54 protein-coding genes and 2 tRNA genes (1 of these 56 running past the window's edge) are annotated in these 56054 nt (G+C 61.9%); 28 read left to right on the top strand and 28 right to left on the bottom strand.

The genetic code is table 11. The annotated features are described in order from the left end of the window. A protein-coding gene (locus NKJ15_RS28725; protein WP_352819170.1) for an FUSC family protein crosses the window boundary here: on the top strand, positions 1–1425 show its 3' portion. It extends 642 nt beyond the left edge of the window; the window shows 1425 of its 2067 coding nt (coding positions 643–2067); the start codon falls outside the window, past its left edge; its stop codon occupies positions 1423–1425. On the opposite strand, the gene NKJ15_RS28720 is transcribed toward NKJ15_RS28725, so the two are convergent. Then, positions 1422–2543, bottom strand: a complete 1122-nt coding sequence (locus tag NKJ15_RS28720) for a DUF2336 domain-containing protein (RefSeq protein ID WP_352451348.1) — start codon at positions 2541–2543, stop codon at positions 1422–1424. The two genes, NKJ15_RS28725 and NKJ15_RS28720, sit on opposite strands and share 4 nt — an antisense overlap. 110 nt (positions 2544–2653) lie before the next feature. On the opposite strand from NKJ15_RS28720, the gene NKJ15_RS28715 reads away from it, so the two are divergent. Together NKJ15_RS28715 and NKJ15_RS28710 are read left to right on the top strand one after the other, a co-directional pair. Beyond that, the gene (locus NKJ15_RS28715; RefSeq protein WP_502893713.1) at positions 2654–3145 is read left to right on the top strand and encodes a MaoC family dehydratase; all 492 of its coding nucleotides are present in this window, start codon (positions 2654–2656) and stop codon (positions 3143–3145) included. Between the two features lie 3 nt (positions 3146–3148). After that, on the top strand, positions 3149–4030 hold the full coding sequence (locus tag NKJ15_RS28710) for an HpcH/HpaI aldolase/citrate lyase family protein (RefSeq protein ID WP_352819169.1): 882 nt from the start codon (positions 3149–3151) through the stop codon (positions 4028–4030). 20 nt (positions 4031–4050) lie between these two features. Here NKJ15_RS28710 and NKJ15_RS28705 read toward each other — a convergent pair whose 3' ends face one another. Beyond that, positions 4051–4635 (bottom strand): nitroreductase family protein, encoded by a 585-nt coding sequence (locus NKJ15_RS28705; RefSeq protein WP_352473905.1) that lies wholly within the window; start codon positions 4633–4635, stop codon positions 4051–4053. A 156-nt stretch (positions 4636–4791) separates the two neighbouring features. Between NKJ15_RS28705 and NKJ15_RS28700 the strand changes: the two genes are divergently transcribed. Next, a complete protein-coding gene (locus NKJ15_RS28700) occupies positions 4792–5757 on the top strand; it encodes an RgsD C-terminal domain-containing protein (RefSeq protein ID WP_352473906.1) in 966 nt (321 codons plus the stop codon). A gap of 159 nt (positions 5758–5916) precedes the next feature. On the opposite strand, the gene thrS is transcribed toward NKJ15_RS28700, so the two are convergent. From thrS to NKJ15_RS28680, 4 genes are all read right to left on the bottom strand, one after another. Continuing rightward, positions 5917–7890, bottom strand: a complete 1974-nt coding sequence (gene thrS, locus NKJ15_RS28695) for a threonine--tRNA ligase (protein ID WP_352473907.1) — start codon at positions 7888–7890, stop codon at positions 5917–5919. A gap of 167 nt (positions 7891–8057) precedes the next feature. Continuing rightward, positions 8058–8873 carry a class D beta-lactamase gene (gene blaOXA, locus NKJ15_RS28690; RefSeq protein ID WP_352819168.1) on the bottom strand — a complete coding sequence of 272 codons (816 nt, stop codon included), beginning with the start codon at positions 8871–8873 and terminating at the stop codon, positions 8058–8060. 146 nt (positions 8874–9019) lie between these two features. Then, entirely contained in the window at positions 9020–9406 is a 387-nt protein-coding gene (gene yidD / locus NKJ15_RS28685) for a membrane protein insertion efficiency factor YidD (RefSeq protein ID WP_502904284.1), read from the bottom strand. 67 nt (positions 9407–9473) lie between these two features. Next, positions 9474–9641, bottom strand: coding sequence for a hypothetical protein (locus NKJ15_RS28680; protein ID WP_352473909.1), 168 nt, complete (start codon positions 9639–9641; stop codon positions 9474–9476). 91 nt (positions 9642–9732) lie between these two features. Between NKJ15_RS28680 and NKJ15_RS28675 the strand changes: the two genes are divergently transcribed. Further along, complete coding sequence (locus NKJ15_RS28675; RefSeq protein ID WP_352500847.1) at positions 9733–10647, top strand: LysR substrate-binding domain-containing protein; 915 nt, start codon at positions 9733–9735, stop codon at positions 10645–10647. Here NKJ15_RS28675 and NKJ15_RS28670 read toward each other — a convergent pair. Continuing rightward, a complete protein-coding gene (locus NKJ15_RS28670) occupies positions 10644–11090 on the bottom strand; it encodes an iron-sulfur cluster assembly scaffold protein (protein WP_023678879.1) in 447 nt (148 codons plus the stop codon). The genes NKJ15_RS28675 and NKJ15_RS28670 overlap by 4 nt on opposite strands. 240 nt (positions 11091–11330) lie before the next feature. On the opposite strand from NKJ15_RS28670, the gene folE reads away from it, so the two are divergent. The 3 genes from folE to NKJ15_RS28655 all read left to right on the top strand — a co-directional run bounded on the left by folE (position 11331) and on the right by NKJ15_RS28655 (position 13528). Further along, positions 11331–11966, top strand: coding sequence for a GTP cyclohydrolase I FolE (gene folE, locus NKJ15_RS28665; protein WP_352466975.1), 636 nt, complete (start codon positions 11331–11333; stop codon positions 11964–11966). 35 nt (positions 11967–12001) lie between these two features. Next, positions 12002–12472, top strand: a complete 471-nt coding sequence (gene hisI, locus NKJ15_RS28660; RefSeq protein ID WP_352500848.1) for a phosphoribosyl-AMP cyclohydrolase — start codon at positions 12002–12004, stop codon at positions 12470–12472. Positions 12473–12556: 84 nt separating this feature from the next. After that, on the top strand, positions 12557–13528 hold the full coding sequence (locus NKJ15_RS28655) for a patatin family protein (protein WP_023678882.1): 972 nt from the start codon (positions 12557–12559) through the stop codon (positions 13526–13528). Positions 13529–13547: 19 nt separating this feature from the next. Here NKJ15_RS28655 and recJ read toward each other — a convergent pair whose 3' ends face one another. From recJ to NKJ15_RS28630, 5 genes are all read right to left on the bottom strand, one after another. Next, positions 13548–15332 carry a single-stranded-DNA-specific exonuclease RecJ gene (gene recJ, locus NKJ15_RS28650; protein ID WP_352819166.1) on the bottom strand — a complete coding sequence of 595 codons (1785 nt, stop codon included), beginning with the start codon at positions 15330–15332 and terminating at the stop codon, positions 13548–13550. Positions 15333–15392: 60 nt separating this feature from the next. Beyond that, complete coding sequence (gene glpX, locus NKJ15_RS28645; protein WP_352819164.1) at positions 15393–16376, bottom strand: class II fructose-bisphosphatase; 984 nt, start codon at positions 16374–16376, stop codon at positions 15393–15395. Positions 16377–16578: 202 nt separating this feature from the next. Then, complete coding sequence (locus tag NKJ15_RS28640) at positions 16579–17892, bottom strand: homoserine dehydrogenase (RefSeq protein WP_352819162.1); 1314 nt, start codon at positions 17890–17892, stop codon at positions 16579–16581. Positions 17893–17939: 47 nt separating this feature from the next. Further along, positions 17940–19157, bottom strand: a complete 1218-nt coding sequence (locus NKJ15_RS28635) for an LL-diaminopimelate aminotransferase (protein WP_023678886.1) — start codon at positions 19155–19157, stop codon at positions 17940–17942. A 40-nt stretch (positions 19158–19197) separates the two neighbouring features. Beyond that, positions 19198–19530, bottom strand: coding sequence for a hypothetical protein (locus NKJ15_RS28630; RefSeq protein ID WP_352647805.1), 333 nt, complete (start codon positions 19528–19530; stop codon positions 19198–19200). Positions 19531–19681: 151 nt separating this feature from the next. Between NKJ15_RS28630 and phaC the strand changes: the two genes are divergently transcribed. The 3 genes from phaC (at position 19682) to NKJ15_RS28615 (ending at position 23212) form a co-directional block, all read left to right on the top strand. After that, the gene (gene phaC, locus NKJ15_RS28625; protein WP_352540668.1) at positions 19682–21517 is read left to right on the top strand and encodes a class I poly(R)-hydroxyalkanoic acid synthase; all 1836 of its coding nucleotides are present in this window, start codon (positions 19682–19684) and stop codon (positions 21515–21517) included. Between the two features lie 327 nt (positions 21518–21844). Next, positions 21845–22963, top strand: coding sequence for a YcbK family protein (locus tag NKJ15_RS28620; protein WP_352685557.1), 1119 nt, complete (start codon positions 21845–21847; stop codon positions 22961–22963). 174 nt (positions 22964–23137) lie between these two features. Beyond that, positions 23138–23212, top strand: a tRNA-Glu gene (locus NKJ15_RS28615). Positions 23213–23336: 124 nt separating this feature from the next. Here NKJ15_RS28615 and NKJ15_RS28610 read toward each other — a convergent pair. Beyond that, entirely contained in the window at positions 23337–23633 is a 297-nt protein-coding gene (locus NKJ15_RS28610) for a DUF982 domain-containing protein (RefSeq protein WP_023678889.1), read from the bottom strand. A 297-nt stretch (positions 23634–23930) separates the two neighbouring features. Between NKJ15_RS28610 and map the strand changes: the two genes are divergently transcribed. After that, positions 23931–24758 (top strand): type I methionyl aminopeptidase, encoded by an 828-nt coding sequence (gene map, locus NKJ15_RS28605; RefSeq protein ID WP_352451363.1) that lies wholly within the window; start codon positions 23931–23933, stop codon positions 24756–24758. A gap of 52 nt (positions 24759–24810) precedes the next feature. Further along, positions 24811–25557 carry a RadC family protein gene (radC, locus tag NKJ15_RS28600; RefSeq protein ID WP_352473920.1) on the top strand — a complete coding sequence of 249 codons (747 nt, stop codon included), beginning with the start codon at positions 24811–24813 and terminating at the stop codon, positions 25555–25557. A gap of 88 nt (positions 25558–25645) precedes the next feature. Here the strand turns inward: radC and NKJ15_RS28595 are convergent, their stop codons facing one another. The 3 genes from NKJ15_RS28595 to NKJ15_RS28585 all read right to left on the bottom strand — a co-directional run bounded on the left by NKJ15_RS28595 (position 25646) and on the right by NKJ15_RS28585 (position 30870). Next, positions 25646–28225: a bifunctional diguanylate cyclase/phosphodiesterase gene (locus tag NKJ15_RS28595; RefSeq protein WP_352819184.1), complete on the bottom strand. Its 2580-nt coding sequence runs from the start codon at positions 28223–28225 to the stop codon at positions 25646–25648. Between the two features lie 447 nt (positions 28226–28672). Then, positions 28673–29716: a class I SAM-dependent methyltransferase gene (locus NKJ15_RS28590; protein ID WP_352685540.1), complete on the bottom strand. Its 1044-nt coding sequence runs from the start codon at positions 29714–29716 to the stop codon at positions 28673–28675. Positions 29717–29775: 59 nt separating this feature from the next. Then, a complete protein-coding gene (locus tag NKJ15_RS28585) occupies positions 29776–30870 on the bottom strand; it encodes a glycosyltransferase family 4 protein (RefSeq protein WP_352766772.1) in 1095 nt (364 codons plus the stop codon). A 494-nt stretch (positions 30871–31364) separates the two neighbouring features. Between NKJ15_RS28585 and NKJ15_RS28580 the strand changes: the two genes are divergently transcribed. The 10 genes from NKJ15_RS28580 (at position 31365) to NKJ15_RS28535 (ending at position 39136) form a co-directional block, all read left to right on the top strand. Continuing rightward, positions 31365–31721 carry an SPW repeat protein gene (locus tag NKJ15_RS28580; protein WP_352451366.1) on the top strand — a complete coding sequence of 119 codons (357 nt, stop codon included), beginning with the start codon at positions 31365–31367 and terminating at the stop codon, positions 31719–31721. 131 nt (positions 31722–31852) lie between these two features. Continuing rightward, positions 31853–32302: a DUF2231 domain-containing protein gene (locus NKJ15_RS28575; RefSeq protein WP_352470450.1), complete on the top strand. Its 450-nt coding sequence runs from the start codon at positions 31853–31855 to the stop codon at positions 32300–32302. Further along, positions 32302–33648 carry a PQQ-dependent sugar dehydrogenase gene (locus tag NKJ15_RS28570; protein ID WP_352500855.1) on the top strand — a complete coding sequence of 449 codons (1347 nt, stop codon included), beginning with the start codon at positions 32302–32304 and terminating at the stop codon, positions 33646–33648. The genes NKJ15_RS28575 and NKJ15_RS28570 overlap by 1 nt, the downstream gene beginning before the upstream one ends. A 93-nt stretch (positions 33649–33741) precedes the next feature. Beyond that, a complete protein-coding gene (locus NKJ15_RS28565; protein ID WP_352819159.1) occupies positions 33742–33930 on the top strand; it encodes a hypothetical protein in 189 nt (62 codons plus the stop codon). A gap of 59 nt (positions 33931–33989) precedes the next feature. Then, the gene (coxB, locus tag NKJ15_RS28560) at positions 33990–34805 is read left to right on the top strand and encodes a cytochrome c oxidase subunit II (protein WP_352500857.1); all 816 of its coding nucleotides are present in this window, start codon (positions 33990–33992) and stop codon (positions 34803–34805) included. Between the two features lie 91 nt (positions 34806–34896). Next, positions 34897–36666: a cytochrome c oxidase subunit I gene (gene ctaD, locus NKJ15_RS28555; RefSeq protein ID WP_352470447.1), complete on the top strand. Its 1770-nt coding sequence runs from the start codon at positions 34897–34899 to the stop codon at positions 36664–36666. After that, positions 36663–37367, top strand: coding sequence for a cytochrome c oxidase subunit 3 (locus tag NKJ15_RS28550; protein WP_352470446.1), 705 nt, complete (start codon positions 36663–36665; stop codon positions 37365–37367). The genes ctaD and NKJ15_RS28550 overlap by 4 nt, the downstream gene beginning before the upstream one ends. Positions 37368–37380: 13 nt before the next feature. After that, positions 37381–38103: a heme-copper oxidase subunit III family protein gene (locus NKJ15_RS28545; protein WP_023678903.1), complete on the top strand. Its 723-nt coding sequence runs from the start codon at positions 37381–37383 to the stop codon at positions 38101–38103. 10 nt (positions 38104–38113) lie between these two features. Beyond that, entirely contained in the window at positions 38114–38518 is a 405-nt protein-coding gene (locus NKJ15_RS28540) for a cytochrome C oxidase subunit IV family protein (protein ID WP_352470444.1), read from the top strand. Positions 38519–38662: 144 nt separating this feature from the next. Next, positions 38663–39136 carry an aminoacyl-tRNA deacylase gene (locus NKJ15_RS28535; protein WP_352470443.1) on the top strand — a complete coding sequence of 158 codons (474 nt, stop codon included), beginning with the start codon at positions 38663–38665 and terminating at the stop codon, positions 39134–39136. A gap of 65 nt (positions 39137–39201) precedes the next feature. Here NKJ15_RS28535 and NKJ15_RS28530 read toward each other — a convergent pair whose 3' ends face one another. The 5 genes from NKJ15_RS28530 to tig all read right to left on the bottom strand — a co-directional run bounded on the left by NKJ15_RS28530 (position 39202) and on the right by tig (position 44134). Further along, the gene (locus NKJ15_RS28530; protein ID WP_023678906.1) at positions 39202–40014 is read right to left on the bottom strand and encodes a DUF2189 domain-containing protein; all 813 of its coding nucleotides are present in this window, start codon (positions 40012–40014) and stop codon (positions 39202–39204) included. Between the two features lie 316 nt (positions 40015–40330). Then, positions 40331–41263, bottom strand: a complete 933-nt coding sequence (locus NKJ15_RS28525; RefSeq protein ID WP_352470441.1) for a heme o synthase — start codon at positions 41261–41263, stop codon at positions 40331–40333. Between the two features lie 147 nt (positions 41264–41410). Then, a complete protein-coding gene (locus NKJ15_RS28520) occupies positions 41411–41764 on the bottom strand; it encodes a c-type cytochrome (protein ID WP_502893720.1) in 354 nt (117 codons plus the stop codon). Positions 41765–41976: 212 nt separating this feature from the next. After that, complete coding sequence (locus NKJ15_RS28515) at positions 41977–42498, bottom strand: hypothetical protein (RefSeq protein ID WP_352470439.1); 522 nt, start codon at positions 42496–42498, stop codon at positions 41977–41979. Between the two features lie 160 nt (positions 42499–42658). Then, positions 42659–44134, bottom strand: coding sequence for a trigger factor (gene tig / locus NKJ15_RS28510; RefSeq protein ID WP_352819182.1), 1476 nt, complete (start codon positions 44132–44134; stop codon positions 42659–42661). A 343-nt stretch (positions 44135–44477) separates the two neighbouring features. On the opposite strand from tig, the gene NKJ15_RS28505 reads away from it, so the two are divergent. Next, positions 44478–44562, top strand: a tRNA-Leu gene (locus NKJ15_RS28505). A 91-nt stretch (positions 44563–44653) separates the two neighbouring features. Here the strand turns inward: NKJ15_RS28505 and NKJ15_RS28500 are convergent. Then, a complete protein-coding gene (locus tag NKJ15_RS28500) occupies positions 44654–45238 on the bottom strand; it encodes a GDYXXLXY domain-containing protein (protein ID WP_352500860.1) in 585 nt (194 codons plus the stop codon). Further along, positions 45235–46353: a DUF2157 domain-containing protein gene (locus NKJ15_RS28495; RefSeq protein WP_352819156.1), complete on the bottom strand. Its 1119-nt coding sequence runs from the start codon at positions 46351–46353 to the stop codon at positions 45235–45237. Before NKJ15_RS28495 ends, NKJ15_RS28500 begins: the two co-directional genes overlap by 4 nt. A 222-nt stretch (positions 46354–46575) precedes the next feature. On the opposite strand from NKJ15_RS28495, the gene NKJ15_RS28490 reads away from it, so the two are divergent. From NKJ15_RS28490 to trmFO, 3 genes are all read left to right on the top strand, one after another. Next, on the top strand, positions 46576–46716 hold the full coding sequence (locus tag NKJ15_RS28490) for a DUF1127 domain-containing protein (RefSeq protein ID WP_091596947.1): 141 nt from the start codon (positions 46576–46578) through the stop codon (positions 46714–46716). Positions 46717–46764: 48 nt separating this feature from the next. After that, positions 46765–46905 (top strand): DUF1127 domain-containing protein, encoded by a 141-nt coding sequence (locus NKJ15_RS28485; protein WP_023678914.1) that lies wholly within the window; start codon positions 46765–46767, stop codon positions 46903–46905. 362 nt (positions 46906–47267) lie between these two features. Continuing rightward, positions 47268–48677, top strand: coding sequence for a methylenetetrahydrofolate--tRNA-(uracil(54)-C(5))-methyltransferase (FADH(2)-oxidizing) TrmFO (trmFO, locus tag NKJ15_RS28480; protein ID WP_352819154.1), 1410 nt, complete (start codon positions 47268–47270; stop codon positions 48675–48677). Positions 48678–48703: 26 nt separating this feature from the next. On the opposite strand, the gene NKJ15_RS28475 is transcribed toward trmFO, so the two are convergent. From NKJ15_RS28475 to yajC, 4 genes are read right to left on the bottom strand one after another with little or no spacing between them, the layout of a single operon-like run. Next, a complete protein-coding gene (locus tag NKJ15_RS28475) occupies positions 48704–49531 on the bottom strand; it encodes a phytoene/squalene synthase family protein (protein WP_502906961.1) in 828 nt (275 codons plus the stop codon). Positions 49532–49556: 25 nt separating this feature from the next. Then, positions 49557–49946: an Mth938-like domain-containing protein gene (locus tag NKJ15_RS28470; RefSeq protein ID WP_352500864.1), complete on the bottom strand. Its 390-nt coding sequence runs from the start codon at positions 49944–49946 to the stop codon at positions 49557–49559. 15 nt (positions 49947–49961) lie between these two features. Beyond that, a complete protein-coding gene (secDF, locus tag NKJ15_RS28465; RefSeq protein ID WP_352819150.1) occupies positions 49962–52514 on the bottom strand; it encodes a protein translocase subunit SecDF in 2553 nt (850 codons plus the stop codon). Positions 52515–52566: 52 nt separating this feature from the next. Further along, positions 52567–52908, bottom strand: coding sequence for a preprotein translocase subunit YajC (gene yajC / locus NKJ15_RS28460; RefSeq protein ID WP_352451381.1), 342 nt, complete (start codon positions 52906–52908; stop codon positions 52567–52569). A 293-nt stretch (positions 52909–53201) separates the two neighbouring features. Here yajC and NKJ15_RS28455 point away from each other — a divergent pair, with 293 nt between their 5' ends. Next, positions 53202–54077: an ATP-binding protein gene (locus tag NKJ15_RS28455; protein ID WP_352614034.1), complete on the top strand. Its 876-nt coding sequence runs from the start codon at positions 53202–53204 to the stop codon at positions 54075–54077. A gap of 96 nt (positions 54078–54173) precedes the next feature. Here the strand turns inward: NKJ15_RS28455 and NKJ15_RS28450 are convergent, their stop codons facing one another. Next, on the bottom strand, positions 54174–55706 hold the full coding sequence (locus tag NKJ15_RS28450) for a peptidoglycan DD-metalloendopeptidase family protein (protein WP_352819148.1): 1533 nt from the start codon (positions 55704–55706) through the stop codon (positions 54174–54176). Positions 55707–56054: the final 348 nt, after the last annotated feature.

The following is a 56054-nucleotide window of genomic DNA, read 5'->3' as shown; positions in this document are numbered from 1 at the left end:
CTGATCGGCGATGTCCAGACGCTCGGCGAGATGCGCACCTACGCAAGGCTGGAAGGGCCGAGCCTCGCCACCCGCGCCTATCCGATCCGGCGTACCATCGGCCAGCTTCTGTCGGCCCTGTCGGCGGCGCGTGCGCTGCATGCCCATGCCGCTCCGAAGAATGCAGCCCTCATCCCAGTTCGCGCCGAGTTGCAGGCCGTTGTCGGCGAACTGGTAGCCAAGCCGGGCGCGCTGGATGATACGGCGCCCTGGGTGGCGCGGCTCGACGCAATCGCCGGCAAGGCGCGACAGATGCCTGACGTCGCGGCCGGGCAAGACATTGACTGGGCTGGCACTGTCACCCGCCTAACCATTGCCGCCGACTTCGCCGAGGCCATGCAGCAAGTGCTGCGCGGCCTGGATGCACTCCGCTCTCCCCCGTCTCGTGCCAGTCGCGAACGGCGGCAGCCGGCACTGGTGGTGCACCGCGATTATCGTGCGGCATCGCGCAATGCCGTGCGCGCAGCTATTGCCACGCTCCTGGTCGCCGGCTTCTGGCTGGCGACGAAATGGTCGGACGCGACGGGCACGGTCATTCTGGTCGCCGTCGTCTCCAGCCTATTCGCCGCTCGACCCGATCCGATCCGGTCGGCATGGAACTTCTTCGAGGGCACGTTGCTCGCCCTGCCCTTTGCGTTTCTCATCGGCCAGTTGGCGCTTCCGGCTTTGCCAGGCTTCGGATGGTTCATGGTCTTTGTCGTGCCGATCCTGGTACCAGCAGCACTGGGCATGGCCAATCCGCGCTATGTCGGCGTGGCAACGGCCTTTGCCATCAATTTCCTCGCCTTCCTCAGCCCACATCAGGCGATGACCTACGATCCGTTTCCGTTCCTCGCCAATTCGGCATCGGTCCTGGTCGGCATTCTTCTGGCGATCGGCGTCTTCGCCATCGTGCTGCCCGCCGACCCCTGGGTCACCGTCAACCGCATCCTGCAAGCCATGCGCGAAGATCTTGCCCGCCTTTGTCTGCATGAGCGCATGCCGCGGCGACTGGCTTTCGAGAGCCTTGCCTATGATCGGGTCAATCAGTTGATGCCGCTGCTGCAGAACGCCGGCGAGAAAGGCGACGCCGTTCTCGACGGCGGCATTGCTGCCGTTACTGTCGGCCTCGAAATCCTGCGGCTGCGCAACGCGCAACAGAGTTCCGCGATCCCACCTGAAACAGCACTTTCCATCGCCAATTTCCTGCGCGGTCTGGCACGCGAGCTGCTGTTCAGGCGGCCCGGCGAGCCGCAGACGGCGACCGTCGCGGTCGCCAGGCAATATGCAGCTGGCATCGCGGAGCGCAGCGTCGCAGCCGAAATGCTGCAGATCGCCGCCTCGCTGCGCATCATTGCCGCCGCGATCGAGGATTTTCCGGATTTTTTCGCGAAGGACCGGGTTTAGGCAGCAGCGATCGCCAGCGCGTGCCCGCGTGCGTTCTCGCGCAGCGCGTCGAGATGGATCGATTTGACCAGCCCGGCGAGATCGCCTTCTGCGGACTGTCCGCCCAATTCCTTCAGCATCAGCCAGCTGACTTCCTGGACGCCGGCGAGGCGTTTGCCATTGGCGACCTCGCGCCAGACCTTCAGCGCGCGCAGAATGATGGCGTGGGTGGCGGCGGCAAGCCCGGCGCTGCGGAACAGTGCCTGCAACGCTATGTCATGCCCGCCGGCCAGCAGTGCTCTCACCCGTTGTTCGGACTGTTGGCTGAGCGCGACCAGCGCCGAACCAAAGAAGTCGACCTTGCCGTGCGCAATGGTGCGGACGACGAAGCTTGCGGTCAGGTCGCCGCGCAGGCGCAGATGTTCGACAAGTGCGGTATGTTCCTCTGTCCGCGTGCCTTCGATCAGCGTCACCGAAGCCTTGATGCAAGCATCGCGCGTGACGCGCTCGGCCCTGGCGGCGCCCATCAGCGCCAGCACCAGCGGCGACCCCTTGAGCATCTCCCCGAGCTTGACCAGCAGCGTATGCCGGCAATCGGCGGGCAGCCGGGTGTCGGCGATCAGCGCCTCGCGCACCAGAGGCAGATGGCCGTGCCGCTCGGCCATGCGGCGAAAGCTGACGGATGCGATGTCGGCGCCGCTGTTGGCGAGCAGCGTGGCGCAGGCTTCCGGCTCGCCGATCTCGGCGATCGCCGCCGCAACCGACATCGAGACGCGTGGCCGGTCGGCGATCACCTTCTGCGTCGCCTTCTGGCCGCCGGCAACCCGATCGATCAGGTCGGCATCGGTGAGCAGCGGCGAGCGCGCCAGCACCAAGGCTGCGACTTCCGGCTGGTCCGAGGCCAGCGCGCTGACGATCTGCGGCGGCGCATGATGGCTCATGGAAAGCGCGTCGGCGATCGCCGCCCGCACCTTCGACGATACGTCATCGAGCAGCAACGTCAGCGCCGCCTCGGCAGCGCAGCGGTCCTCGAAAGGCAGCTCCGAGTCGACATAGGCGCGAGCCAGCGCGCTTGCCGCCGCAGCACGCTCCGACACCTTCGCCGTATGGATCCATTTCAGGAAATGCGAAACGACCATGTCGCCTGCTTACGCCCCTTGCCAGAACGCTTCTGACCCTGGCGGAGACCGTAGGCACAAATGGTTTACGAACGGTTCACCATGTTCGTTAACTGGCTTGCGAGCCCGGTATGCAACGCCTATCAACCCTTAAGCAGCGGAGGAGATCGACAATGGCCGGACTTTACCTTGAGGAGTTCGTTCTCGGCCATGTGTTCAAGCACACGCTGCGCAAGACCGTGACCGAAAGCGACAATATGCTGTTTTCGGTGATGACGCTGAACCCGCAGCCGCTGCACATCGACTTCGACTTCGCGGCGAAGAGCGAATGGGGCAAGCCGCTGGTCAATTCGCTGTTCACGCTTGGCCTGATGATCGGCATCTCGGTCAATGACATCACCGTCGGCACCACCATCGCCAATCTCGGCATGAAGGAGACAGTGTTTCCGCACCCCGTCTTCCATGGCGACACCATTCGCGTCGAGACCACGGTGGTTTCGGTGCGTGAATCCAGGTCGAAGCCGGACCGCGGCATCGTCGAGCTCGAGCATCGCGCCTATAACCAGAACGATGTGCTGGTTGCCAAATGCACGAGGCAAGCCATGATGATGAAAAAGGCATAGCCGATGCGTTCTCTGCTCTTCGTTCCCGGCGATTCGGAAAAGAAGCTGGAGAAGGGCTTTGGCGTAGGCGCCGACGTGGTCATCGTCGACCTCGAGGATTCGATTGCTGCGCAGAACAAAGGTCTGGCGCGCGACACAGCGGCGCGTTTTATCGCCGAGCACAGGCACCGGACCAGCTCCGCGATCTATGTGCGCGTCAACGATCTTTCGACCGGACTGACCGACGACGATCTGGCGGCGCTCGTGCCAGCAAAACCAGACGGCATCATGCTGCCTAAGTCGAACAGCGGACTGGATGTCCAGCATCTCTCGGCCAAGCTCAGGGTGCACGAAGCCGAAAGCGGCCTGCCGGATGGCGCGATAAGGATCCTGCCGATCATCACAGAAACGGCCGCAGGCGTCTTGGCCGCAGCGACCTACGCCCGTGCAAGCGCGCGGCTTGTCGGCGTCACCTGGGGGGCGGAAGATCTGTCGGCGGCGATTGGCGCGCGCGCGACGCGCGACGCGAATGGCCGCTACACGGATGTGTTCCGCCTCGCCCGCACCATGACCATGCTTGCCGCAAGTGCCGCGGAAGTCGCGGCAATCGACACCGTCTTTCCGGATTTTCGCGACATGGCCGGCTTCGAGGCCGAATGCGCCGAGGCCGAGCGCGACGGTTTCACCGGCAAGATGGCGATCCATCCGGCGCAGGTGCCGGTCATCAACGCCGCCTTCACGCCTTCGGCGCAAGCGGTGAAAAGCGCCCTGGCGATCGTCGAGGCGTTCGAGGCGGCAGGAAATCCAGGCGTCGTCGGCATCGACGGCAAGATGTACGATCGGCCGCATCTCAAGCTCGCAGAGCGGCTCCTGGCGCGAGCCAAGGCAGCGGGGCTTGATCCTTAGGGTCTTGTTCCGCGCCGGAATTATCCCACCCACGGCCCTGAATAGTCGGCATAGAGCTTTGCCGGATCGGGCCGCGGTCGTTCCGGCGCTGGCCCCTGGTAGGAGCCGATATGGACGAAGCCGACGACCCGCTCATGCGGCGCCAGGCCGAGGATCGCCCTGCCCTCGGGCACGTCGGAATACCAGTTGCTGATCATGTTGGTGCCGTAGCCCAGCGCATTGGCGGCAAGCATCAGGTTCATCGCCGCCATGCCGCCGGACAGGAACATCTCCCATTGCGGGATCTTTGGGTTTTCCCTGGGGATAGAAATCACGCCGATGACCAGCGGCGCGCGCGAAAAGCGCGCCAGTTCCTGGTTGCGGCGGCCTTCCGGCAGCGGCCCTTCGCGCTGATCGGCAAGTGCTGCCAGCTTCTTGCCGATCTCGATTCGAGCCTCGCCGCGATAAAGGATGAAACGCCAAGGCTCCAGCCGGCCATGGTCCGGCACCCGCGAGGCGGCGGCGATCATCGTCGCGATCTCCGCATCGCCCGGTGCCGGTTCTTTCAAATCCGGGATCGGCGCGGAATTTCGGGTCAGCAGAAGATCGATGATCGGCGACGCCATGGGCGCAAGTCTCCTGGAATTTGAGCTGAAGCGCACCATCGGGACATCGGGCGGCTTGGCCATTGGCGCGGCGCGCCGGACAAAGAGCCCTGTAGCAGAAGCCGACCGGACTCTTAAGCCTTGAAATTGCCACCGCCTTGGGCTTCAACGCAAGGCATGTTTGAGGGGACATTGCGTCTTTTCCTGATATGGCTCGCTGCCGCACTGTTGATGGTGCCGGTTTCGCTTGCCGTCGCCCAGGATGTGGACGGCCTCGGCGAGCTGAAGCTTCCCGGAATTTCGGGCTATGCACCTCCGAAAAGCGAGACATCGCTGGCATTGGGCAGCAGCGGGGCGATCACGCTGTCGGCGCAATTGACCGACAAGGGCGCCGACATCACGCGCGGCATAGTCTGGCGCGTCTTCAAACCCGAATCGGCCAGCGACGGCAAGCTGACGATGATCGCCTCCTCTCATGGCGGCACCGCCATATTCCAGCTCGAGCCGGGTTCGTATCTGGTCCACGCCTCCTACGGGCGGGCCGGCGCCACCAAGCGCATCACCGTCGGCAAGGAAGCCAAGCGCGAGAGCCTCGTGCTCGATGCCGGTGGCCTCAAGCTCGATGCAGTGCTGTCCGGCGGGGTGCGCATACCGCCGAAGAAGCTGCGCTTCTCGATCTATGAGAGCCACGCCGCGGCCGATGGCGATCGCGCCCTGATCATACCCGATGTCGAGCCGAACAGCGTCGTGCGGCTCAATGCCGGCACCTACCACGTCGTGTCGACCTATGGCGCGGTGAACGCGGTCATCCGCTCCGACATCCGCGTCGAGGCCGGCAAGCTGACCGAAGCGACCGTCGAGCACCGTGCCGCCGAGATGACCATGAAGCTGGTGCGCGAACCAGGCGGCGAGGCGATCGCCGACACCTCCTGGTCCCTGCTCAACGAATCCGGCGATCCGATCAAGGAAACCGTCGGCGCCTTTGCCTCGATGGTGCTGGCCGAGGGCGACTACACCATCATCGCCAAGAACCGCGACCGCATCTACCAGAAGGATTTTACGGTGGTGGCTGGGCACAACCAGGACATCGAGGTTCTGGCCACCGAGGCTTCGGCCATCGATTCCGAGGAAGGCGCCGACTGAGGCGCGCCCCTCTAAGCTGCCTTGCGCGTGCGTCGCGCCAGCGCATCGCCGGCGCGCACGTCGATCGATTTGCCAGATAGGCGCGCGGCGTGACAGGCATATAAAATATAGAAAATGGCGGTGGATCGCTCCACCGCCATTCGTTGCTGGTCGACTGGTTCAGGCCGCGCGGCGCTTGCGGTCGGGTGTCACCGCCTCGTCGGCAAGCAGCCTCACGGCGGCTGCGAGGCCGAGTGATTCCTGGTCACGCGACCCGAGACGACGGATATTGACCGTTTCTTCCTCGGCCTCGCGCTTGCCGCAGACGAGGATGACCGGCACCTTGGCCAGCGAATGCTCGCGGACCTTGTAGTTGATCTTCTCGTTGCGCAGATCGGCTTCGGCGATCAGCCCCGCCGCCTTCAGCTGCGCAACGACCTTCTGGGCGTAATCGTCGGCATCGGAAGTGATCGTCGCCACCACCACCTGCAGCGGCGCGAACCAGAGCGGGAAATGGCCGGAATAATTCTCGATCAGGATGCCGAGAAACCGCTCCATCGAGCCGCAGATGGCGCGATGCACCATCACCGGCTGCTTCTTTTCCGAATCCGAGCCGATGTAGAAGGCGCCGAACCGTTCAGGCAGGTTGAAATCAACCTGCGTGGTGCCGCATTGCCAATCGCGGCCGATGGCGTCCTTCAGCACATATTCGAACTTCGGCCCGTAGAACGTGCCCTCGCCCGGATTGACGCCCGTCTTGATCCGGTTGCCCGACCGCGCCGCGATCTTGTCGAGCACGTCCTGCAGCACGCCCTCGGCATGATCCCACATCGCGTCGGTGCCGACCCGTTTTTCGGGGCGGGTCGCCAGCTTGACGGTGATTTCGTCGAAGCCGAAATCGGCATAGGTCGAGAGGATCAGATCGTTGATCTTGATGCACTCGTCGGCGAGCTGTTCCTCGGTGCAGAAGATGTGCGCATCGTCCTGGGTAAAGCCGCGCACGCGCATCAGCCCGTGCAGCGCGCCGGACGGCTCATAGCGATGCACATTGCCGAATTCCGCAAGTTTTACCGGCAGATCGCGGTAGGATTTCAGCCCGTGCTTGAAGATTTGGACGTGACCGGGGCAGTTCATCGGCTTCAGCGCAAACACCCGGTCGTCGTCGGTGTCGTCGCCAGCAACGGTCACCTTGAACATGTTGTCCCGGTACCAGCCCCAGTGGCCTGACGTCTCCCACAGGCTCTTGTCGAGCACCTGCGGCGCGTTGACTTCCTGATAGCCCTGCTCGTCGAGGCGGCGACGCATGTAATTGACCAGGTTCTGGAACATCCTCCAGCCCTTGGCGTGCCAGAAGACGACCCCGGGGCCCTCCTCCTGGAAGTGGAACAGGTCCATCTCACGGCCGAGCTTCCTGTGGTCGCGCTTCTCGGCCTCCTCCAGCATCGTCTGATAGGCTTCGAGCTGCGCCTGATCGGCCCAGGCCGTGCCGTAGATGCGGGTCAGCATCGGATTGTTGCTGTCGCCGCGCCAATAGGCGCCGGCGACCTTCATCAGCTTGAAGGCGCTGCCGATCTGGCCGGTCGCGGCCATATGCGGGCCGCGGCAGAGGTCGAACCAGTCGCCCTGTGCATAGATCTTGAGATCCTGGTCCTCGGCGATGGCGTCGATCAACTCGAGCTTGTAGCGCTCGCCCTTGTCGGCAAAGATCCTTTTCGCCTTTTCGCGCGACCAGACCTCCTTGGTGAACGGCTTGTTGCGTGCAATGATCTCGCGCATCTTCTTCTCGATCACCGGGAAATCGTCGGGCGTGAACGGCTCGTTGCGGGCAAAATCGTAGTAGAACCCGTTTTCGATCACCGGCCCGATGGTCACCTGCGTTCCCGGCCAAAGTTCCTGCACGGCTTCGGCCAGCACATGGGCTGCATCGTGGCGGATGAGCTCCAGCGCACGCGGGTCCTCGCGGGTGATGATCTCGACTTTGCCCGATCTGCCGATCGGGTCGGAAAGATCGCGCAGCGTGCCGTCGATCGAATAGGCAACGGCCTTCTTGGCCAGCGACTTCGAGATCGATTCCGCCAGGCCGGCGCCGGTCATCGCCGCGTCGTAATCGCGAACGGAACCATCGGGAAATGTCAGGGAAACGGAATTCAGCATAAGATTCTCCTATCCAGTCCCGCAAACGAGCGCGGGTGGTAAAATGCATGTCGCCCAAGACTGCTTAGCGGTTTTGGCGCTACGACATGCATCAGTAAGAGCCGGATGCGTCCGGCGGCGAGCGGTCTTTTATGGGCAGTTTTCGGCGCCGTAAAGCCGGATGTAGGTCACCTGAGGAGATTCGGCAGATCTTTCAGGAACATCGCCCGCGTCTTGAGTCCCTTTGGCGTGTCGGAACGTTTCGTATCGACTACCAGGCGGGCAAAGACGATCTTGCGAGCATCGGTCTGCGCCCAGCCGACAAACCAGCCAAGCGAGCGCTTGTCGGCGCTGTCGCCGAGCCTGGTCGTTCCGGTCTTGCCCTGCACCGTCCAGCCGCCTGCCCGGAAGGTCGGGACAATCGCGCTGGTCATCGCATGGGCCTTGTCCGAAACCGGCAGTTTTCGCGCCAGCAGCTTGCGCAGGAAATCGACCTGCTCGACCGGCGATATCTTGAGCGAAGAATTCACCCAGGAATGGGTGAGGCCGTCATTCTTGCCGGCAGTGCCGGAGACTTCGGTGTTGCCATAGTCCAATCTGCACACATAGCCGGCAAACTGTTTGCTGCCGAGCCGGCGCGTAATCTCGCGTGAGAACCAAAGGACCGAATCCCTTTCCCAGATCGTCGGGTCGACGGTCTTGCGGTCCCGTTTCGGGGCATTGAACTCTGCCTTGTACTCCCAGCTTGGCGTATGCTCGTCGCTCAGGATTCCAGCATCATAGCCGATCAGCGCCAGCGGAACCTTGAATGTCGAGGCGGGGCTGAAGCGCTGATCACAGGTCCCTTGGCGATACAGCGTCTCGCCGCTTGCGGCGTCGACGATCAGCGTGCATTCGACGTCCCCGAGCGGCGCCGATTGCGCACGGATCGGAAAACCCATCAGCCACGCCAGGACGTAGAGAACCACGGCGAAAATGAAGGGACGACGATCTATCCGGCGCATTTGGTAATCTCTCCTGAAGGGTGTCAGGAGCGGCTTAGCGAGGTGTCTTGTCTCGATTTTGTCTCAAATGCGCTATGTCAGCGCAAGCTGCGGTTAACCCTACCAGATCGTAAAAAGCGACCCCTCTGTGCACCGCACAGTTGCGGTCAACTGTCCAGGTCGCCACGTTTTTTCCCGATCCGCCAGTACCGCCATGGCGTGAACCAGAGGTAGCGATCAGCCAGTGCCTCAGGCACCCGGTCGATGCCGTGCGTGCCGAACGGTCCGCAGCGCAGCACCCGGAAAAACCCCATCCAGCCGCCGGCCCACAGCCCGTGGCGGGCGATCGCTTCGTACGCGTATTCGGAACAGGTCGGCAGATGCCGGCAGGAATTGCCGACGAAGCCGGACAGCGTCAGCTGGTAAAGTCGGACAAGCGACGTGCCGAAGACGCGGCCCGGCGTCTTGCGCCACGGGCCGGACCAGTTGCGTCCTTGTCGAATCGGCCTGGCGCCGTGCGCATGCCGATGTTGGCCGACCACCGCAGTCTCCACATCGCGTTTCCCTACGCGATAGATGTGCGCATCGGGCCAGGAACGCAATGCCGTTCCGGCAATCCCGTCATGGCCTGGTAGGGCGAACCGGATAGCGGTCGGGCGTCGGCCTTCGGCATACGGCGACGCTGGTCGGCGGCCTCTCCTCGCACCAATCCCTATGCGGTTTCTCGTCGTACCATTGAAACGTCGCGATCCGCATCACATCGCCCAGAATGTTGAGAAACTGGATCATGGCGGCACTCCTTGAGCACCGATTAGAGCGCCGCTGGCCTTGCTCTTCAAACGAGTATAACGTCCACGTCAGATAACTCTGAGTTATGCGAATGAAGCGCGGACACCTCCCCCTGACGGCTCTGAGAAGCTTCGAAGCAGCCGGTCGTCACCTGAGCTTCAGCCGTGCGGCCGAGGAGCTTTATGTTTCGCAGGCGGCGATCAGCCGACAGATCCGCGAGCTCGAAACCTTCCTGCGCCAACCTTTGTTCTTCCGCCATCATCGCCGCGTCGAGTTGACCGACACCGGCCAGCGGCTGCTCGACCAGTTGGTCAGAAGTTTCGAGGGCATCGACAGGCTGCTTTCGGAATTGACGGCGGCCCCGACGCAGTCCGTGGTGCGTGTCAGCGTCGAGCCATCGCTTGCATCCGTATGGCTGGTGCCGCGGCTCAACCGCTTTCGCGAGTTGCGACCCGACATCGACGTTTCCCTTGAGGTCGACCCGAGATTGATAGAGTTTCGCAGCGATCAGCCCGAACTTGCCCTGCGTTTCAGTGCGCACGCCACCTCATGGCCACGCAGCGAAGCCGAACAGCTTGCCGCGGTCGTCGATTCCCCAGTTCTGTCGCCGGCACTTCTTGCATCCGGCCCAGCTCTGGAAAAGCCGATCGACCTTGGTCGCTATACGTTGCTGCACGAAGAAAACCGTCAGGCTTGGGCACGCTGGTTCGAAGCGGCGGGCGTGACGGCTGATGCCGTGCCTGCGCGCGGTCCGATGCTGGCCGATGCTTCGCTTTCGAAGCAGGCAGCCTTGCTTGGACATGGTGTCGCGTTGGGCGATCTTTTGCAGATCGGCGAAGAACTTGCGTCCGGCGCGCTTATCAAGCCTTTCGACATCGACGTCGCGTCGGGCGCCTATTGGCTAGTAGCCAGAAGGCTGAATGACCTTTCCGAACCAGCCAGGGCTTTTGCCGACTGGGTCCGGGCGGAATTCGCCGAAAGCCGGCGTTTTCTCGCCAAGGTTTAAGCCGCCTCTTCCGCCCGCTTCTTCTCGATCTGGCCGATGGCGTCGACCACTGCGTCGAAGGTCAGCATGGTCGAGGCGTGGCGCGCCTTGTAGTCGCGCACCGGTTCCAGGTATTTCAGGTCGGCGAAGCGGCCTTCGGGCGGCGGGCCGTTTTCCTTCAGCATCTTCAGCATCGTCTCGCGCACGCTGCGCAATTCTTCGGCGCTGGCGCCGACGACATGCTGCGCCATGATCGACGACGACGCCTGGCCAAGCGCACAGGCCTTCACGTCATGCGCGAAATCGCTGACGACGCCATCATCCATCTTCAGATCGACGGTCACCGTCGATCCGCACAGCTTGGAATGTGCTCGTGCGGTTGCGTCGGGCCGGTCGAGCCGGCCGATCCGTGCGATGTTTCCGGCAAAACCCAGAATTTTCGCATTGTAGACATCGTCGATCATATTTTTCCAATCCGTCGCCGCCCAGCGAACAGTCATTGCCGCTCTGGCGTCTTCCTTTCGCTCGGCACGAACATATATAATGGCGGTAGTCGGGTATCGACAAGGCGACCACAAACCTCGTCATACCCAATTCTGTTCACGCCACTTACGGGCTGGAAACCGGGCGAGTTTCTGACACCCGAAAGGTCGTGGTCCGTTCAACTCGTTCCTCCTGAGAGAGGAACTACGGGAGACGCCTTTATGGACGCCGTTATCAAGAAACTCATGCCGCGGTCTGCCTATATGGAAAAGCCGGTCACCGACCGGCCGAGCGAGGCCGAAGTCGAAGCCGCTGTGCGCACCTTGTTGCGCTGGACCGGCGACAACCCTGACCGCGAGGGCCTGATCGACACGCCGAAGCGCGTCACCAAGGCGTTCAGCGAAATGTTCAACGGTTATGATATGTGCCCAGCCGAGGAACTTGGCCGCACCTTTGAGGAAGTTGCCGGCTATGACGACCTCGTTCTCGTCAAGGACATATCCTTCCACTCGCATTGCGAGCATCACATGGTGCCGATCATCGGCAAGGCGCATGTCGGCTATCTGCCTGACGGCAAGGTTGTCGGCCTGTCCAAGATAGCCCGTGTCGTCGACATCTTCGCCCATCGCTTGCAGACCCAGGAAGCGATGACCGCGCAGATTGCCGGCGTCATCCAGGACGTGCTCAATCCGCGCGGTGTGGCCGTTATGCTTGAGGCCGAGCATATGTGCATGGCCATGCGCGGCATCCGCAAGCAGGGCTCCACCACGCTGACCTCAACCTTCACCGGCGTCTTCAAGGACACACCCGAAGAGCAGGTCCGCTTCGTCACCATGGTGCGCGGCGGCAGGATCTGATCGGCCTGCCGGCTTCGCTAGATAAGGACCGGCGAATGTCGGCATTGGAATTCCCGAAAGCTCCAACAGACAAGAAGGCACTCGAGGAAGGCGCGGTCCTTTCACCGCGCTTCGATGCTGCCGGCCTCGTCACTGTCGTGGTCACCGATGCCGAAGACGGCGTGCTGCTGATGGTCGCGCATATGAATGCCGAGGCGCTGGCGCTGACGCTCGAGACCGGCATCGCGCACTACTGGTCGCGTTCGCGCAACGCGCTGTGGAAGAAGGGCGAAACCTCGGGCAATGTCCAGCAGGTCGTCGAGATGCTCACGGATTGTGACCAGGACGCGATATGGTTGCGCGTCAAAATGCTGGGTCACCAAGCAACTTGTCACACCGGCCGACGTTCATGCTTTTATCGGACGGTGGGGCTGAGCGATGGCAAAGGGACGCTTGCCAGCGACGGCAGCAACCCGCTGTTCGATGCGGAAAAAACCTATCGAAAGCCCAATACACCATCAATATGAACCATTCGCAGCACTTCAGCCACGTATATTCATGATTTCGATACGGCCCGCCTATAGGATGACCGTGGGACAAGGGAGATTGTGATGCTCGACTGGGCGTCATTGCGCAACAGACCTGACGTTCGGGAGGCCAATGGCCTCTCCTCGGCCGCGGGCGCATCCGAAACCAAATCTCCGGGCAAAACTGGGATTTCGCTGGCATTGGGTGGCGGCTGTGCGCGCGGCTGGGCGCATATCGGCGTGCTGCGCGCGCTTGATGAAGCCGGCATCGAAGTGTCGATGATCGCCGGCACCTCGATCGGCGCGCTGGTCGGCGGCTGCTATGTTGCCGGCAAGCTCGACGAGTTGGAAGAATTCGCGCGCAGCCTGACCAGGCGGCGCATTTTTGGCCTTCTCGACCTCAATCTACGCGGCAGCGGCCTGTTCGGTGGCATGAAGCTCGATGCGCGGCTGCGCGAGCACATAGCCGGCATCCGCTTCGAGGACCTGCCAAAACCATTCGTCTGCGTCGCTTCGGAAATCCGCACCGGTCATGAGATCTGGCTGTCGAGCGGCTCGTTGAGCACCGCAATGCGCGCCTCCTACGCGCTGCCCGGCGTGTTCGAGCCGGTCGCCTGCAATGGGCGTGTGCTGGTTGACGGCGCACTGGTCAATCCGGTGCCGGTCTCGGTCTGCCGTGCCTACGAGCAGCCGCTCGTAGTTGCGGTGAACCTTCACTACGATCTGTTCGGCCGCGCCGCGGTGATCAAGCACAATGCCGGCGAGCTGGTCATCGAGAAAGACGCGCCGAGGGCCGGCCACGCCGATCCCGAACGCCAGTCGCGCGAGACGCGGCTCGGCATTACCGGCGTCATGGTCGAGGCCTTTAACATCATCCAGGACCGCATTTCGCGCGCCAGGCTGGCCGGCGACCCGCCGGACATATCGCTGCAGCCGAAGCTCAGCCATATCGGCCTGACCGAATTCCACCGCGCCGACGAAGCGATCCGTATCGGCTACCAGGCAACGATGGCGCAGATCGGCGACCTGACCCGGCTGCAGACCGTCCTCGCTTAGGCAGGGCGGCAGCGAGCTCTCAGGCAAGCGCCGCGTCGACGATGCGGAACTGCACCGTGCGGTTGCCGTTCCAGTGGTTGCCCGACAGCGAGCCGGCGACATGCACCGGCTTACCCCTGTTCTTGAACAGGAATTCGCCAAGAGCCGTGTCGACCGCGCGAAAGGTGATCGCCTGGATGCGGCCGCCGCTTTCCGACTGCAGGTCGGCGCGGATGTGGTTGCTGCCGACCGCCCGCGCATCGACAAGCCGGTGGCGCGGAAGCGCGAACACCGGCGCAACATGCCCGGCGCCGAACGGCCCTGCCCTCTCAAGCGTATCGAGCAGCGCAAGCGTCGCGCCCTCGGCGGCAAGTGCGCCGTCGATCGCCAGGCTCTCCTCGCCTTGCAGGCGGAACACATCCACCGCCGCGCGCTCTTCGAAGAAAGCCCTGAGTTCGCCGAGCTTCGCCCGCTCGACAGTGATGCCGGCCGCCATTCCGTGGCCGCCGCCCTTGACGATAAGCCCGGCATCGGCAGCCTCGCGCACCAGCCGGCCGAGGTCGAAGCCCGACACCGAACGGCCTGACCCCGTACCGACACCATTGGCGTTGAAGGCGATGGCAAAGGCCGGCCGTCTTGCATGGTCCTTGAGCCGCGAGGCAAGCAGGCCGACAATGCCAGGATGCCAGTTGCTGCTGGCTGTCACCACGATGGCCGGACCATTGCCGCCGGCAAGCTCGGCATCGGCCTCTGAGCGCGCGGCGGCCAGCATCTCCTGCTCCATCGACTGCCGTTCCTGGTTGAGCCGATCCAGCGTCTCGGCGATGGTGCGGGCCTCGACGGGGTCGTCGGTTGCAAGCAGGCGGCTGCCAAGTGCTGCGTCGCCGATGCGCCCGCCGGCGTTGATGCGCGGACCGATCAGAAAGGCCAGATGGAACGTGCTGATCGGCTCGCCTATACGCGAGACCCGCGCCAACGCCGCCAGCCCTTCGTTTCTCTGCTGCCGCGCCACCTGCAGCCCCTTGACCACGAAGGCGCGGTTGACGCCGGTGAGCGGCACCACGTCGCAGACTGTGCCCAGCGCCACCAGGTCGAGCAGGCCAAGCAGGTCCGGCGGTGCGGCATCCGGCAAGCGGCCGCGCAGGATCTTCGCGGTCTGCACCAGGCAAAGGAAGACGACGCCGGCGGCACAAAGATGACCTTGGCCGGAAAGGTCGTCCTCGCGATTTGGGTTGACGACCGCAGCCGCCGCCGGCAGCGGCCCGCCGACCTGATGGTGATCGAGCACCACGACGTCGGCGCCGGCGGCCTTTGCGGCGTCGATGGAAGCAGCACTGTTGGTGCCGCAATCGACGGTGACGATCAGCGTCGCGCCGCGCGAGACGAGTTCGCGCATCGCTTCCGGATTGGGGCCGTAACCCTCGAAGATGCGGTCCGGTATGTAGATCTCCGACGCCACCGAGAAATATGCGAGAAAGCGCTTGAGCAGCGCCGACGAGGCGGCGCCGTCGACATCGTAGTCGCCAAAGATCGCCACTTTTTCCCTGGCCATCACCGCCTGGGCGATGCGAGCGGCGGCCCTGTCCATGTCGGTCAGCGATGCCGGGTCGGGCAGCAGATTGCGGATGGTCGGATCCAGAAACCGCTCGGTCTGCTCGGCGGTGACACCACGCCCGGCCAGCACACGTGCCACGATGTCAGGCACGCCATACCCTTGCGCGATGGCGAGCGCGGCCATGTCCTGACGCTCGGTCAGCCGGTGTTCCCAGGAAACGCCGGTGGCCGACTGCCTGACATCGAGGAAAAAGCGTCTTTCCCCCGTCACGTGACGCGCCGTCTGCAATTTGTCATTGCGCACAATATGCAACGGCTAACTGAGTCGAAATCAAAACTTTTCCAGATCCTGATGCCTGGCTTTGATTTCGCGCACGGTCCGCGATGACGAGCGCAGCACGATCGTGTGCGTGGTGATGAAATTGCGGCCGAACTTGACGCCGGCCAGCATATTGCCGTCGGTGACGCCGGTCGCGGCAAACAGCACGTCGCCGCGTGCCATGTCTTGCGTGTGGTAGATCCGTTTTGGGTCGGAGATCCCCATCTTCGCGGCGCGCGCCAGCTTTTCCGGCGTATCGAAGATCAACCTGCCCTGCATCTGGCCACCGGTGCAGCGCAAGGCGGCAGCTGCGAGCACGCCTTCGGGCGCGCCTCCGGTGCCGAGATAGATGTCGATGCCGGTCTCGTCCGGGTCGGTGGTATGGATGACCCCGGCGACATCACCGTCGCCGATCAGACGGATCGCGGCTCCGGTCGCCCGCACGGCTTCGATCAACGCGCCATGGCGTGGCCGGTCGAGAATACAGGCGGTGATCTCCGCCACCGGCACGCCCTTGGCCCTGGCGAGGCTGGCGATGTTTTCGGCCGGCGAGGCATCGATGTCGATGATGCCGTCGGCATAACCCGGACCGATCGCGATCTTGTCCATATAGACGTCCGGCGCGAACAAAAGGCTGCCTTTTTCGGCAATGGCGATAACGGCCAGTGCGTTGGGCAGGTTCTTGGCGCAGATCGTCGTGCCTTCGAGCGGATCAAGCGCGATGTCGACAGCCGGGCCTTGGCCGGTACCGACCTCCTCGCCGATATAGAGCATCGGCGCCTCGTCGCGCTCGCCCTCGCCGATCACCACCGTGCCGTTGATGGCAAGACGGTTGAGCTCCTGCCGCATGGCATCGACCGCGACCTGGTCGGCGGCTTTCTCGTCGCCGCGTCCGCGCAATCTGGCGGCCGCGACCGCGGCGCGTTCGGTGACGCGCACCAATTCCATGGTCAGTATCCGGTTGAGGCCGGCGACAATGTTCTGGGCCACATTCATCGATGGACAATCCTTGTTGGCACTTTGTTTTTATTATGCATGTCGTTGTCCCAAAACCGCTGCACACTTTTGGGCGACATGCATTAGCCTCCCGCCAGAGACGCGCTTCTTGTGTCAAAGCCCCGTGACAACAGCAAGACCTGCGCTGGACCTTTTTGAAAGCGCAGCAATATCAATCGATTGAAGGTAAAATGTGAGACTGCTATCCGGCCCGCTCGATGCGGATGACTTGCGGCTTGTCGGTCAGAAGGCTGTCCCTGGTGATGCCGTCGACGGCCTTGCGCACCGCCGCCTCGGTCGTCTCGTGGGTCACTAGGATAACCGTCTTCTGTGCCTCGGTTTCCGGCCCGGCGGCATGCTGGACGATCGATTCCAGAGAAATGTCGTTGTCGGCCATGCGCTTGGCTATTGCCGCGAAAACGCCGAGGCGGTCGTGCACGGTCAGCCGGATGAAATAACCGCCGGCATGGCTGCGCATCTGCGCCTTCTTGTAAGGCTTCAATTCCTTCACCGGCCGGCCGAAGACCGGACCATGCTGGAAGCCAGGCCGGCTCTTGGCGATATCGGCAATGTCGCCGATCACCGCCGACGCGGTGGCGTTGCCGCCGGCGCCAGGGCCGGAAAGCAGCAATTCGCCGAGGATGTCGGTTTCTATCGCTACCGCATTGGTGACGCCGTGCACCTGCGCGATGACCGAGGCCGTCGGCACCATGGTCGGGTGCACGCGCTGCTCGATGCCGCTTTCGGTGCGTTGGGCGACGCCAAGCAGCTTGATCCGGTAGCCGAGATCGCCGGCCGCGCGGATGTCGGCCTGGCTGATGTTGGAGATGCCTTCCATGTAGATATCGTTGGCGGCGATCCTCGTGCCAAAGGCAAGGCTGGTCAGGATCGACAGCTTGTGCGCGGTGTCGTGACCCTCGATGTCGAAGGTCGGGTCGGCTTCGGCATAGCCCAGCCGTTGCGCATCCTTCAGGCAGGCATCGAAAGACAGGCCCTCGGCTTCCATGCGCGTCAGAATGTAGTTGCAGGTACCGTTGAGGATGCCGAAAACGCGGGTCACCGAATTGCCGGCCATCGCCTCGCGCATTGTCTTGATAACCGGAATGCCGCCGGCCACCGCCGCCTCGTAATTGAGCAGCACGCCTTTCCTCTCGGCGATCTCGGCCAGCGCCACGCCGTGCTTGGCAAGCAGCGCCTTGTTGGCGGTGACGACATGGCGGCCGCCTTCAAGTGCCGCTTTTACGGACGAGCGCGCCGCCCCGTCGTCGCCGCCGATCAGCTCGACGAACACGTCGATCTCGCCGGTCTGCGCCATCTTGATGGCGTCGTCGAACCACTGTGCTGCGCCAAGATCGACGCCACGGTCGCGCTTTGGGTCTCGGGCCGAAACGGCTGTGACGACGATGTCGCGTCCGCACTGCCGCGTCAGTTCCGCCGCCTTGTCGCGCAGCACGCGCGCCACCGACGCGCCGACGGTGCCGAGACCGGCAATTCCAACACGCAATGCTTCAGCCATGTCCGGCGGCGCCCCTCAACAACTCGGTCGATTTGATATGCAGAAACTCAGCGATGTGCGGCGAGCGGTACGACGTTATTCGGCTGCTTGGCGCTGGATGCGAGGAAGCGCTTGATGTTGCGCGCCGCTTGCCGGATCCGATGCTCGTTTTCGACCAGCGCGATGCGCACGTGATCGTCGCCATGCTCGCCGAAGCCGACGCCCGGCGCCACCGCGACGTCGGCGTGCTCGATCAGGAGCTTGGAGAATTCAAGCGAGCCCAGGTGCTTGAACGGCTCCGGGATCGGCGCCCAGGCGAACATCGATGCCGCCGGTGCGGGAATGGTCCAGCCGGCGCGGCTGAAAGCGTCGACCATGACATCGCGGCGTTTGCGGTAGACGTCGCGCACTTCCGCGATGTCGGCGCCATCGCCGTTGAGTGCATGCGCCGCCGCCACCTGGATCGGCGTGAAGGCGCCGTAGTCGAGATAGGATTTCACTCGCGTCAGCGCCGAGATCAGCCGTTCATTGCCGACCGCAAAACCCATGCGCCAACCCGGCATCGAAAAGGTCTTCGACATCGAGGTGAACTCGACGGCGACGTCTATGGCGCCCGGCACCTGCAGCACCGAAGGCGGCGGATTGCCGTCGAAATAGATCTCCGAATAGGCAAGATCCGACAGGATGATGATGTCGTTCTTCCTCGCGAAGGCCACCACCTCCTTGTAGAAATCGAGCGAAGCGACCAGTGCCGTCGGATTGGACGGATAATTGAGGATCAGTGCCAGCGGCTTCGGGATCGAATGGCGGATGCCGCGCTCCAGGGCCGGGATGAAGCCGTCGTCCGGCTCGACCTGCAGCGAGCGGATGACGCCGCCCGACATGATGAAGCCGAACGCATGGATCGGATAGGTCGGATTAGGGCAAAGGATCACGTCGCCGGGGGCGGTGATCGCCTGCGCCATATTGGCGAAGCCCTCCTTCGAGCCGAGCGTCGCCACCACCTGGCTGTCCGGGTCGAGCTTCACACCGAAGCGGCGGGCATAGTAGTTGGCCTGGGCACGACGCAGGCCCGGAATGCCGCGCGACGACGAATAGCGGTGCGTGCGCGGATCGCGTACCACCTCGCAGAGTTTGTCGACGATGGCCTTGGGCGTCGGCAGGTCCGGATTGCCCATGCCAAGGTCGATGATGTCGGCGCCGCGCGAACGGGCGCTGGCCTTCAGCCGGTTGACCTGTTCGAAGACATAGGGCGGAAGCCGGCGGACCTTGTGAAATTCTTCCATGGCAGTTCCAGACAGTGAGGTTGCGGTCGCGCGTATAAGCTTATTTGCAACTAGGGTCGAGAGCGGGGTCGCATTTGCCTTCGATCTGCTTCAGCGCCTCGGCGCCGTGTTTTTTTGCCAGCTGGTCCAGCGCTGCCTGGTCCGCAACCTTGACGCCCCCGCCCTTGGCGGCCTGGCTCTGTTCCTCGGCCTTCAGTTGGGCGAGCTTGGCGTTCTTTTCCTCGTCGGTGAATTGTTCGGCCGCCACCTGCGGCCGGATGTTCAGGTTCGGATAGGAACCGGTGTCCTTCGCGCCGACAAGGCCGGTGGCGGGCGCCGCACCTTCCATGTTGCTGCTCGTGCAACCGGCCATCGCCAACAGGACGAGCGCCATGCGGCAAAAACGACCAGTGCCGGAAAAAACGTTCTTGCCAATATTAATCGTCATATTGTTTTCCTGGCGGCCGGGTTAGAGCACATTGGACCCTGTTCGATATCCCATGGTAATATGTCAACAAAACGCTTCGGGAGGAACCCCGCGAACCATGGCCAAAACACCCGATTCGGGCAAAGCGGAAGATGACCAACCTTCGACCGTCGAGCAATATCTGGTGAAGGACCCGGAACGCTTCGCGCTGAACATGGCTCGCATGATCGAGCAGGCCGGCAAGGCCGCCTCGGCATGGGCCGAGCCGCGGGAAAAAGGCGAGGTGCGCGATCATGTCGCTGAGCCGGTCGTCGACATGGTGAAGACGTTCTCCAAGCTCACCGAGTACTGGCTCTCCGACCCGCAGCGCGCGCTGGAGGCGCAAACGCGGCTGTTTTCCGGCTACATGACCGTCTGGGCCAACGCCGTCCAGCGCATCGGCGCCGGCGCCGAGGACGCCGAGGACGCGGTCAAGCCCGAGCGCGGTGACAAGCGTTTCCAGGACCCGGAATGGGGCCGCAACGCCTTCTTCGATTTCCTCAAACAGGCGTATCTGGTCACCTCGCGCTGGGCGGCCGAACTGGTCGAGCACGCCGATGGCCTGGACGAGCACACCCGCCACAAGGCCGGCTTTTATGTCAAGCAGGTGTCCAATGCCATCTCGCCGTCGAATTTCATCCTGACCAATCCGGAATTGTTTCGCGAGACTGTCGCCTCCAACGGCGAAAACCTGGTGCGCGGCATGAAGATGCTTGCCGAGGACATCGCCGCGGGCAAGGGTGACCTGAAGCTGCGGCAGGCAGATTATTCGCCCTTCGAGATCGGCAAGAATCTCGCCGCCACCCCGGGTAAGGTGGTCGGCCGCAGCGACGTCGCCGAAATCCTGCAATACGAACCGACTACCGACACCGTGCTCAAGCGGCCGCTGCTGATCTGCCCGCCATGGATCAACAAATACTACATCCTCGACCTCAACCCGCAAAAATCCTTCATTCGCTGGGCAGTCGAGCAAGGCCACACCGTCTTCATCATCTCCTGGATCAACCCGGACGAGCGGCACGGCGCCAAGAGCTGGGAGGCCTATATCAGGGAGGGCCTGCAATACGGCCTCGACACGATCGAGAAGGCCACCGGCGAAAGGCAAGTCAACGCCATCGGCTATTGCGTCGGCGGCACGCTGTTGGCGGCAGCGCTGGCCTTGATGGCGCAGGAAGGCGACCACCGCATCAAATCGGCGACCTTCTTCACCACCCAGGTCGATTTCACCTATGCCGGCGATCTAAAAGTGTTCGTCGACGAGGAGCAGGTCGCGGCCGTCGAAAAGGCGATGAACGAGAAAGGCTATCTCGACGGCACCAAGATGGCGACCGCCTTCAACATGCTGCGCTCGGGCGACCTGATCTGGCCCTATGTCGTCAACAACTACATGCGCGGCAAGGATCCCCTGCCCTTCGACCTGCTCTACTGGAATGCCGATTCGACCCGCATGGGCGCTGCCAACCATTCTTTCTATTTGCGCAATTGCTATCTCGAGAACAGGCTTTCGCAAGGCATGATGGAACTGGCGGGCCGCACGGTTTCGCTGAAGGACGTTACCATGCCGGTCTACAACCTCGCCTCTAAGGAGGACCATATCGCGCCGGCGCTGTCGGTATTCCTCGGCTCGAAATATTTCGGCGGCGAGGTCGATTACGTCATGGCCGGCTCCGGCCACATCGCCGGGGTCGTCAATCCGCCGGCGGCGCAGAAATATCACTACTGGACCGGCGGCAAGCCGGCCGGCGACTTCGACCAGTGGCTCGCCGGGGCCACCGACCATCCCGGTTCCTGGTGGCCGCACTGGCAACGCTGGATCGAAGCCAAGGACAATACCCGCGTACCGGCCCGCAAACCGGGCGAGCATATGCAAGTTCTAGGCGAAGCCCCCGGCACCTATGTCAAGGTGCGCGTGTAACCATCTGTAATGTGTGGTGAGTTGACGCGCCGCCAAAAGCGGGCGAAATGGTGCCGTCAACCCTGAGCAGCCTTGATTCATCCTCTAGCCGCCAAATTACTTTGAGGCTTGCAGATTTGACACAGGTCTCGTTTCCGGTTCGGGGAACAAGGGTCATTTCGACGAGACGTTTCGACGCCGCGCCAATGACGAACCGGTCGGATATCGAGGGGGAATTTTGTTTTGAGATCAGCAGGATCGCGCCTCGCGAAGGGAGAAAGCCGCGCCATTGTGGCGGCGCTTTTCTCGGTGCTCCTGGCGTCCTGCACCTCGGCCGGCGACCCGACCATGTCGGTCGGCATGCCAGGCTATAATACCTCGGCTACCGAAATCAGCACGGCCGCCGGTGCGCCCCAGGCCAGCACGGCTGCATCATCGTCGCAGATGATAACCGCACAAATGACGATGAATGCCGACGGTGACGCCAACCTTCCCGAGCAGGTCGCCTATGTGCCAGTGGCCAAGCCAGGGGCCAAGCCCGATGCCGGCTTCCCGATCGCCGTTCCCACGGCAGCCGAGACGATCGCGGCACACACGACGCAGCCGCTGCAACCAAACGCCCAGACGGCTGAACAGGCCGAGGCACAGAACAGTGCTGATGCATCGAAGCCCGACGCCAAGGCCGCCGCGCCGGCGATGAACAACCCGGTTTATGTGACCGCCGGCGAGATGCCGCAGCCACAGGCCTACGCACCGAAGAAAAATTTCCTGGCCTCGCTGTTCAGCGCCACGCCTGCTTCGGCGGCACCTTCTTCGCCGGCCAACAGCAGATCGGGCGGGCAGCCAACGGTCATGCAGGCCAAGGCGACGCCTGCGGCAAAACCCACCGTCACCCTGGCTTCGGCCGATCCGGCTGAAAAGCCGGTGCAGCTGGTGTCGACGGGCGATACCAGCCACTTCACGGCCGATGCCCTGCCCGGCGTGCGCCAGACGGCGCTGTTCGAGATCAAGCGCAAATCCGGCCTCGACGATGAGAGTGACGTCGATCTCAACGAAGACGAAGGTTCGGGTGGCGCCTACCAGGTCGCCTCCGCCGCCGGCCTCGCCCGGCTGGCGCCCAACGGCCTCCTGAAACAGAACGAAAGCGTCGATGTCGCCTGCTTGAAGCCGTCGCTGGTTCGCGTGCTGAAGACGATCGAAGGCCACTACGGCCGCAAGATGACGGTCACCTCCGGCTATCGCGATCCGGCCCGCAACCGCCGCGCCAACGGCGCCAAGAATTCGCTGCACATGTACTGCGCGGCCGCCGACATCCAGGTCCCCGGCGTCTCGAAGTGGGAACTGGCGAGCTACATCCGCACCATGCCGGGCCGCGGCGGCGTCGGCACCTACTGCCACACCGAATCCGTTCACGTCGATGTCGGACCGGAGCGCGACTGGAACTGGCGCTGCCGCAGGCGCGGCTAGGGCGAGGATCTTCCGTCACCGCGAAGGCCCTTCGGCGGCGTTGCATCATGCCGCAAAAACCAGCTTGGCTGTCGGAAAGACGCGGTTTGGAGCCAAAGGAAAAAAGTTGTCGCAGCCGGCGGCAGACGGGTTGCCGGTTTGTCGCGACGCAACTATAAGCGCTCACATCTGAGCGCGCCCATCGTCTAGCGGTCAGGACACCGCCCTTTCACGGCGGTAACAGGGGTTCGATTCCCCTTGGGCGTACCAGCATTTCAACTTGGCATATGTCTATCGCCAGCGTGATGCTGCGCCAGCTCTGCTGGACCCGCCACTCTGATAGGGGTGTCGGCAAGAAGAGGCGAAGACGACTGAGGACTTCGTCGAAGGCTGTCTAAGCCCGCAGTCCCCTCGCCTCGCCGCCGCGCTTGCGCGGAACCATCATGTCCCTGGCAAGCAGGCCGCTCACCCGGCAAAAGGCCATGAAGGCCCGCCATGCGTCTTCGGTCTCGACGATGTCCACCGTGGCGCCAAAACAGGCATTGAACGCGGCCTGGTAGGTTGGTCCCTTCCGGCGAACCGGCCATGTTTGCAGGAAATCGAGCGCCTGCTCGACACTGTAGATTTCCTCGACCGGCTGGCCGGGCACAGGCGCGATCCGCACCGGCACCTCGAATTGCAGTCTGTCCATTCGATCTCTCCCGAACTGACACCCCCGCAGCAACGCCGTTCGTCGCAAAAAATTGCCGTGGCGGCTTAATGCTTGGGCCGCTTCTCGCCTAGAAATGTGTCGTCACTACGGTGGTCAATGAACCCAGCGAAGTATGGGCCGCTAGAGGCAAGGAGAATGCCCCCAGGCGTGAATATCGCCGGTCTTCGGCCCGTCGCCGGCAGTTCGTCCTTGAACCTTGCGCTTTCCAGTGCCAAATCTGGGAAGGTTTCTCTCGCCGAGGCTCATCCAGCCCCGCATCCCTGCAAGACGGATAAAATGGTCACCTATCTCGACGCCGCCACGGCACCGCTCAGAAACACCGGCCAGATCCGTCTTTACGACGAGGAAGGTTTTGTCGGCATGCGCAAGGCTTGCGATCTCACCGCGCGCTGCCTCGACGAACTGGTACCGATTGTGGCGCCCGGCGTCACCACCGAAGCGATTGATCGCTTCGTCTTCGAGTTCGGGATGGACCATGGCGCGCTTCCGGCGACGCTCAACTACCGTGGCTATACGAAATCATCCTGCACCTCGATCAACCACGTCGTCTGTCACGGCATACCCGACAACAAGCCGTTGAAGGATGGCGACATCGTCAATATCGACGTCACCTATATCCTCGACGGCTGGCATGGCGACTCCTCGCGCATGTATCCGGTGGGCACGATCAAGCGTGCCGCGGAGCGGCTGCTCGAAGTCACGTATGAGTGCCTGATGCGCGGCATCGCGGCAATCAAGCCGGGCGCCCGAACCGGCGCCATCGGCGCCGCCATCCAGACCTATGCCGAAGCCGAGCGTTGCTCGGTGGTGCGCGATTTCTGCGGCCACGGGGTTGGCCGGCTGTTTCATGACGCGCCGAATATCCTGCATTACGGCAGCGCCAGCGAAGGCGTCGAGATGCGGCCGGGCATGATCTTCACCGTCGAGCCGATGATCAATCTCGGCCGGCCGCATGTGAAAGTGCTGTCGGACGGCTGGACCGCGGTGACGCGCGACCGTTCGCTGTCGGCGCAGTACGAGCACACGATCGGCGTCACCGAGACCGGCTGCGAGATCTTCACGCTGTCGCCAAAAAACCTCGACCGCCCCGGCCTGCGGGCCTAGTGTCTGGCAGATCGGGCGTTACCTTGCCCGGCAAATGCTGGGTGGGGCAGCCATGAACGGTGACAACGACGAGCGGGCCTTCTTTCCCGAAAGGCCAGTGCGATCGCCCGCGAAGGCGGTGGCCGCCGACAAGCCGCATTATCTCGGCCATCGCGACCGCCTGCGCGAGCGCTTCGCCGCCGGTGCCAACACCCTCCCCGACTACGAGCTGCTCGAGCTTTTATTGTTTCGGCTGATCCCGCGCGCCGACACCAAGCCGGTCGCCAAGGCATTGCTGGCACGCTTCGGAACATTGGCCGAGGTCCTCGGTGCGCCCGTCGAGCGCCTGCAGGAGGTGAAGGGCATCGGCCCGGCGGTTGCGCTCGACCTCAAGGTGGTTGCGGCAACGGCGCAGCGCATGGCGCGCGGCGAGATCGCCGGCCGCGAGCTGTTGTCGACCTGGACGCAGGTTCTCGAATACTGCCGGTCGGTGATGGCCTTCGAGGAGCGCGAGCAGTTCCGCATCCTGTTCCTCGACAAGAAAAACGCGCTGATCGCCGACGAAGTCCAGCAGGTCGGCACCGTCGACCACACACCGGTCTATCCGCGCGAGGTGGTCAGGCGCGCCTTGGAGCTCTCCGCCACGGCGATCATTCTGGCGCATAACCATCCGTCGGGAGACCCGACGCCGTCGCGCGCCGACATCGAGATGACCAAGCTGATCATCGAGACGGCCAAACCGCTTGGTATTGCCGTTCACGACCACATCATCATCGGCAGGAAAGGCCACTCCAGCATGAAGGGCCTGCTGCTGATCTGAGGTTTGGCGTTGTCTTCAGCTTTGTCCGCTGTGCGCCTATGTACCGCAACGTGAAGGCGGTCGGCTCGATAAATTCTGGCGCCGAGGCTCAGCTGGCCGTGCGCAGGCGTCGCGATCGGACAAAGGTCTTAAGTCCCTCGGAATCGAACGCGTGGCCGAAGGCATAACCCTGCAATATGTCGCAGCCCAGGCCCTTGAGTAGCCGTGCATGCTGCATCGTCTCGACGCCTTCCGCCACGACCTCGATACCCAGCGACTTGCCGATTTCAATGATCGACGAGACAACCTGCCTTCTCTGCGGCGATTTGACGATTGGGGTGACCAGCTGCCGATCTATCTTCAGCCGGCGCGGCTGCAACTTCAGCAAACTGACCATCGAAGCGTAACCGGTACCAAAATCGTCTATTTCGATGTCAATCCCCAGTTCTTTTATCTGCTCGATGTTCCACGTGACAAGGTCGTCGTTCTCGTCCAGGAAAATCGACTCGACAAGCTCAAACGAAACTGTTCCCTTCTTGATATTTTGTTCTCGCAGGCTCTTGATGAGCTCCTCATCCTGAAGGCGCCTGGCCGAGACATTGACCGACACCCGCGGAATGTGAAGTTTTGCAGCGGACCACGCTTCGAAATCCGAAAGCGATTGCTTCAATATGGCTTGGTCGATGATCGAGACAACGTTCAGTTCTTCTGCAATTCTCAGGAAGACGTCGGGCGCCAAAATACCCTTTATTGGATGTTTCCACCTCGCCAGCGCCTCAACCCCAACGATTTCGAGCGTCTTTGCGTCAAATTGGGGCTGGTAGAACGGGATGAACTCGTTGCGCTCGAGGCCGCCGAGAATTTCGTCGGCAATCCGCTTGGTATCGACGATTTCGCTTTGCATCGCGTCGGTGAAGAATTCGTATCGATTGCGCCCCCGCCCCTTTGCTCGGTAAAGCGCGATATCGGCGTTCACCAGCAGGTGTTTGGCTTCGACATCTTTTCCGTTGTCGACAGCGATTCCCACGCTGACACCAAAACGGCATCGATGACCCTGATAGTAGACCGGTTCGCGCATCTGGCTGATGACGCGGTCGGCGAGCAGCGCCAGCTGCTTGGTATCGTCGCGCACCACGCACAGAACGATGAATTCGTCTCCCCCGATACGGGCGACGAATCCCTCGTCGCCGACCTTCGACCTGAGCACGGTTGACGCGTGAACCAACATCGCGTCACCGGCGGCGTGGCCCAGCGTATCGTTGATGTGCTTGAACCGATCCAGATCTATGTGAAGCAGTGCCGCGTGCCCGCCTGAGCGCCTGGCGTTTGCCGCGTAATGTTCCAGTACCTGGTCGAGGTAACGCCGGTTGGGCAAGCCGGTCAGCGAATCATGAAGCGCGATGTGCTCTATGCGCGCTTTGGCTGACTCGAGTTCTGCATTTTTCGACTCGGACAGCTGTTTTGCACGAACCAGATCCTTGTTCAGCAGGACGTCGGAAGTCACGTCCCATTCCGCGCCGATCATTTTTGGGGTGTCGTTTGCGACCCGGTAAACGATCGCCTTGGACCGGACATGACGGATCTCGCCATCCTGACGCACAATCCGGTACTCCGACAAATATGGTCGTCCGCTGGCCACCGCCCTGTCGAAGTCCGCGTTGGCGCCAGCCAAATCATCTGGGTGGATTGCTCCCGCCCAGTCTGGATAGCCCCGGTGCTCGCCGGTTGGTTTGCCATATATTTCGTTGACGCGATCATCCCACGTAAGCTCGTTGGTCGCGAGATCGTGTTCCCAAACCCCAATAGCCGAAGCTTCCAGGGCGAGTTCCAAGCGTCGTGACAATCGACGCAATTCCGCATAATTGCGCTGTCTTTCGCCAATCAGGCGGCCTGTGACCAGGAAAGGGAACACAACCAAGGCTCCGGCCGTCGCCATGATAGCGCGCAACAACCATGCGTTGCTTGGCGTCGAAGGCCAGCCATTTTTGGGAATGGCCGCGATTTGCCACGAACCGGACGGGAGCACAACGTCGGCTGTCACCGGATCGCTTTTGCTGATCCGCTCACTACCGTAGAATTGGTCTCCATTTTGGCCGAGAGCGTCCCTGCCGATCAGCGCTATGTCAATCCCGAGATCGTCGTCAAGCAGCCCGCTCGCCCGATAAAGACGCTGCACGTCGACAACGGCGGAAATGATGCCCCAGAACCTTTCCGTATTGCCCGCGCTCCGCACGAAAACCGGAAAGCGGCCGATGAAGCCTTGTCCTCCCTGCTTCAGCTCGACGGGGCCGGCAAGCACCAGCTTGCGTTCGTCTCGCGCCCTTAGCGCAGCCGCACGCTGTCGTTCGTTCTTGCGGTAGTCCAGGCCCATCGCCTGCTCGTTACCCTCCATCGGGTACATCAGGGAAACGACCAGATCGGGCGCGCCGGCAATATTGTTCAATTGCGAGTCGGCGCCAAACAGATTGCTCGCGAGTGAGGCGAAGCGTTGCTGTCCCATATAGGGCTCGGTCACGACCGCGGAGACCAATCCACGCACGAGTTGAAGGTTTCCGTTGATATTGCCTTCGAGCTTGGCGCGGATGAGGTTGACCTTGGTCAGCACGTCCGAACGGACGGCCTGGTCCGAGACGACTTTGTTCTGGTGCTCCGCGAACGCAGCGCTGATAAGTATGACGACAAGCGCGATCGCCGCCGGAATATTTGCCGACGAAAAGACGACCTCCTTGATGCCGCCGAACCTAGCGCGGAAAAAAGCCAATAGGCGATTCCTCAAGTGCCATTTCAGGTTTTCGGGTCGACCCGATGAGGAACATTAGCTTTCAATGTTTAATTTGACCTTCACGCTCCTTAGAGCTTTTGCACTTCCGACCGTTGCTGATGTTGCAGGCCCGAGCGGTTGGAGCCAGCTGCCGACTTCCACTGCCATGGTCCCACTGATTGAGATGCGCTGGCGCCGGCGATCCAGCGTCTGTCGACCATTCGCGAGGAGATCTGCTCATCTCAAGGCGCTCGTCTGTGGAAGCGGACCGAGAGAGAGGCCGGCTAGACCTGGCTTGCTCGGAAGATCGAGGAGCGCGAGCGCGATTGCACAAGTCGACGCTCCGACCCGGGTACTCTGGAGCGTTGACCTGGACTAGTGCCCCTCAATCGCCTTGGGAGACACAAGGTATGGTATCTTGCCGACGCTGCGCTTCGTCGCGCCAATGGAATAAGCCATCGGTATCTTGGGAGAGTTCTCCGGCAAGCCGTACATATCCTTGCCGGCCCGCACGGCAAATGAAAAGTGCTGCCACGAAACCGTGTCATGCTCATTGAGAAAATCGAGCGTCAGACCAGCTGAAATCAGCGCATTCACCACGTCACTGATCGGGTGGATCCATTCATAATAGCGAGGATGCTTCAAGATGCGATCATCGCCGGTGTAGGTCAGTTCCTCGTTCCAGGCGAGCGGCCGAGCTATCGGCGTTCGCCAGTCGTGCTTCAATTCCAGGGCCGCGGCCTTTCGATCGCACTGAAACAGCAATGGATGGCCCTCGGCCATGTAGAGGCGGCCGCCGGGTCGCAGAAGATCGGCAACCACCCGCGCCCAACGGAACACGTCGTCCAGCCAGTTTACCGAACCCCAGGTAACGTAAGCGATATCAAAGGTCCGGCCGAGCGCTTCCACCGCCTCGAACAGTGGCGCTTCCACGAAGCGCACGTCGGTGCCTGCCTTCGCAGCAAAATCCCGCGCCGCCACGATCGCCGTCGGTGAAAAGTCGAGCCCGGTCACGCTGCCTGCGCCGAGATTCTTCAAGCTGATCGTGTCAAGACCGATGTGACACTGCAGGTGGACGATATCCTTGCCGGCGATATCGCCGAGCTCGCGCGTTTCCAGCTCATAGAGATTGGATCCGCCGGCCAGCACATTCTCGATGTGGTAGCTGCCCGTTGTGTCGGTCGAGTGCAGTTCGGCCCGATCATCCCAATTAAGGCGGTTCGCGCCCAGAAACCGTTCCAAATTCCCCCACCCCTGACCGACGCATGGTAAACAAGTCGTTAAAGCACCTTTGCAGCGAAAGTAGCGCGCGTCAATCCGGACCGGGCGGCAGTACGACGCCGCTCGCGAAAGCATTAGTCCCGGGAAGGCTTGCTGCTGATCAAAGGCTTCTGGCGCGATCGCCGCGCCCGGCGACAAGACCCCGCAGGCGCTCCCGGACTCCGCCGTCGTGGTCTGTATGTGGATCAGTCGGTTCCTCAGCCCGGCACAGCCACCATCGCGATATTTCTGGAGAGCTCGTTTGTGGGGGCAACTGCGTCTGCCGTGCCGCTCGTGAGTGCTCGGTAGAGTGCCAGATAATCGCTGCACATGCGCTCGACCGTGAACCGCTTCTCGAACGTCTGCCGCACTCGTGCGCGATCGAGGCTGTCTATGCGCCGGAGCGCGCCCACGGCTTCCTCCACCGTATCCACGATCCATCCGGACACACCGTCATCGATGATCTCCGGGACGGCGCCACGCCGGAACGCAACCACCGGCGTACCGCAGGCCATTGCTTCGATCGTTACGAGACCGAAGGGTTCCGGCCAGTCGATCGGAAACAAAAGCGCTTTCGCATTGCCCAGAAAATCCGCCTTTTGCCGCTCATCGATCTCGCCAATGAACTCCACGTTCGAATGCCGCAGCACTTGCGGCTCGACCCTTTCCTTCCAGAACGACTGGTCCACCTTGTCGATTTTGGCGGCGATCTTCAGGGGAAACCCGGCCCGCGCCGCTATTTGTATGGCCGCTTCCGGCCCCTTTTCCGGCGAGATGCGACCGAGAAATGCAAGATAGCCGGAGGTGTTCGGGTGGAACGGCAGAAGATCGCGGGGTAGGCCATGATGCACGGTTCCAACCCAATTGACGGGCGGCATGGGCCGGCGCTGGTCGAAGGAAATCGAGACCAGGGGAACGTCGTCAAACATCGCATAAAGCTGCGCCAGATCGGGCAGGTCGAGCCTGCCGTGAAGCGTGGTAACCGTTCGTCTGGCAAAATCCCGAATTATGGGGAAGTGCAGAACATCGACGTGGAAATGCAAAACGTCGAATTCACCGGCTCGCCGGCGCACCCGTTCAAGCATCATAACATGGTGCGGACCACCGTCCTGGACCCTGGGGTTCAGGCGCAGCGCGACGTCGCAACACGGCACCAGCTCGGCTGAGGTACGAGAATCGGCGCTGGCGAACAGCGTCACCTCGTGGCCCTGTCGGGCAAGTTCTTCGGTCAGATACGAAACAATTCGCTCGGTTCCACCGTAGGTTCGGGGCGGCACGGATTCGGTTAGCGGTGCGATCTGGGCTATTTTCATTTAGAAAATCTTTTCGGCGGCGATCGCCGTCTTTCAAACAAGCTTCGGCGGCAACCAAGACAAGCGAGAGCTTCCCGTTGCGAAGTATTCTATGCAGAGCGTATTTATAGTTGTGCCGTCCGTGCTCCTCCCGTGCAATCAGGTTTCCCTTATTCAACTCCTCTGCATCCAAGAACTGCGATCCATGAGAAATGTTTCACCGGCTCGATAAAAAGACAGAATGAGCTACGCGCCGCCGCCCCGCCGCCCCCTGACAGGCAGCTTTGGATCGCTCGATCACCACCAAGTGATCCAGGCGTGCCGGTGCCGAATGGAACATAAAGCCCGGAATTCAGTTAGATAGCCGGATTTGGCTGGAGTACCGCCAGATGCGGAATTCCAGCCGGGCAGGGCACTACCGTGACACGGAGTGAGCGGCTTCGGGCGCATCTCGCCGAACTCAGGCACCACCTTGCCGAACTCGGGAGCCATAAACGCTCCCTATGGAGGATGCCATGAACCAGTGGACAAACGCCAGGCTCTGTGACGTAGCCAACCTGATCCTTGGGGCAATTCTGTTCTTCTCCCCCTGGATCTTCACCTTTGCGGCAGGCCCGCAGACGCAGAACGCCCTCGGCAGCGGAATCTTGATTGTCGTGCTTTCGGTTGCCGCCCTCGCAGCATTTGCCGTGTGGGAAGAGTGGGTGAACCTGGTCGTCGGACTGTGGGTTCTCGCATCGCCCTGGGTGCTTGGATTCCAGGCGACCACGGCGATGACCGTGCATGTCGTGATCGGCATTCTGGTCGCCGTGCTGGCGGCGATCGAGCTCTGGATGATGTATCAGAACCCGCCGACCCAGTCCGCCGCCTAACAGGCGCAGCCAGCCAGCGCCCTTTTTTGGGCCTGACGGATCTATCGGTCGTCTGCCGGTCTCTCGGCAACAGCCGCCGGAGGCCGGGTAGGCGGCGTTTGTTTGGACGAGAATAGGAAGGATGGCGCATTATGGTCGGTGACAATCCGCGTTCGACGGCCAGGATTGCGGGACATCCTATTCATCCGATGCTCGTGCCATTTCCGATCGCCTGCTTCGTCGGCACCCTGCTGACGGATCTAGCCTATTGGCGAACAGCGGAGATGATGTGGGCTGACTTCTCCGCTTGGCTGGTTACCGTCGGCGTGATCATGGGCTGCCTAGCAGCGATCGCGGGGCTGATCGATTTCCTGGCCAATCCGCTGATAAGGGCACAGCCCCCCGCCTGGCCGCACGTGCTCGGCAATCTTCTGGCGCTGGCGTTATCCATCATCAACATGCTCGTGCACACCCGCGATGCATGGACCTCCATCGTTCCTACAGGCTTGATCCTCTCGGCGGTTGTCGTGCTCGTCCTCATCTTCACTGGTTGGCTGGGCTGGTCCATGGTGTACCGGCATCACGTCGGAGTGGCGGATTGATGCGCATAGCAAGCTCCATCGGTCAGACCAGGCGCATCGCGGTGTCCGTCCTCGTTTGCACTGCGGCGATCACTCTTGCAGCGTGCAGCGGCAACGACCCGGACCCCAGCAGTCAGATAGGGCCGAATCCAAAACTGCCGGACCCGATCCAATATTTCTTCCCGCCCATGCATCTCGCTTCCGTGGTCGGATGGAATAGCGACGAGAAGCCGACAGTCGCGCAGGGGCTGCAGATCCAGGCTTTTGCCCACGGCTTGCAGCATCCGCGGTCGCTTTATGTGCTGCCCAATGGCGACGTGCTGGTGGTCGAGTCCAAGGCGCCGGGTGGCGAACCGATCAAACGGCCCAAGGATTTGGTGATGGGCTGGATCGAATCCTGGGTCACCTCGGGCGGCGACAGCGGCCCAAGCAACCGCATTACGCTGCTGCGCGACGCCGATGGCGATGGCAAGCCGGAGCTGACCAGCGTATTCCTCGACCACCTGAACTCCCCCTTTGGCGTGGCGCTGGTGGGAAGCGATCTCTACGTCGCCAATACCGACTCCATCGTCCGCTATCCCTACAACACCGGTGACACAAAGATCACCGCGCCCGGGACGCCGCTAACCGCCCTGCCCGGCGGCCCGATCGACCACCATTGGACGAAGAGCCTGGTGGCAAGCCCCGACGGCTCGCTGCTCTATGTCGGCATCGGCTCGAACAGCAACGTCGCCGAAAACGGCATCGAGGCGGAGAAGAACCGCGCCGCCATCTGGCAGGTAGACAGGGCCACCGGCCGGTCGCGCATTTTCGCCAGCGGTTTGCGCAATCCAAACGGCCTGAGCTGGGAGCCGCAGACCGGGGCGCTCTGGGCAGTGATCAATGAACGCGACGAGCTCGGCCCCAATCTCGTGCCGGATTATCTGACCTCGGTAAAGGATGGCGGCTTCTACGGATGGCCATACAGCTATTACGGCCAGCATCTCGATCCCCGCGTCATGCCCCAACGTCCGGACCTGGTCGCAAAAGCGATCGTTCCGGATTATGCACTGAGTTCCCACGTCGCCCCTCTGGGGCTGGCCTTCTATGCGGCAACCAGCCTTCCCGAGGCATATCGCGGCGGCGCCTTCGTTGGCGAGCATGGCAGCTGGAACCGCACGCGCTTCAATGGCTACAAGGTAGTTTTCGTACCATTCAGCGGCGGCCGTCCGAGCGGCGTCGCTACCGACGTGGTGACTGACTTCCTGGACAAGGACAACAAGGCGCGCGGCCGGCCTGTCGGCCTGGCTGTCGACAAAACCGGGGCCCTGCTCATCGCCGACGACGTCGGCAACACAGTTTGGCGGGTGACATCTGCCGGCCAATAAAGTGGCTCCACTCCCTTCGTCGAGCTGTCGGTCGAGCAGGTGGAGGGATCCCCGACGATCGCCGTTCCGGTGGTTCTGCTAGGCGCATTCGGCGTGCCCGCCATTGCCGGCTACTCCACGCTGACGATGTTTGTCGCGTGGCCGCATCGGGCGGGTGAGCTGGAAATAGATGAGGGCCTGCCGCTGATCACCGCCGAACCGAAGGACCGCCAGCGCCGCGAAATGGTATTTTTGCCCTTCCCACAGCCGGCTCTAGAATTTTCATCGCAAATCAAGTTATGATGCACTTGGTATTTCCCGGGACGGCTTGCGCCGCTTGGAATACCGGGAGGAACCGGGACATGGCCGTTGCGCTTGTACTCGTTCTGATAGTCGTGGGCTCGGTGTTGTTCCACTTCCTGAGCCCATGGTGGTGGACGCCGATTGCCTCGAACTGGGACTATATCGACAACACCATCATCATAACTTTCTGGATCACCGGTGTCGTCTTCGCCGCCGTGGTTCTTTTCATGGCCTATTGCGTCTTCCGCTTCCGTCATCGGGAAGGCAATCAGGCGGCATACGAACCTGAGAACAGGCGGCTCGAATCCTGGCTGACGGTCGTCACCGCGGTTGGTGTCACCGCTTTGCTCGTTCCAGGCCTGTTCGTCTGGAGCCGGTTCGTTACCGTTCCAAGCGACGCAACCGAGGTCGAAGTCGTCGGCCAGCAGTGGCAATGGAGTTTCCGCCTCCCCGGCAAGGACGGCAAGCTCGGCACATCCGACACTCGCGACGTCAACGCTGAAAATCCACTCGGCGTCATCGCCACCGATGCCAACGGTCAGGACGATGTCGTAGTGGAAGCGGCCGACCTGCACCTCCCGGTAGGCAAACCGGTCAAGATGCTGCTCCGCTCGATCGATGTGCTGCACGATTTCTACGTGCCGGAATTCCGCGCCAAGATGGACATGATCCCGGGCTCGGTCACCTATTTCTGGTTCACTCCGACCAAGACCGGAACCTTCCAGGTCCTGTGTGCCGAACTCTGCGGCCAGGGACATCCGATGATGCATGGCGTGGTCATGGTCGATACTCAGGAAGACTATCTGGCGTGGCTTGGCCAGCAGCAGACTTTTGCGCAGCTGTCCGCGCCCCAGCAGATGGGCTCGGCAGAGTAGGAAACCGGAACGACGGCGCGCCGTCGGGATTGAAGTTAATGCGGCAAGTCCGAACTGTCGGGCTGGCCGAGAAGGGCACGGAGGTGTTCCTATGGTCGATATCACACCTGCAGATGCGGTACCGCCGGCCGAAGTCGCGGAAATGGAACTCTACCATCCGCACAGCTGGTGGACGAAATACGTTTTCTCGCAGGACGCCAAGGTCATCGCCATCCAGTATTCGGCGACGGCGACAGCGATCGGCATGGTCGCGCTGGTGCTATCCTGGCTGATGCGGCTGCAACTCGGCTTCCCCGGCACATTCGACTTCATCACCCCGGAAGCCTACTACCAGTTCATCACCATGCACGGCATGATCATGGTGATCTACCTGCTCACGGCACTCTTCCTGGGCGGCTTCGGCAACTATCTGATCCCGTTGATGGTTGGTGCTCGCGACATGGTCTTTCCCTATGTCAACATGCTGAGCTACTGGATCTATCTGCTCGCCGTGCTGGTCCTGGTGTCGAGCTTCTTTGCGCCCGGCGGACCGACGGGTGCCGGCTGGACGCTCTATCCGCCGCAGGCGATCATGACCGGTACGCCAGGCGGCCAGGACTGGGGCATCATCCTGATGCTTGTCTCGCTGATCCTGTTCATCGTCGGCTTTACCATGGGCGGCTTGAACTATGTCGTGACGGTGCTGCAGGGGCGCACGCGCGGCATGACGCTGATGCGCCTTCCGCTTACTGTCTGGGGTATTTTCACCGCCACCGTCATGGCACTGCTCGCCTTCCCGGCGCTGTTCGTCGCCTGCGTGATGATGCTGCTCGACCGGGCGCTCGGCACCAGCTTCTTCATGCCGGCGATCGTCGAGATGGGCGAACAGTTGCAGCACGGCGGCGGCAGCCCGATCCTGTTCCAGCATCTGTTCTGGTTCTTCGGCCATCCGGAGGTCTACATCGTGGCGCTTCCGGCCTTCGGCATCGTATCCGACCTGATCAGCACCCATGCGCGCAAGAACATCTTCGGCTACCGCATGATGGTCTGGGCCATCGTCGGCATCGGCGCGCTGAGCTTCGTGGTCTGGGCGCACCACATGTATGTCAGTGGCATGCATCCCTATTTCGGCTTTTTCTTCGCCACAACGACATTGATCATCGCCGTCCCAACAGCCATCAAGGTCTACAATTGGGTGCTGACGCTGTGGCGCGGCGACATCCACCTCACCATACCGATGCTTTTTGCCTTGGCCTTCATCGTCACCTTCGTCAATGGCGGGTTGACTGGGCTATTTCTTGGCAATGTCGTCGTCGACGTTCCGCTTTCGGACACGATGTTCGTCGTCGCCCATTTCCATATGGTCATGGGGGTTGCCCCGATCATCGTAATCTTCGGCGCGATCTATCACTGGTATCCGAAGGTCACCGGCCGGATGCTGAACGAGACACTGGGCCGGTTCCATTTCTGGGTCACCTTCCTCGGCGCCTATCTGATCTTCTTTCCCATGCACTATCTCGGCTTGATGGGCGTGCCGCGGCGGTACAACGAATTGACCGACATGACGATCATGACGGAATCGGCCCACCACCTGAACTCGTTTATCAGCATCATGGCTTTTATAGTCGGTTTTGCTCAGATTGTGTTTCTGTTTAATCTCATCTGGAGCATCCGCCATGGCCGTGAGGCTGGCGGCAATCCGTGGCGGGCAACGACGCTCGAGTGGCAGACGCCCGAAACACCGCCCGCCCACGGCAATTTCGGCAAGGATCTGCCGATCGTCTATCGCTGGGCCTATGACTACAGCGTACCGGGAGCCAAGGAGGACTTCATACCGCAAAACGTTCCGGGCTCCTTCGCGCCCTCCAGGGAGCCGGCATGAGCGTAATCCTGGTCTTCCTGCTCGTGATCGCCGGTATTGCCGGGTGGTGGCTTTCCCATCAGCGGCTAATGACGAAGCCGTGGCTCGAGCAAGGTATGATCGGGGATTTTGTCGCTCTGGACCGATCGGCGCTGCCGACCGCAAAGATCGGTCTCGGCGTCTTCCTTGCCGTCGTCGGCTGCCTGTTCGCGCTGTTCACCAGTGCTTACTTCATGCGCATGGCGCTGTCGGATTGGCGGCCGCTGCCCATCCCGCCCCTGCTCTGGCTTAACACCGGCGTACTGGTCTTGAGCAGCATCGCGATACAGTGCGCTTCGCTCGCGGTGCGCAAGGGTCAAGTGGATATGGTCAGGCTCGGCCTCGCCACCGCTGGACTCACGGCGCTCGTCTTCCTGATTGGACAGCTTGTGGCATGGCGGGAACTGAGTGCGGATGGCTATTTTCTGGCATCCAATCCGGCCAACAGCTTCTTCTACCTGCTAACGGGAATGCATGGCCTGCATATACTGGGAGGACTGGTCGGGCTGGGCAGAACGAGCGTCGGCGCCTGGAACGGAGCGCAGCCGCAGCGGCTTCGCCTCAGTGTCGAGCTGTGCGCCATGTACTGGCATTTCCTGCTTTTCGTCTGGCTCGCCATCTTTGCGCTTCTGGCCGGCTGGGCTTCGACTTTAATCGACATTTGCCGAGGGTTGCTGACCTAGGAGGAACGGGCGGATGGCAGAGACGACACTGGCCCACATCGGCCGAACAGAGCCGCGGCCCGCAGGCTGGCAAGGCATCGCCGCCGACTGGTCCTCGGATCAGCGGGCGTTCAAAAACGTGTCCTGGGGCAAGGCCATGATGTGGATCTTCCTGCTCAGCGACACGTTCATCTTCGGCTGCTTCCTGCTCTCCTACATGACCGCGCGTATCTCAACACGTGTGCCGTGGCCCAATCCGAGCGAGGTCTTCGCCCTGCGCATCGGTGGCTCCGACATTCCACTGATCCTTATCGCCATCATGACCTTCGTGCTGATCTCGAGCAGCGGAACGATGGCCATGGCGGTCAATTTCGGCTACCGCCGCGACCGCCGCAAGACGGCAGTGCTGATGCTCTTGACCGCAGCACTCGGCGCGACCTTCGTCGGCATGCAGGCCTTCGAATGGACCAAGCTGATCACCGAGGGCGTGCGGCCTTGGGGCAATCCCTGGGGCGCTGCCCAGTTCGGCGCATCCTTTTTCATGATCACCGGCTTCCACGGCACGCACGTGACGATCGGGGTGATCTTCCTGATCATCGTGGCGCGAAAGGTCTGGCGCGGGGATTACGATGTCGGACGGCCCGGCTTCTTCACCAGCCGAAGGGGCCGCTACGAGAACGTCGAAATCATGGGGCTTTACTGGCATTTCGTCGACCTGGTCTGGGTGTTCATTTTCGCATTTTTCTATCTTTGGTGAGAGGCAGGACATGGCTGAAGCAACCGCAAACGGCCTGGGACAACACGCACTGGACAGCGCCCGTACCCATGATGCGACGACGACCGGCGTTACCCCGGCGGAGGTTCATCAGGAGCACCCGATCAAGCTCTATCTGGTGGTCTGGGCGTGGTTGTTCATCCTCAGCACCTGCTCCTATCTGGTCGACTATTTCGGTCTCCACGGCTATCTCAGATGGTCGCTGATCCTGATCTTCATGATCCTCAAGGCAGGACTGATCGTCGCCATCTTCATGCACATGGCCTGGGAACGGCTGGCACTGGCATATGCAATTATCCTGCCGCCGGTGCTGGTTCTGGTGTTCGTGACGATGATGGTCTTCGAAGCGGACTACACGCTTCTCACCCGAATGGCGTTTTTCGGAGCCGGGCCCTGACATACAATCCGGATCCGGGCCGTCCGGTCCTGGAGCCTTCGCCTTGAAACAATCCACGACTGGTCCATTTCTGTTGGTATCGGAAACGACAGGCGATGCCGGCGTTTCCACATGCGTCGCGAACACCAGCAAGGGGCGCCCAAGATGACCATCGCAACCAGACTGAAGGACTTCATCGATAGGAAAGGAATTTCCTACGACACCGTCGAGCATCACCGCACGGCGACAAGCAGACAATCCGCCATTGCGGCACATGTGCCTGGCAGCATAATGGCCAAATCGGTGGTCGTTCACCACGACCGTGGCTACGCGCTCGCCGTGGTTCCAAGCACGCACAGGATAGAACTCGCGACATTGCAGGATGTCATGGAGAAGCCTCTTGGACTTGCCTCCGAAGACGAGGTGGTCTCGTTGTTCGGCGATTGCGATGTCGGCGCTGTGCCACCGATCGGCGCTGCCTATGATGTGCCAGTGGTCCTCGATGAAAGCCTCGGCGACGCTCCCGAAATCTATTTCGAGGGCGGTGATCATAGGACGCTGGTGCATGTGAGCGGCAGGGATTTTCGCGACCTGACAAAGGACGCGCGCCAGGCCCGTTTCAGCCACCCGGCCTATTGAAAGCTCTGCCCCACCTGCCCGCACCGGCACTTTCACCGGTGCGCGCAGGGCTGGTTTTTTTCAGCTCACGGTCTGGTGGCCGGCGGCGATTCCACAACTTTCCGATAGACATGCCAGGTCGCATGACCAAGGATCGGCAGCACGACTGCCAACCCGGCGAACACTGGCAGCGAGCCGACGATCAGGGCGACGGCGACGATAAGGCCCCACACGGCCATCACGATCGGGTTGGCCAGGACAACGCGCACCGAGGTGTGGATGGCTTCGTAGGCGCCGACATCGCGGTCGAGCAACAACGGGAATGCGACGACCGTGGTGCACAACACAACCGCGGCGAACACGAAGCCGATGGCGTGACCCAGGATGATGAGCGTCCAGCCGCGTCCCGTGGCAAATATTTCACTGATGAAACTGGACAGCGATTGCGGCGGCGCCGGGCCGAACAGGGTCTGGTAGAATATCTGGGCCGTCAAAAGCCAGGCGATGAAGATCGCAAGCAGCATGACGCCGACCGCTGCAATAGCCGGCAGTGCTGGAGAACTCCTGACCTCAAAGGCGTGCCTCCACGAGGCGTCGAGCCCGGCTTCCCGTCGCCGGCTGATCTCATAGAGGCCGATCGCCGCGAACGGACCAATCAGTGCAAAGCCGGACACAAGCGGAAACAGCAATGGCAGCGTGTTGTTACCTGATGTCCAGACAGCAAGCACGACACCCGCAATCGGATAGATCAGGCAGAGAAAAACGATGTGCGACGGCTTGACCATGAAATCATCGACGCCACGCCTGAGCGCATCAAAAAGATCGGAGACACCGATTTTTCGAATTCTGGTGTGTTCCAGCGTCTCGCTGGCGCCTGCTATTACGTGAAAGCTTGCCATGACCATTCCTCCAGACCAGGTCCGGTAAGGTCGCGTTTTACGGTGCTGCCGTTCCGCATGATTGGCCCACGCAAACCGCGACCTGCACCATGATCAATATACTCTCATGCGGGGGACTTGTCGCGCTTTGTAGGAAGGCCCGGGAGTAAGAGGTCCCGGGTAGCCTGACTAGCTACGGACGCCGTTCTCCGATATGCTCTTCTAGTCGAAGGTGAAGGTCATGGACGGAAGGACAGTTCTCATACTCGGCCTTGGCGTCGTTATTCTGCTGTTGCTGGGATTTTGTGCTCTGCCAATGTGATGTTTTGAGCCGGGGTCAATAGTCGGCTGAAGCGATCACTCGCATTACAATGGTGTCGGCAAGCAACGCTGCAAATATTGCGAAAAGATAGACAATCGAATACGCAAACAGCGCCTTTGCCGGCTTCATCTCCTTGTCGGCGACGAGAACCTTCCAGGCCTGCCAAATGAAACCTGCACCCAACGCGGCTGAAGCAGTGCCGTAATATCCGCTCGCGAAGCCGAAACCCCAAGGGAGCACGCCGATTGGCGCCAAGAGCAGTGAATAGGCGAAGATTTGTTTTCTGGTCGAGTGCTGGCCGGCCACATTCGGCATCATCGGGACCCCAGCCGCGGCATAGTCACCGACCTTGAAAAGGGCCAGCGCCCAGAAATGAGGCGGCGTCCAGAGGAAAATGATCAGAAACAGGATGAGACTTTCAATGCCGATTGCGCCGGTTGCAGCAACCCACCCGATCACCGGAGGAAGGGCGCCTGCCGCGCCGCCTATGACGATATTCTGTGGCGTCGAGCGCTTCAGCCACATCGTGTAGATAACGACATAGAAAAAGATGGTGAACGCCAACAACGATGCGGCGAGCCACCCCACCAGCACGCCGAGCGTCATGACCGACAGTGCGGAAAGCACCAGACCGAAGCTGAGAGCTTCGCCAGGCGTGACGCGACCGGACGGAATCGGTCGCTTGGACGTGCGAGACATCAAGGCGTCTATGTCTGCGTCGTACCACATATTGAGCGCGCCGGCGGCTCCCGCTCCAACCGCGATTGCGCCGATGGCAATTAAGGCGATAACTGGATTCATCACGCCGGGCGCCATCATCAGGCCGACGAAGGCCGTAAACACGGCAAGTGCCATGACGCGTGGTTTCAAAAGCGCAAAGAAATCACCCGCCGTCGCCTCCGAGAGGCGGATGCCGGTATCCTTGAGACGGCTTTCTTCAGTCGACATTCAGACGACCACCGATGGGAATGGCAGCCTAGCCGGCCAATGTCTTTTTTGCAACGAGTCGCCCTCCCCACCGACACTGCCGGCAGATTGCGGCCGAGGCTATGCCTCGACCTGTTTGCTATACCAAGATCCGGCGGAAGAGCCGGGCTATTTGGAGAATTGCTTCAGATAAGCAATGACATTGGCGACGTCCTCGTCCTTCTTGAGGCCGGGGAATGCCATCTTGGTTCCTTTGACCATCGCCTTGGGATCGTGAAGGTAGGTCGTCAGCGTGGCCTCATCCCATTTGACGCCGGACTTGCCGGCCTCGGTCATGGCCTTGGAATAGCTGAACCCTGGATGCGTGCCGGCCGTTCGGCCGATGACGCCGTTCAAGGACGGGCCGACCTTGTTCTGATCCTTGTCCGCGATATGGCAGACCTTGCATTTGGCGAAGACCTTCTCACCCGCCGCGGCATCCTGTGCCCGCGAGGGGCCGGCAATGACGGTGGCGACGGACATGATGACAAAAAACACAAAGGCACGCATGGCATTTCCTCCCTGATCGCCAATTTGCCCTGGCTGACCTGCACAGGCCGACATTTAGTCCGCTGGCATGCGCTCTTGAATGGCAGAACGGATATCCACTGCCTGGGGTTGCGGCACCTACATACCACGGAACCCGGCCGGCAGATAGAGTTCGGCCGTGCCAAGGTTTAATGCGGACAATCTGCTCAAGGCAATTTGGTGTTGCAGCTGGCGGCGATCCGGCCGATCGCCTCTTCAACTCCGGTGAGGTCAAACTCGGCTTTGCCGCGCCCCGACAGCAGCCCGAACCGCCAGGACAGCAGCAGCCGGTCCGCGGCAATCAGTCGCCTGATGCCGTCGGCACCGTCGCGGACCAGCATCCTGCTGCGCGGGCCGACCGACCAGCTTTCGTTGAGCTTGCCGGATTGGCCGACAGTCACCGACATGGCGATGGTTCGGCTGGCGGAAACGGTGTCGCTCAGCTGCAGCCATTCGCTCCAACGCGGTTCGCCGGCGGTCCGGCACGCGATCGTCAAAACCGGGCTGTAGCTCAATGCGCCGCCGCCGGTGATGAGCTTGTTGGTCGCATAAAGCGAGGCGGTGACAAGGCCATCGCTGCTCTTGTCGAACCGCCAGTTGTCGAGAACCGTATCAGCCTGGGCAATGCCACAGACCGACGCAAGCAGGAACGCCGCCGCCACGCTTCCGATACCGAAGAACTGTCTCAACGATGCCTCCAACAACCGCTGCGGTCAGCAACCCAGCGCAGATAATCATCAAAGCTTCATATCGCTACCTCGAGCGCCAGATGCGTGAAATCCGTTGCGTCTGTGCCACAACGAAAAAGGCCGCCTCGAGAAGGCGGCCTTTCGGAATTCAGCAGGGACGTTATTCAGCGTCCTTGGCGGCCTTCTTCTTCGGCGCGGCCTTTTTCTTCGGCTCTTCAGCGTCGTCGTCGGCCTTCTTGGTGTCCGCTTTTTTCGCAGCCGCCTTCTTCGCCGGCTTGGCCTTGGTTGTATCCGTATCCTCCTCGTCGGCCAGCAGCTCTTCCTTGCTGACCTTGACGTCGGTGACCGAAATCTGGCCGAGCAGATGGTCGACCACCTTCTCTTCGAACATCGGCGCGCGCAACGTGTTCAGCGCTTCGGGATTGTTGCGATAGAATTCGAAGGCTTCCTGCTGCTGGTTGGCCGGATAGCGACGCACCTGCTCGAACAGGCCGCGCTGCAATTCCTCGTCCGTCACCGTGACGCCGGCCTTCTCGCCGATTTCGGCGAGAACCAGACCGAGACGCACACGGCGCTCGGCAAGCCGCATATATTCTGCACGCGCTTCTTCTTCAGTCGTCTCTTCGTCGGCAAAGGTGCGCCCGGCAGCTTCGAGATCGCGATTGACCTGGTTCCAGATGTTGTTGAACTCGGCCTCGACTAGCTTGGACGGCGCCTCGAACGAGTAGGCAGCGTCGAGCTGGTCGAGCAACTGCCGCTTGACTTTCTGGCGCGTTATCGAGCCGAACTGGTTCTCGATCTGACCGCGCACCACCTCGCGCAGGCGCTCCAGCGATTCAAGGCCGAGATTTTTGGCCATCTCGTCGTTGATCTCAAGCGCGCCGGGCTTCGACACTTCCTTGACCGTCACGTCAAAAGTGGCTTCCTTGCCGGCCAGATGCGCCCCCTGGTAGTTTTCCGGGAAGGTAACCGTGACCTGCTTCTCGTCGCCGGCCTTGCTGCCGACCAGCTGGTCCTCGAAGCCGGGGATGAATTCCTTCGAGCCGAGCACCAGCGGCTGATCCGTGCCTGCGCCGCCGCCGAAGGCTTCGCCGTCGATCTTGCCGACATAATCGATGGTCACGCGATCGCCTTCGGCGGCCTTGCCGGTCTTCGGCTCGTAAGTGCGGGCGGATTCAGCGACACGCTTGACCTGCTCGTCGATCTCTTCATCCGGCACGTCGAACACCTGGCGCGTCACCTTGATGTCGGAGAAATCCTTGATCTCGATCGGCGGAATGACCTCATAGTTCAGACGGAACTCGAAATCGGCACCGCCTGCCAGGATCTTCTCGGCTTCCTTCTCGTCCTCGGTCATGATCACTTCGGGCTGCATGGCGGCCTTTTCGCCGCGCCCGGTGATGATCGAACGGGTCGAATCATTGAGGATCTCGTTGACCACTTCGGCCATGAACGACTTGCCGTAGACTTTGCGCAGATGCTGCACCGGCACCTTGCCGGGGCGGAAGCCGTTGATGCGGACCTTGTTCCTGGCATCGGAGAGCCGCGCCATCAGCTTGGCTTCCATGTCACCGGCCGGCACGGTGATCTTGATCTCGCGCTTGAGACCGGAGTTGAGCGTTTCGGTGACCTGCATCATAAAACCTTTGTTTCCACCAATGAGGCCGTCAAACGGCCCCTGCCGTTTACAGCCTGCCGGTATGATCTTGCCGGGAATGGCTTTTGGTGCGGGACTTGGCGATCTGTCCGCTCAACGCGGCACAAATCCTCCAGAAATACGCTCCAAAATGTGAATAAGTCTTTGTTTTTCCTACTTCTTATCACATTCTGCAGAAGCGGATCGTCGCGTCCCGTCACATTCGACACGCCTTTTGTCACAGGCGACGCTGATTTTCAACCATCTTTGCATTCCGGCCAATGATGCCGATGTGGGCTCTGACATTGACAGAATGATGGCTACATGGGATTGGCCGGGCAATGCGGATGTGGCGGAATTGGTAGACGCCCTGGATTTAGGTTCCAGTGCCGAAAGGCGTGGGGGTTCGAGTCCCTTCATCCGCACCACCCTTCGCTCTTCGAGCTTGGGGTGGCAGGCCACTCGAAGCTCCTCCGAAGCCTTGGCGAAGGAGGATCATTGCCAAGGCCGTAGCGCGATCTAGTAAAGCGGCTCCTCGAATAGTGTCTTGTCGCCATCCATCAGCGCTTTGATCTGCGCCGTGCCGTTGGCCGCAATCGCCACGCGGATGCCGAACGGCCGCACACGCATGTCGTTCTGGATCGCCATCCCCTCGCCTTCCGGCAGATAGAAGCGCTCGATGCCGTACTCCGGCGCGATCGTCGTTGCTCCCTGGCTGATATTCCAGCCCTCGGAGACGTGTCCGACGATATCGGCTTCATCGGATGCTGCCGGCGCCGGCGCTTGCCCGAACCAGGCCGCGGTCGGCCCCCAATAGCCATCGGCGCCCTGCTTCAGCCTGACCACGATCGACGTTTCCTCGCTGGAAAGCTTGCCGGCCGGAATGTTGCCGATCAGTTTCACCGGTATGCGTGAAATGTCGTAGCCGAGCAGAATGTAGTCACCGCGCAAGAGATCGCGCGGATCGATCGGCTCGACCTTGAGCAGGACCTGCTTGCCATCGCGCAGGATCGCCGCGCGTCCGGCGATGATCCAGCTCAGAAAGCCGATCTGGACGAGCGCCAGGACCAGCGCCGAGATGATCAGTCTTTTGCCGGTCATCATGCCGCCGCTCCTGTCATGTTCGAGGCGTTCATGCGCCTTTCTATGCGGATGATAATGAAAGCAAGAACAGCGAGCAGCACCGCCGCCGCAAGGAAGAAGCCTGCCGTGTCGAGCATTGATTGCAGCATCACCACATAGATGATGGCGAGTTCGAAGGCGAAGCCCGCATAGGCAACCCAGCGCAGTCCCCGGCTCTCGCGGCCGCCCAGCACGATCGCCGCGATGATGCCGGCCAGCGCAACAGCCGAGGCAATGGCGAAGCCGCTATTGTAGCTGCTTTCATCCGCCAGTTCGAATTGGATCATCGCCAGTCCGGTGAGAAAGCCGATCAGCGCGTGCAAGGTCAACCTGCCGCCGAGTTGCAAAACCCTCTCGACCGGCCCGGCAGCAAAGATCGCAGCGGTAAAAAGCAGCACCGACGCGGCAACGAGCGGGATGGCGACTTGCAGCGTGTCGTATTCCATGGCCAACAGCACGAGGTAGAAAAGGACCGACAGGATGATCAGGTGGCGCGCCGCCTGGCTGCGCGTCCAGAACGAAACGGCGAACAGTATTAGCGCCATGACCACGAAGAGATGCGGAAATTCCGTGCGCCGGAAGTAGTCGAACCCTCTCAGGAACAGCCAGGCATCGGCGATGCCGACGGCAGCGACGGTCAGTGGGTTTGAGCGCAGCGCCACCGCCGCCAGCGCCGTGCCGGCCCCCCAGGTGATCAAGGCCGAGGCCTCGTCGCCCGACAAATGATACATCTGGCCGATCAGCGCGATCGAACCGCCGAATGCCGCCGCCGCGACGATCCACAGTGCTTCGCCGATCGCCGCATGGTCGCGCATCTTCAGCACCGCGCCGCCGACATAGCCGGCAAGGATAACGGCAAAAAGTGCCGCGACCCGCACCAGCCGCGGGATGACTTCCCAGTTGGCGGCGATAAAGATCAGGATAGCCGCGCCGAACAGCAGCGCCGCCATCATCGCCAGGATCGAGCCGAAACTCAGCGATTTGCGTTCGTTTGCCTCGACGTCGCGCGTTAGAGCCTCGGCTGTCGGCGCGTCGATCAGGCCGGCCTGCTGCCATCGCGCGATATCCGACCTGACCCGCGACGAATAGCTCGCCATGCCCCTCCCCCTTTCCTTGGTTCTTTTAGCTCGTCCGGCCAAGCGTTTGACCTAACGGCATTTTCCGATCTGGGCGGAAAACTGGACGCGCGTTAATGCTGCATTGCACAATTTGCATTGCTGCCATGCACCAATAGCGCTTTTAAATCGATATGACCCCACCTATTTTCACGGTGCACACAAAGACGGAATGATCCGAAAGAAAGACGAAACGAGACTACCATGAACCTGATCCGCAACTATCGCAACTGGCGCCGCTATAGGGACACCGTGTCCGAGCTGAGCCGCCTGAGCACCCGTGAACTGACCGATCTCGGCATCAGCCGCAGCGACATTCACTACGTCGCCCGCAAGGCGGTCTAATCCTTCGGGCCGCAAATGGCCCGAACCAGTTTTGAAAAGAGAACGACAATGAACCTGATTCGCAACTATCGTAACTGGCGCGTGTACCGCGAGACGGTTACCGAGCTGGGTCGCCTGTCGAACCGCCAGCTCAACGATCTCGGCATCGTCCGCGACGAGATCAAGATGGTCGCTCGCAGGGCGATCTAACAACAAGAATTTCGCCAGGGTCGACCTCCTCCCCGACTCTGACGGATACGGTCAGCCTTCACCTCCTCCCGAGGGTTGACCACAAAAACGGCGCCCGCCGGACCTCCTCCCCCGGCGGGCGCTGTTTCAAAAAAGGGTTTCGCGCCCTTTCAAATGGCGAAAGGAATTTCGTCAAAGCCGACCTCCTCCCCGGCGATGACGAATACGGTCGATCTTCACCTCCTCCCGAGGATCGACCAACAAAACGACACCCGCCGGACCTCCTCCCCGGCGGGTGTTGTTGTTTTGGGGCGGCTTCCCCCGTCAGCCATTCTCCCGCGTGGCAATTGCAATCCCCGCGCCAAGCGACTATTTCGGCGCTCATGGACAAGAACCCCATTCACGTTATCGGCGGCGGTCTCGCCGGCTCCGAAGCCGCCTGGCAGGCGGCCGAAGCCGGCGTTCCAGTTGTCCTGCATGAAATGCGTCCCGTCCGCGGTACCGACGCGCACAAGACCGACGGGCTGGCCGAACTCGTCTGTTCCAACTCCTTCCGCTCCGACGATGCGCAAACCAATGCCGTCGGCCTGCTGCACGCCGAAATGCGGCTGGCCGGTTCGCTGATCATGAGCGCCGGCGACGCGCATCAGGTGCCGGCCGGCGGAGCGCTGGCCGTCGACCGCGACGGATTTTCCGAAGCGGTCACCAGAAAGCTCGAAGCGCACCCGCTCATCACCATTCGTCGCGAGGAAGTGCCCGGCCTGCCGTCGGCGGAGTGGGACCAGGCTATCGTTGCCACCGGCCCGCTGACGGCGCCTTCGCTCGCCCAATCGATCGCCGAAGTGACCGGCGCCGACGCGCTCGCCTTCTTCGATGCCATCGCGCCGATCGTCCATTTCGACACGATCGACATGGATATCTGCTGGTTCCAGTCGCGCTACGACAAGGTCGGTCCCGGCGGCACCGGCAAGGATTACATCAACTGCCCGATGGACAAGGAGCAGTACCTTGCCTTCGTGCAGGCGCTGGTCGACGGCCAGAAGACCGAATTCAAGCAATGGGAAGGCACGCCCTATTTCGACGGCTGCCTGCCGATTGAGGTGATGGCCGAGCGCGGCGTCGAGACATTGCGCTACGGGCCGATGAAGCCGATGGGGCTGACCAATGCGCATAATCCGTCTGTAAAGGCGTATGCCGTCGTCCAGCTCCGGCAGGACAACGCGCTGGGTACGCTCTACAACATGGTCGGCTTCCAGACCAAGCTGAAGCACGCCGAGCAGGTGCGCATATTCCGCACCATCCCCGGGCTGGAACACGCCGAATTTGCCCGCCTAGGCGGCCTGCACCGCAACACCTACATCAATTCGCCGACGCTGCTCGACGCGTCGCTGCAGTTGAAGTCGCGGCCCGGCCTGCGCTTTGCCGGCCAGATCACTGGCTGCGAGGGCTACGTCGAGAGCGCCGCCATCGGCCTGCTCGCCGGGCGCTTTGCCGCCGCCGAAAGGCTTGGCCATGCGCCGTCGCTGCCGCCCTTGACCACCGCCTTCGGCGCCTTGCTCAACCACATCACCGGCGGCCATATTGTCTCCGACGATGAGCCGGGAAAGCGCTCCTTCCAGCCGATGAACGTCAATTTCGGCCTGTTCCCGCCGGTGGACGCGCCGAAGATCGAAGGCAAGCGTCTGCGTGGCAAGGACAAGACGGTCGCCAAGCGGCACGCGGTAACGTCGCGCGCGCTCGCCGACTGCCGCGAATGGCTGGGGCTGCCTTTTCGGGCGGAAGCGGCGGAATAACGGTCGGGTTGGCTACGCGGCAGCCTCTATGCGACCGGCCAGCCCCGCGTCGCGCGCCGGAACAAGAGCCAATGCCGGCGCAGGACAGAGAGCCGCGCCACCTCCTTGACAGGCGAGCGGCGGGCGCGCTCCATCTTGTCGAGATAGGCGCCCGAAAGAGCCAGCGGCAGAAACGCCGAGCGCAATGAAACCGGCAAAACGGACGCCCCCTGCTCGAAGGCGGAAAGATGTTCCCGTGCCAGCGCGATCATCGCGGCGACAGCGCGTTGCGCTCCAGACCCACCATCGCCCGCAACGAACTCTTCCGGCGAGGATCCCGCCGCCGCCAAAATATCGGCCGGCACAAAGCACTGTCCCCGCTCGCGATGCAGCGGCAGCAGAAGCAGCAGACCGGTCATCGCCTGCGCACAACCTGCCCTGCCGGCAAGCTCGGCAAAGCGCGGTGCTTCGACCGGATCGAGCACCATCGCCGCAAGCTGGATAAGTGCTGCGGCAGTCTCGCCGCAATAGCCTTCGAGGTCGCTGCGCGACGGCATCGGGTCGTCATAGAGATCGAAGATGCGCGCTTCGAGCATGTTTTCGAAAGCGGCCTTGGGCAGATGGTGGGCGGAAATAGTCGCCTTCAGCGCGTCCGCCACGGGATGGCCGACCTCAGCCCCATCCTCTTCGACTGCGATGACGTCGCGCCACCATTGCAGCCGCACCTCGCCCGGCAGCGCCTCGTGGATGCGGTCGCGTATGCCGGCAATTTCGGCGTTGAAGGCATACAGCGAAAACAGCGCGTCCCGCTTGTCTTCGGGCGCGTAGAGCGCGGTCAGGTAGCGGTCATGATCAGCGGCGCGCACCGTCTCCATGACGAGTTTGGTGTTTTCGGCCACGTCAGTCGACGGCGATGAGTGCTGCGGCCACCGCGCGGTCTTCAGCCAGCAGCACATTGTAGGTCCGCACAGCCGCCCCGGTCGACATCGGATCGGCGGAAATGCCGGCATCCTTCAGCGCGGCACGCAGCGCGGCCGGCAACGGCCTCAGATCCTTGCCGCTGCCGACCAGCAGGATCTCGACCTTGTCTGCCTCGTTAAACAGCTTGGCGAAATCCGCTGCCGTCAGCGCCAGCGGATCGGCCGGCTCCCAGCCATAGATGCCCGAAGGCAGGCACAGCAGCGAGCCGCGATGCGACATGTCGGCAAAACGGAAGCCGCCGTTGCCGTAAGCCTCGATCGGTGCGCGGCCGGGGAAATGCGCCTCGCGGATGACGATGCCCTTGGCCACTTTTGAGGCAAGCCGTCAGGTGGCTATGGCTTTGCCGCCGCCCACCGGCTTTTCCTCGTCCGACGCTGTGGCCTGCGGTCGCAGCTTGAACAGGATAAGCAGCGGCGCGGCGATAAAGATCGACGAATAGGTGCCGAACACGACGCCGAACAGCATGGCCATGGTGAACGAGCGGATCACCTCGCCGCCGAACAGCACCAGCGCCAGCAGCGCCAGGATCGTCGTCACCGAGGTCAGCGTCGTCCTCGACAGCGTCTCGTTGATGGCGTTGTTCAGCAATTGCGGCAGCGGCATTCGCTTGTATTTTCGCAGATCCTCGCGAACGCGATCATAGACGACAATCGTATCGTTGAGCGAATAACCGATGATGGTGAGGATCGCCGCCAGCGACGATTGGTTGAATTCGAGGCCGGTGAGGACGAAGAAGCCGATCGTCATGACCACGTCGTGAACGGTCGCAACGATGGCGCCGACCGCGAACTGCCATTCGAAGCGGAACCAGACATAGATCAGGATGCCGAGCAGCGCGACCAGCATGGCAATGGTGCCTTGCTTGGCAAGCTCGCCCGAGACCGTCGGCCCGACCACTTCGACGCGGCGGAAATCATACTGGTCCTGCAGCTCGCCGCGCACCTTGTCGATGACGGTCTGCTCGGCATTCTCGCCGCCCTCCTGGGTACCGACGCGGATCAGAACGTCGTTTGGCTCGCCGAATTGCTGAACCTGCACCTCGCCGATATTGAGTTCCGTCAGCCTGCCGCGGATGTCGGCCAGATCGGCATTGCCGGCCTTGGACTGCACCTCGATCAGTGAGCCGCCCTTGAAATCGATGCCGTAATTGATGTCGATGGTCATGAAGCCGATGACCGACAGCACCGAAAGCACGCTCGACAGTGTGAACGTCCAGCGGCGGATGCCCATGAACGGAATTTTCGTTCCCGGGGGAATGAAGGTCACCGGCGCCCGTGGCAACTCCTTCGGCCGGGCCCGGCGAAGCCAGATCGACACCAGCAGGCGGGTGAAGGTGAAGGCGGTGAAGACCGTGGTCAGGATGCCGATGGCATAGGTGACGGCAAAACCCTTCACCGGCCCGGTGCCGAGGTAGAACAGCACCACGGTGGCAATCAGCGAAGTGACGTTGGAATCGACGATGGTCGCCAGCGCCTTGCTGAACCCGGTATCGATCGCCTGGATCACCGAGCGGCCGGCACGTCGCTCCTCGCGAATACGCTCATAGATCAGCACGTTCGAATCGACCGCCATGCCGATGGTCAGCACGATACCGGCGATACCCGGCAAGGTCAGCGTCGCGCCAAGCAGCGACAGCAGCCCGACGATCATCGCGACATGCACCGCCAGCGCGATGTTGGCGAGGAAGCCGAGGAAACCGTAGGCGACGAACATGAACGCCACCACCAGGATCGAGCCGATGATGCCGGCGACCTTGCCGGCATGGATGGAGTCCTGGCCGAGGCCAGGGCCAACCGTGCGCTCCTCGATCACGGTGAGGGTCGCCGGCAAGGCGCCGGCGCGCAGCAGCACGGCGAGATCGTTGGCGCTCTCGGCAGTGAAATTCCCCGATATCTGGCCGGAACCGCCAGGGATCGGTTCGTTGATCCGCGGCGCCGAAATCACCTGATTGTCGAGGATGATGGCAAACAGCTTGCCGACATTCTGCGCTGTCGCCTGGCCGAACCGCTGCGCCCCCTTGGAATCGAAGCGGAACGAAACCACCGGCTCATTGGTCTGCGAGTTGAACGTCGCCTGGGCATCGACGAGGTTTTCACCCGAAACGATGACGCGGTTCTCGATCAGATACGGAACCGGCGGATCGTCCTGCGAATACAGCACCGAGGACCCCGGCGGCGGACGGCCGTTCAGCGCATCCTGCACCGGCATCGATTGGTCGACCATCTGGAAGGTCAGCTTGGCGGTCTGGCCGAGAATTTCCTTCAGCCGTTGCGGGTCCTGCAAACCAGGCACCTGCACAAGGATGCGGTCGTCGCCTTGCCGCTGCACGATCGGCTCGGTCGTTCCCAGTTCGTTGACACGACGGCTGACAACCTCGATCGACTGGGTCAGCGCCGTCGACGTACGGTATTTGATGCCGGCATCGGTGACGGTGAATTTAAGCTGACCGGCCTCGGAATCATCCAGGGTCATCTCCTGGATGGAGCCGCCGCTGAACAGGCCGGCCGCCACCGGATTGGTCAACGGCTTCAATGCGTTCTTGGCGGCGTCGATCTGTGCGGGATCGGTGATGCGGACCTGCACCGTGCGCCCCGACCCGGCAAGGCCGGTATAGCCGATCTTGGCATCGCGCAGCAGCGTCCTGATCTCGTCGCGCGTCGTCTCCAGCCGATCCTTGATCAGATCGTTCGGATCCATCCTGAGCAGGATGTGCGAGCCGCCCTGCAGGTCGAGGCCGAGCGTCATCTGCCGCTTCGGCACCCAACTGGGCAGTTGGGCCAAGGTGCTTGCCGAGAAAAGATTGGGCGCAGCGAGGACCACCGTGGCGGCTACGGCCAGCCAGATCAGGATCATCTTGAAGCGCGAAAAATAAAGCATCAGTTCTTATCCGTTCAGGCGTACAAGCGGCAGCGTTCCGCCTTCAATTCGGTTATTTCTTGGCGTTCTGATTTGCCACCGGCTCGCCCTTGACGCGCACGTCGGCGATCGTCGAGCGCAGCGCCGTCACCTTGGTGCCGCCGCCAAGGTCGATCTCCAGCTCGTTATCGTCGATCACCTTGGTCACCTTGCCGACCAAGCCGCCGCCGGTGACAACGGTATCGCCGCGACGAACCGCCGCCAGCATCTCGCCGCGCTTCTTCAGCTGCGTGCGCTGCGGCCGGATGATCAGAAAATACATGATCACGAAAATCAGAGCAAACGGCACGATCTGGATAAACATTGCGGACGAGTCCCCGCCGATGCCTTGGGCGTATGCCGGTGTCACGAACATCGAGGTACTCCTGAATTTTAAAAACAGCCGCCTTAACCGTTCTGAGAATTTGACGGCCCCGCCAAATTTGGCCGGAATATAGTCGGTAACGTTGCCAATGCAACTGCGCCGCCGGGCAAATCGGCTGCTTTTCCAGCCTGGTGAGCCGTGTTAGAGGGTGATCCCCAAAAGCGACGCTCGGTTTCCGCAAAAGATCATGCCCGAACAAATGCTTGGGACGAGTTTCGAAACCGCTGAAATCAGGTAGGTTGGCCTGCCGCACCATCCTGAACGCGAGACAAAAAAGACAAGAGATGACCGACAGCACCATCGATACCCTGAGCCAGAAGCTCGACCGCCTGATCGAGGCGGTCGCCCGCCTCGCCCCGCCGCCGGTGCCGCAAACCGACCTGGGCGAGGCCGATTGCTTCGTCTGGCAGGCCGATCCCGGCTATCTGGAGCCGGTGCTCAAGGTCAACCGCGTCGACATCGGCCTGATCCGCGGGGTCGACCGCGTCCGCGACATATTGGTCGACAACACCGAGCGCTTCGCGTCAGGCTATGCCGCCAACAACGTGCTGTTGTGGGGCGCGCGCGGCATGGGCAAATCGTCGCTGGTCAAGGCGGTGCACGCCGCGGTCAACGCTTCGGCCAAGCTCGATCTGCCGCTCAAGCTTATCGAGATCCATCGCGAAGACATCGACACGCTGCCGAAGCTGATGGGCCTGCTGAAGGCAGCACCCTTCCGCTTCATCCTGTTCTGCGACGACCTGTCATTCGACCATGACGACACGTCCTATAAATCGCTGAAGGCAGCGCTTGAGGGCGGCGTCGAGGGCCGCCCGGCCAACGTCATCTTCTACGCCACCTCGAACCGGCGGCATCTGTTGCCGCGCGACATGATCGACAATGAGCGCTCGACGGCGATCAATCCGTCCGAAGCGGTCGAGGAAAAGGTTTCGCTGTCGGACCGTTTCGGCCTGTGGCTTGGCTTCCACAAATGTTCGCAGGACGAATATCTCGATATGATCGACGGCTATGTCCGCCATCACGATCTCGCCATCGATCCCGAGACGCTGCGCGCCGAGGCGCTGGAATGGGCGACGACGCGCGGCAGCCGTTCGGGCCGCGTCGCCTGGCAGTTCACCCAGGATCTGGCAGGCCGGCTCGGCAAGCCGCTCAAGGATTAGCCGCTCAACGACTAACAACAGAAGAAGCCCGCACCTTGCGGAGCGGACTTCCTCGCCGGGCTGAAGGTCAGGTGGCCCGCAAATCGCTTTCGTCGTCTATTCGAGATAGGTCGAAGGATCGACCGGCGCCGAGTTCTTGCGCACTTCGAAATGCAGTTTCGGCGAGTCGGTGGTGCCGCTCATGCCGGACAGGGCGATTTCCTGGCCGCGCTTGACCTTCTGGCCGCGCTGCACCTCGATCGAGCTGGTGTGGCCGTAGACGGTGACCAGACCGTTTTCGTGCCGTACCAGCACCGTGTTGCCGAATTCCTTGAGGCCGTCACCGGCATAGATGACGACGCCGTTTTCAGCTGCCTTGACCGGCGTCCCCTCGGGCACGGCAATGTCGACGCCGTCCTTGCCGCCGCCGAAGCTTGAGATCACGCGGCCGCGCACCGGCCAGCGCATCTTGCCGATGCCCGTTGCGTCCGGCGCCACCGCATCGTCGTCCTCGGCCTGCTGGATGACTTTCGCGTCCTTCTTTGGCGGCGTGTAGGAGGCGAGCGTCTGCGTCGGCGTGGCCTTGGCAGGCGGCTGGGTGGTGGCCGTCGTCACCGGATCGACCTTTGCCGGCTTCGCACCGGCGACAACAGCGGTTCCGCCTGCCGGCACTTTCAGGGTCTGGCCGATCTTGAGCAGTCCATCCTGCATGCCGTTCGCCTGCTTCAACGCGACGACGCCGACGCCGGTCTTTCTGGCGATGGCCGACAGCGTATCGCCTTGCTGAACCGTGTAGGTGCCGCCGGCACCGGCTGGCTTGGCCGTCGCCGAAGCCACTTTGGGCGCGGCCTTTCCATCCTTCGGCTGGCTCGCGGCAGCCGAGGCGTCCACCTGCGCGGCAGACTTGCCTTCCCTGAGCTTCGGTTGCTGCGGCAGCACGGCCACCTTCTCCGGCGCGTCGGCCGGCTGGTCGTGCCTGGTGCCGTTCGCGGGCTTGGCGTCGGCGACTTTCGGCGTGGCGCCGTTGCTCGAATACGCATAGGCCGGGATGACGAGCTTCTGGCCGGTCTTCAGCCCCTTGGTCGCGCTCAGCCCGTTGACTTTCATGATGGCATCGGCCGGCACGCCGTAGCGCCGCGACAGGCCGGAAATGGTCTCGCCGTCCTTGACGACGATCTCGGTTGCATGCGGTGCGCCGGCGGCCGTCGCCATGCGCGGCGCGTCGGGCTCGGCGTTCTTGAACGGCCTTGCCGCCGGAGCGACGGTGCCGGTTGCCGTCCTGTCGACACGAGGAGCGGCAGGCGCCATCGCCGGCGCGGCAGCGGTACGCACCGGGCGGGCGGCGGGTGCCAGGGCGGGAGCCGGCGGTGGCAACTGCTGCGCCGTAACCGGTTCGAGGCTTGAGCGGCTGACCGACTGGGTGTGGCTGCCGTCGATCGGCGCGGCCGCAACATCGCCCGGATAGGGCTGGGCAGCATCCTGCTTGTCGATGATGGCGCGCTGGTTGTTGGTCGAGGCGGTGAACACGTCATCGACGCTGTTGAACCGCGCCACCTGGGAACTACACCCCGTCGCAGCGCCTGCGATCATGAGGACGGCGCAGCCACGCGCCAGATTGCGTCCGTTTGCCTTCAAAACACTGAATTGCATCGCACTAACCCGCACAGACCCGGTACAACTGAGTGTGATTAAAGCGCGTTAATGTTACCGGTCGGTTAAACCTGTAGAATCAGACGCAAATTTTCTTAAAATATTCGAGGAAGGCTCTCAACTTCGTCGTCCTAGGGCGGAGCAGGAGCGAAGCTCCGTCGCGGAGACCCTGGGACCCATTCCGTGACCTTGGCCGAATAATGCGGCGGAGCAGCATTCTGCACCCTTGCAACGCCTCAAGGGCGCGGCATGATGGGGTGGACGGCGCCCGACGGCATCGGATGTGCCAGAATGAGTTCGTTGAGATCTCAAACAAGGGAGCCGTCCGTGGAACACCTTATCCGTATT

Source organism: Mesorhizobium sp. M0207 (assembly GCF_040321995.1).
Taxonomy (GTDB): Bacteria; Pseudomonadota; Alphaproteobacteria; order Rhizobiales; family Rhizobiaceae; genus Mesorhizobium.
This window is presented reverse-complemented; position numbering and strand designations above follow the sequence as displayed.

What these genes read in the sequence shown, in the direction of transcription:
- radC (WP_352473920.1), top strand. Translation starts at nt 24,811, where the DNA reads ATGAACGGTGACAACGACGAGCGGGCCTTCTTTCCCGAAAGGCCAGTG.
- NKJ15_RS28640 (WP_352819162.1), bottom strand. Translation starts at nt 17,892, where the DNA reads ATGGCTGAAGCATTGCGTGTTGGAATTGCCGGTCTCGGCACCGTCGGC.
- NKJ15_RS28525 (WP_352470441.1), bottom strand. Translation starts at nt 41,263, where the DNA reads ATGTCGACTGAAGAAAGCCGTCTCAAGGATACCGGCATCCGCCTCTCG.
- NKJ15_RS28450 (WP_352819148.1), bottom strand. Translation starts at nt 55,706, where the DNA reads ATGCAATTCAGTGTTTTGAAGGCAAACGGACGCAATCTGGCGCGTGGC.
- tig (WP_352819182.1), bottom strand. Translation starts at nt 44,134, where the DNA reads ATGCAGGTCACCGAAACGCTCAACTCCGGTCTCAAGCGCGAGATCAAG.
- NKJ15_RS28675 (WP_352500847.1), top strand. Translation starts at nt 9,733, where the DNA reads ATGAAGCGCGGACACCTCCCCCTGACGGCTCTGAGAAGCTTCGAAGCA.
- NKJ15_RS28530 (WP_023678906.1), bottom strand. Translation starts at nt 40,014, where the DNA reads ATGGCAAGCTTTCACGTAATAGCAGGCGCCAGCGAGACGCTGGAACAC.
- NKJ15_RS28575 (WP_352470450.1), top strand. Translation starts at nt 31,853, where the DNA reads ATGGTCGGTGACAATCCGCGTTCGACGGCCAGGATTGCGGGACATCCT.
- NKJ15_RS28475 (WP_502906961.1), bottom strand. Translation starts at nt 49,531, where the DNA reads ATGGAGACGGTGCGCGCCGCTGATCATGACCGCTACCTGACCGCGCTC.
- trmFO (WP_352819154.1), top strand. Translation starts at nt 47,268, where the DNA reads ATGGACAAGAACCCCATTCACGTTATCGGCGGCGGTCTCGCCGGCTCC.
- NKJ15_RS28720 (WP_352451348.1), bottom strand. Translation starts at nt 2,543, where the DNA reads ATGGTCGTTTCGCATTTCCTGAAATGGATCCATACGGCGAAGGTGTCG.
- glpX (WP_352819164.1), bottom strand. Translation starts at nt 16,376, where the DNA reads ATGAATGTGGCCCAGAACATTGTCGCCGGCCTCAACCGGATACTGACC.
- NKJ15_RS28705 (WP_352473905.1), bottom strand. Translation starts at nt 4,635, where the DNA reads ATGGCGTCGCCGATCATCGATCTTCTGCTGACCCGAAATTCCGCGCCG.
- NKJ15_RS28485 (WP_023678914.1), top strand. Translation starts at nt 46,765, where the DNA reads ATGAACCTGATTCGCAACTATCGTAACTGGCGCGTGTACCGCGAGACG.
- ctaD (WP_352470447.1), top strand. Translation starts at nt 34,897, where the DNA reads ATGGTCGATATCACACCTGCAGATGCGGTACCGCCGGCCGAAGTCGCG.
- secDF (WP_352819150.1), bottom strand. Translation starts at nt 52,514, where the DNA reads ATGCTTTATTTTTCGCGCTTCAAGATGATCCTGATCTGGCTGGCCGTA.
- hisI (WP_352500848.1), top strand. Translation starts at nt 12,002, where the DNA reads ATGTCGGCATTGGAATTCCCGAAAGCTCCAACAGACAAGAAGGCACTC.
- NKJ15_RS28610 (WP_023678889.1), bottom strand. Translation starts at nt 23,633, where the DNA reads ATGGACAGACTGCAATTCGAGGTGCCGGTGCGGATCGCGCCTGTGCCC.
- NKJ15_RS28580 (WP_352451366.1), top strand. Translation starts at nt 31,365, where the DNA reads ATGAACCAGTGGACAAACGCCAGGCTCTGTGACGTAGCCAACCTGATC.
- NKJ15_RS28680 (WP_352473909.1), bottom strand. Translation starts at nt 9,641, where the DNA reads ATGATCCAGTTTCTCAACATTCTGGGCGATGTGATGCGGATCGCGACG.
- NKJ15_RS28670 (WP_023678879.1), bottom strand. Translation starts at nt 11,090, where the DNA reads ATGATCGACGATGTCTACAATGCGAAAATTCTGGGTTTTGCCGGAAAC.
- NKJ15_RS28540 (WP_352470444.1), top strand. Translation starts at nt 38,114, where the DNA reads ATGGCTGAAGCAACCGCAAACGGCCTGGGACAACACGCACTGGACAGC.
- thrS (WP_352473907.1), bottom strand. Translation starts at nt 7,890, where the DNA reads ATGCTGAATTCCGTTTCCCTGACATTTCCCGATGGTTCCGTTCGCGAT.
- NKJ15_RS28635 (WP_023678886.1), bottom strand. Translation starts at nt 19,157, where the DNA reads ATGGAAGAATTTCACAAGGTCCGCCGGCTTCCGCCCTATGTCTTCGAA.
- NKJ15_RS28520 (WP_502893720.1), bottom strand. Translation starts at nt 41,764, where the DNA reads ATGTCCGTCGCCACCGTCATTGCCGGCCCCTCGCGGGCACAGGATGCC.
- phaC (WP_352540668.1), top strand. Translation starts at nt 19,682, where the DNA reads ATGGCCAAAACACCCGATTCGGGCAAAGCGGAAGATGACCAACCTTCG.
- NKJ15_RS28500 (WP_352500860.1), bottom strand. Translation starts at nt 45,238, where the DNA reads ATGATGACCGGCAAAAGACTGATCATCTCGGCGCTGGTCCTGGCGCTC.
- NKJ15_RS28490 (WP_091596947.1), top strand. Translation starts at nt 46,576, where the DNA reads ATGAACCTGATCCGCAACTATCGCAACTGGCGCCGCTATAGGGACACC.
- blaOXA (WP_352819168.1), bottom strand. Translation starts at nt 8,873, where the DNA reads ATGCGCCGGATAGATCGTCGTCCCTTCATTTTCGCCGTGGTTCTCTAC.
- NKJ15_RS28455 (WP_352614034.1), top strand. Translation starts at nt 53,202, where the DNA reads ATGACCGACAGCACCATCGATACCCTGAGCCAGAAGCTCGACCGCCTG.
- NKJ15_RS28545 (WP_023678903.1), top strand. Translation starts at nt 37,381, where the DNA reads ATGGCAGAGACGACACTGGCCCACATCGGCCGAACAGAGCCGCGGCCC.
- NKJ15_RS28700 (WP_352473906.1), top strand. Translation starts at nt 4,792, where the DNA reads ATGTTTGAGGGGACATTGCGTCTTTTCCTGATATGGCTCGCTGCCGCA.
- folE (WP_352466975.1), top strand. Translation starts at nt 11,331, where the DNA reads ATGGACGCCGTTATCAAGAAACTCATGCCGCGGTCTGCCTATATGGAA.
- NKJ15_RS28620 (WP_352685557.1), top strand. Translation starts at nt 21,845, where the DNA reads ATGTCGGTCGGCATGCCAGGCTATAATACCTCGGCTACCGAAATCAGC.
- NKJ15_RS28535 (WP_352470443.1), top strand. Translation starts at nt 38,663, where the DNA reads ATGACCATCGCAACCAGACTGAAGGACTTCATCGATAGGAAAGGAATT.
- NKJ15_RS28655 (WP_023678882.1), top strand. Translation starts at nt 12,557, where the DNA reads ATGCTCGACTGGGCGTCATTGCGCAACAGACCTGACGTTCGGGAGGCC.
- map (WP_352451363.1), top strand. Translation starts at nt 23,931, where the DNA reads ATGGTCACCTATCTCGACGCCGCCACGGCACCGCTCAGAAACACCGGC.
- NKJ15_RS28550 (WP_352470446.1), top strand. Translation starts at nt 36,663, where the DNA reads ATGAGCGTAATCCTGGTCTTCCTGCTCGTGATCGCCGGTATTGCCGGG.
- coxB (WP_352500857.1), top strand. Translation starts at nt 33,990, where the DNA reads ATGGCCGTTGCGCTTGTACTCGTTCTGATAGTCGTGGGCTCGGTGTTG.
- NKJ15_RS28585 (WP_352766772.1), bottom strand. Translation starts at nt 30,870, where the DNA reads ATGAAAATAGCCCAGATCGCACCGCTAACCGAATCCGTGCCGCCCCGA.
- NKJ15_RS28495 (WP_352819156.1), bottom strand. Translation starts at nt 46,353, where the DNA reads ATGGCGAGCTATTCGTCGCGGGTCAGGTCGGATATCGCGCGATGGCAG.
- NKJ15_RS28570 (WP_352500855.1), top strand. Translation starts at nt 32,302, where the DNA reads ATGCGCATAGCAAGCTCCATCGGTCAGACCAGGCGCATCGCGGTGTCC.
- NKJ15_RS28630 (WP_352647805.1), bottom strand. Translation starts at nt 19,530, where the DNA reads ATGGCGCTCGTCCTGTTGGCGATGGCCGGTTGCACGAGCAGCAACATG.
- NKJ15_RS28715 (WP_502893713.1), top strand. Translation starts at nt 2,654, where the DNA reads ATGCAACGCCTATCAACCCTTAAGCAGCGGAGGAGATCGACAATGGCC.
- yajC (WP_352451381.1), bottom strand. Translation starts at nt 52,908, where the DNA reads ATGTTCGTGACACCGGCATACGCCCAAGGCATCGGCGGGGACTCGTCC.
- NKJ15_RS28710 (WP_352819169.1), top strand. Translation starts at nt 3,149, where the DNA reads ATGCGTTCTCTGCTCTTCGTTCCCGGCGATTCGGAAAAGAAGCTGGAG.